This is a genomic window from Streptomyces sp. NPDC031049 (assembly GCF_055571015.1).
Map to the genome: position 1 here is coordinate 1 of NZ_JBVIGC010000015.1, position 54,310 is coordinate 54,310.

The 54,310-nt window shown below is 73.6% G+C and carries 46 protein-coding genes and 1 pseudogene; 25 read left to right on the plus strand and 22 right to left on the minus strand.

Features of this window, described 5'->3' with window-relative positions:
* The 4 genes and pseudogenes from ACZ45Q_RS24065 to ACZ45Q_RS24080 all read left to right on the plus strand — a co-directional run.
* Positions 1-500: pseudogene (locus ACZ45Q_RS24065) on the plus strand (hypothetical protein); the annotation flags it as partial.
* A gap of 206 nt (positions 501-706) precedes the next feature.
* Positions 707-1,159: a phospholipase gene (locus ACZ45Q_RS24070; RefSeq protein ID WP_468264833.1), complete on the plus strand. Its 453-nt coding sequence runs from the start codon at positions 707-709 to the stop codon at positions 1,157-1,159.
* 130 nt (positions 1,160-1,289) lie between these two features.
* Complete coding sequence (locus ACZ45Q_RS24075; RefSeq protein ID WP_468264835.1) at positions 1,290-1,652, plus strand: ArsR/SmtB family transcription factor; 363 nt, start codon at positions 1,290-1,292, stop codon at positions 1,650-1,652.
* Entirely contained in the window at positions 1,649-2,302 is a 654-nt protein-coding gene (locus tag ACZ45Q_RS24080; protein WP_468264837.1) for an SRPBCC family protein, read from the plus strand. The genes ACZ45Q_RS24075 and ACZ45Q_RS24080 overlap by 4 nt, the downstream gene beginning before the upstream one ends.
* On the opposite strand, the gene ACZ45Q_RS24085 is transcribed toward ACZ45Q_RS24080, so the two are convergent.
* Positions 2,263-2,919, minus strand: a complete 657-nt coding sequence (locus tag ACZ45Q_RS24085) for a phosphatase PAP2 family protein (RefSeq protein ID WP_468264839.1) — start codon at positions 2,917-2,919, stop codon at positions 2,263-2,265. The genes ACZ45Q_RS24080 and ACZ45Q_RS24085 overlap by 40 nt on opposite strands.
* 442 nt (positions 2,920-3,361) lie before the next feature.
* Here ACZ45Q_RS24085 and ACZ45Q_RS24090 point away from each other — a divergent pair, with 442 nt between their 5' ends.
* From ACZ45Q_RS24090 to ACZ45Q_RS24100, 3 genes are all read left to right on the plus strand, one after another.
* Positions 3,362-3,538, plus strand: coding sequence for a hypothetical protein (locus tag ACZ45Q_RS24090; RefSeq protein WP_468264841.1), 177 nt, complete (start codon positions 3,362-3,364; stop codon positions 3,536-3,538).
* Positions 3,539-3,598: 60 nt separating this feature from the next.
* Entirely contained in the window at positions 3,599-4,864 is a 1,266-nt protein-coding gene (locus tag ACZ45Q_RS24095; protein ID WP_468264843.1) for a JmjC domain-containing protein, read from the plus strand.
* Positions 4,865-5,212: 348 nt separating this feature from the next.
* Complete coding sequence (locus ACZ45Q_RS24100) at positions 5,213-6,565, plus strand: hypothetical protein (protein WP_468264845.1); 1,353 nt, start codon at positions 5,213-5,215, stop codon at positions 6,563-6,565.
* Positions 6,566-6,630: 65 nt separating this feature from the next.
* Here ACZ45Q_RS24100 and ACZ45Q_RS24105 read toward each other — a convergent pair whose 3' ends face one another.
* Entirely contained in the window at positions 6,631-8,904 is a 2,274-nt protein-coding gene (locus ACZ45Q_RS24105) for a heavy metal translocating P-type ATPase (protein ID WP_468264847.1), read from the minus strand.
* An 88-nt stretch (positions 8,905-8,992) separates the two neighbouring features.
* Positions 8,993-9,310: a heavy-metal-associated domain-containing protein gene (locus ACZ45Q_RS24110; protein ID WP_468264849.1), complete on the minus strand. Its 318-nt coding sequence runs from the start codon at positions 9,308-9,310 to the stop codon at positions 8,993-8,995.
* A 195-nt stretch (positions 9,311-9,505) separates the two neighbouring features.
* Here ACZ45Q_RS24110 and ACZ45Q_RS24115 point away from each other — a divergent pair, with 195 nt between their 5' ends.
* Complete coding sequence (locus ACZ45Q_RS24115) at positions 9,506-10,462, plus strand: hypothetical protein (RefSeq protein ID WP_468264851.1); 957 nt, start codon at positions 9,506-9,508, stop codon at positions 10,460-10,462.
* Between the two features lie 46 nt (positions 10,463-10,508).
* Here the strand turns inward: ACZ45Q_RS24115 and ACZ45Q_RS24120 are convergent, their stop codons facing one another.
* Positions 10,509-11,288 carry a DeoR/GlpR family DNA-binding transcription regulator gene (locus ACZ45Q_RS24120; RefSeq protein ID WP_468264853.1) on the minus strand — a complete coding sequence of 260 codons (780 nt, stop codon included), beginning with the start codon at positions 11,286-11,288 and terminating at the stop codon, positions 10,509-10,511.
* A gap of 126 nt (positions 11,289-11,414) precedes the next feature.
* Here ACZ45Q_RS24120 and ACZ45Q_RS24125 point away from each other — a divergent pair, with 126 nt between their 5' ends.
* Positions 11,415-12,296, plus strand: coding sequence for an SIS domain-containing protein (locus tag ACZ45Q_RS24125; protein WP_468264855.1), 882 nt, complete (start codon positions 11,415-11,417; stop codon positions 12,294-12,296).
* A 17-nt stretch (positions 12,297-12,313) separates the two neighbouring features.
* Positions 12,314-13,177 (plus strand): class II fructose-bisphosphate aldolase, encoded by an 864-nt coding sequence (locus tag ACZ45Q_RS24130; RefSeq protein ID WP_468264857.1) that lies wholly within the window; start codon positions 12,314-12,316, stop codon positions 13,175-13,177.
* Here ACZ45Q_RS24130 and ACZ45Q_RS24135 read toward each other — a convergent pair.
* Complete coding sequence (locus ACZ45Q_RS24135; protein ID WP_468265208.1) at positions 13,143-14,312, minus strand: methyltransferase; 1,170 nt, start codon at positions 14,310-14,312, stop codon at positions 13,143-13,145. The two genes, ACZ45Q_RS24130 and ACZ45Q_RS24135, sit on opposite strands and share 35 nt — an antisense overlap.
* A 356-nt stretch (positions 14,313-14,668) precedes the next feature.
* Between ACZ45Q_RS24135 and ACZ45Q_RS24140 the strand changes: the two genes are divergently transcribed.
* Positions 14,669-15,907, plus strand: a complete 1,239-nt coding sequence (locus tag ACZ45Q_RS24140) for an ROK family protein (protein WP_468264859.1) — start codon at positions 14,669-14,671, stop codon at positions 15,905-15,907.
* 318 nt (positions 15,908-16,225) lie between these two features.
* Here ACZ45Q_RS24140 and ACZ45Q_RS24145 read toward each other — a convergent pair whose 3' ends face one another.
* Positions 16,226-16,408 (minus strand): hypothetical protein, encoded by a 183-nt coding sequence (locus tag ACZ45Q_RS24145; protein ID WP_468264861.1) that lies wholly within the window; start codon positions 16,406-16,408, stop codon positions 16,226-16,228.
* Positions 16,409-16,727: 319 nt separating this feature from the next.
* Between ACZ45Q_RS24145 and ACZ45Q_RS24150 the strand changes: the two genes are divergently transcribed.
* The gene (locus tag ACZ45Q_RS24150; protein ID WP_468264863.1) at positions 16,728-17,027 is read left to right on the plus strand and encodes an SHOCT domain-containing protein; all 300 of its coding nucleotides are present in this window, start codon (positions 16,728-16,730) and stop codon (positions 17,025-17,027) included.
* Between the two features lie 26 nt (positions 17,028-17,053).
* Here the strand turns inward: ACZ45Q_RS24150 and ACZ45Q_RS24155 are convergent, their stop codons facing one another.
* Complete coding sequence (locus ACZ45Q_RS24155) at positions 17,054-17,584, minus strand: ATP-binding protein (RefSeq protein ID WP_468264865.1); 531 nt, start codon at positions 17,582-17,584, stop codon at positions 17,054-17,056.
* A gap of 184 nt (positions 17,585-17,768) precedes the next feature.
* Positions 17,769-18,092 (minus strand): hypothetical protein, encoded by a 324-nt coding sequence (locus ACZ45Q_RS24160; RefSeq protein ID WP_468264867.1) that lies wholly within the window; start codon positions 18,090-18,092, stop codon positions 17,769-17,771.
* A gap of 337 nt (positions 18,093-18,429) precedes the next feature.
* Between ACZ45Q_RS24160 and cds1 the strand changes: the two genes are divergently transcribed.
* Positions 18,430-19,596 (plus strand): L-cysteine desulfhydrase Cds1, encoded by a 1,167-nt coding sequence (gene cds1, locus ACZ45Q_RS24165; protein ID WP_468264869.1) that lies wholly within the window; start codon positions 18,430-18,432, stop codon positions 19,594-19,596.
* On the opposite strand, the gene ACZ45Q_RS24170 is transcribed toward cds1, so the two are convergent.
* Together ACZ45Q_RS24170 and ACZ45Q_RS24175 are read right to left on the minus strand one after the other, a co-directional pair.
* The gene (locus ACZ45Q_RS24170; RefSeq protein ID WP_468265210.1) at positions 19,562-20,026 is read right to left on the minus strand and encodes an SRPBCC family protein; all 465 of its coding nucleotides are present in this window, start codon (positions 20,024-20,026) and stop codon (positions 19,562-19,564) included. The two genes, cds1 and ACZ45Q_RS24170, sit on opposite strands and share 35 nt — an antisense overlap.
* Positions 20,027-20,138: 112 nt before the next feature.
* Entirely contained in the window at positions 20,139-20,960 is an 822-nt protein-coding gene (locus tag ACZ45Q_RS24175; protein ID WP_468264871.1) for a DeoR/GlpR family DNA-binding transcription regulator, read from the minus strand.
* A gap of 362 nt (positions 20,961-21,322) precedes the next feature.
* On the opposite strand from ACZ45Q_RS24175, the gene ACZ45Q_RS24180 reads away from it, so the two are divergent.
* Complete coding sequence (locus ACZ45Q_RS24180) at positions 21,323-23,683, plus strand: hypothetical protein (RefSeq protein WP_468265212.1); 2,361 nt, start codon at positions 21,323-21,325, stop codon at positions 23,681-23,683.
* Here ACZ45Q_RS24180 and ACZ45Q_RS24185 read toward each other — a convergent pair.
* The 5 genes from ACZ45Q_RS24185 to ACZ45Q_RS24205 form a co-directional block, all read right to left on the minus strand.
* Positions 23,653-26,097, minus strand: a complete 2,445-nt coding sequence (locus tag ACZ45Q_RS24185) for a right-handed parallel beta-helix repeat-containing protein (protein ID WP_468264873.1) — start codon at positions 26,095-26,097, stop codon at positions 23,653-23,655. The genes ACZ45Q_RS24180 and ACZ45Q_RS24185 overlap by 31 nt on opposite strands.
* Positions 26,098-26,257: 160 nt before the next feature.
* Positions 26,258-26,863: an Rv1733c family protein gene (locus ACZ45Q_RS24190; protein WP_468264875.1), complete on the minus strand. Its 606-nt coding sequence runs from the start codon at positions 26,861-26,863 to the stop codon at positions 26,258-26,260.
* An 81-nt stretch (positions 26,864-26,944) separates the two neighbouring features.
* Positions 26,945-27,100: a hypothetical protein gene (locus tag ACZ45Q_RS24195; RefSeq protein WP_468264877.1), complete on the minus strand. Its 156-nt coding sequence runs from the start codon at positions 27,098-27,100 to the stop codon at positions 26,945-26,947.
* Positions 27,097-27,924, minus strand: a complete 828-nt coding sequence (locus ACZ45Q_RS24200; protein WP_468264879.1) for an MOSC domain-containing protein — start codon at positions 27,922-27,924, stop codon at positions 27,097-27,099. Before ACZ45Q_RS24200 ends, ACZ45Q_RS24195 begins: the two co-directional genes overlap by 4 nt.
* A gap of 45 nt (positions 27,925-27,969) precedes the next feature.
* The gene (locus ACZ45Q_RS24205) at positions 27,970-28,407 is read right to left on the minus strand and encodes a DUF6643 family protein (RefSeq protein ID WP_468264881.1); all 438 of its coding nucleotides are present in this window, start codon (positions 28,405-28,407) and stop codon (positions 27,970-27,972) included.
* A gap of 299 nt (positions 28,408-28,706) precedes the next feature.
* Here ACZ45Q_RS24205 and ACZ45Q_RS24210 point away from each other — a divergent pair, with 299 nt between their 5' ends.
* Entirely contained in the window at positions 28,707-29,993 is a 1,287-nt protein-coding gene (locus ACZ45Q_RS24210) for a TerD family protein (RefSeq protein ID WP_468265214.1), read from the plus strand.
* Between the two features lie 36 nt (positions 29,994-30,029).
* Here ACZ45Q_RS24210 and ACZ45Q_RS24215 read toward each other — a convergent pair whose 3' ends face one another.
* Positions 30,030-31,232 (minus strand): glycosyltransferase, encoded by a 1,203-nt coding sequence (locus ACZ45Q_RS24215; RefSeq protein ID WP_468265216.1) that lies wholly within the window; start codon positions 31,230-31,232, stop codon positions 30,030-30,032.
* Between the two features lie 39 nt (positions 31,233-31,271).
* On the opposite strand from ACZ45Q_RS24215, the gene ACZ45Q_RS24220 reads away from it, so the two are divergent.
* From ACZ45Q_RS24220 to ACZ45Q_RS24245, 6 genes are all read left to right on the plus strand, one after another.
* Positions 31,272-32,057, plus strand: coding sequence for a glutamate racemase (locus tag ACZ45Q_RS24220; protein ID WP_468264883.1), 786 nt, complete (start codon positions 31,272-31,274; stop codon positions 32,055-32,057).
* A 74-nt stretch (positions 32,058-32,131) separates the two neighbouring features.
* Positions 32,132-32,677: a phage holin family protein gene (locus ACZ45Q_RS24225; RefSeq protein WP_468264885.1), complete on the plus strand. Its 546-nt coding sequence runs from the start codon at positions 32,132-32,134 to the stop codon at positions 32,675-32,677.
* A gap of 337 nt (positions 32,678-33,014) precedes the next feature.
* A complete protein-coding gene (gene lnt, locus ACZ45Q_RS24230) occupies positions 33,015-34,628 on the plus strand; it encodes an apolipoprotein N-acyltransferase (protein ID WP_468264887.1) in 1,614 nt (537 codons plus the stop codon).
* Positions 34,629-34,685: 57 nt separating this feature from the next.
* Positions 34,686-35,165 (plus strand): NUDIX hydrolase, encoded by a 480-nt coding sequence (locus ACZ45Q_RS24235; protein WP_468264889.1) that lies wholly within the window; start codon positions 34,686-34,688, stop codon positions 35,163-35,165.
* A 54-nt stretch (positions 35,166-35,219) separates the two neighbouring features.
* Positions 35,220-36,020, plus strand: a complete 801-nt coding sequence (locus ACZ45Q_RS24240; protein ID WP_468264891.1) for a 3-hydroxybutyrate dehydrogenase — start codon at positions 35,220-35,222, stop codon at positions 36,018-36,020.
* A gap of 76 nt (positions 36,021-36,096) precedes the next feature.
* Positions 36,097-38,076, plus strand: a complete 1,980-nt coding sequence (locus ACZ45Q_RS24245) for a helix-turn-helix domain-containing protein (RefSeq protein ID WP_468264893.1) — start codon at positions 36,097-36,099, stop codon at positions 38,074-38,076.
* A gap of 43 nt (positions 38,077-38,119) precedes the next feature.
* Here ACZ45Q_RS24245 and ACZ45Q_RS24250 read toward each other — a convergent pair whose 3' ends face one another.
* Both ACZ45Q_RS24250 and ACZ45Q_RS24255 read right to left on the minus strand, forming a co-directional pair.
* Complete coding sequence (locus tag ACZ45Q_RS24250) at positions 38,120-39,508, minus strand: MFS transporter (RefSeq protein WP_468264895.1); 1,389 nt, start codon at positions 39,506-39,508, stop codon at positions 38,120-38,122.
* Positions 39,509-39,861: 353 nt separating this feature from the next.
* Entirely contained in the window at positions 39,862-40,398 is a 537-nt protein-coding gene (locus ACZ45Q_RS24255) for a dihydrofolate reductase family protein (RefSeq protein ID WP_468264897.1), read from the minus strand.
* Between the two features lie 86 nt (positions 40,399-40,484).
* On the opposite strand from ACZ45Q_RS24255, the gene ACZ45Q_RS24260 reads away from it, so the two are divergent.
* Positions 40,485-40,988 (plus strand): MarR family winged helix-turn-helix transcriptional regulator, encoded by a 504-nt coding sequence (locus ACZ45Q_RS24260; RefSeq protein WP_468264899.1) that lies wholly within the window; start codon positions 40,485-40,487, stop codon positions 40,986-40,988.
* 368 nt (positions 40,989-41,356) lie between these two features.
* Here ACZ45Q_RS24260 and ACZ45Q_RS24265 read toward each other — a convergent pair whose 3' ends face one another.
* The 3 genes from ACZ45Q_RS24265 to ACZ45Q_RS24275 form a co-directional block, all read right to left on the minus strand.
* Positions 41,357-45,322, minus strand: a complete 3,966-nt coding sequence (locus ACZ45Q_RS24265) for an nSTAND1 domain-containing NTPase (RefSeq protein ID WP_468264901.1) — start codon at positions 45,320-45,322, stop codon at positions 41,357-41,359.
* 186 nt (positions 45,323-45,508) lie between these two features.
* On the minus strand, positions 45,509-45,961 hold the full coding sequence (locus tag ACZ45Q_RS24270) for a peptidase inhibitor family I36 protein (RefSeq protein WP_468264903.1): 453 nt from the start codon (positions 45,959-45,961) through the stop codon (positions 45,509-45,511).
* Positions 45,962-46,054: 93 nt separating this feature from the next.
* A complete protein-coding gene (locus tag ACZ45Q_RS24275) occupies positions 46,055-46,984 on the minus strand; it encodes a hypothetical protein (RefSeq protein WP_468264905.1) in 930 nt (309 codons plus the stop codon).
* Between the two features lie 314 nt (positions 46,985-47,298).
* On the opposite strand from ACZ45Q_RS24275, the gene ACZ45Q_RS24280 reads away from it, so the two are divergent.
* Positions 47,299-48,372, plus strand: a complete 1,074-nt coding sequence (locus ACZ45Q_RS24280; protein WP_468264907.1) for a hypothetical protein — start codon at positions 47,299-47,301, stop codon at positions 48,370-48,372.
* Between the two features lie 453 nt (positions 48,373-48,825).
* On the opposite strand, the gene ACZ45Q_RS24285 is transcribed toward ACZ45Q_RS24280, so the two are convergent.
* Positions 48,826-49,704 (minus strand): SDR family oxidoreductase, encoded by an 879-nt coding sequence (locus tag ACZ45Q_RS24285; RefSeq protein ID WP_468264909.1) that lies wholly within the window; start codon positions 49,702-49,704, stop codon positions 48,826-48,828.
* 63 nt (positions 49,705-49,767) lie between these two features.
* Here ACZ45Q_RS24285 and ACZ45Q_RS24290 point away from each other — a divergent pair, with 63 nt between their 5' ends.
* Complete coding sequence (locus tag ACZ45Q_RS24290) at positions 49,768-50,364, plus strand: TetR/AcrR family transcriptional regulator (RefSeq protein WP_468264911.1); 597 nt, start codon at positions 49,768-49,770, stop codon at positions 50,362-50,364.
* A gap of 378 nt (positions 50,365-50,742) precedes the next feature.
* The gene (locus ACZ45Q_RS24295; RefSeq protein WP_468264913.1) at positions 50,743-54,153 is read left to right on the plus strand and encodes a CARDB domain-containing protein; all 3,411 of its coding nucleotides are present in this window, start codon (positions 50,743-50,745) and stop codon (positions 54,151-54,153) included.
* Positions 54,154-54,310: the final 157 nt, after the last annotated feature.

Sequence of the window (54,310 nt, forward strand, 5' to 3'; positions counted from 1 at the left end):
CCGTCATTTCTCATCGACAGCCGTCAGTCCAGCGATCACCACCTGCCTCCGAAACCGGTCGACAATCGCTGTTCCTAGAGATCAACGAAGCCACCGATCCGGACGCCTACGCGGCGGCGGCCACGCTGCCGCCCGGCACCGGGCCGGAGACGGAGGCCGCCGCCCGCCGCCGCAGGGACCTCGCCGTCGAGGGCTACCTCGTCCTGCGGCAGGCCCTGCGGGCCGGGGACGACGGGCCCTGCCGGGAGTTCCAGCGGGCCGCCGCCCGCCTGGTCCGCGACAGGGTGCCCGCCTGGCGGGAGCTGTGGCGGGCCGGTGCGCTGGCCGCCGCCGAGCGCACCGGCGCCCACCTCGACGCGCTGGCGGCGGGCGACCCGGCCTACCTCGCCGCGGCGACGGCGTACCGGGCCGAGCCGACCCGGCGCGGCGGCTACGGCATGTGCGGCCGACGGGAGGAGTACGCGCTGCCGGGGACGACGCTGCCGTACGGCGGGGAGTGACGCGGGCGCGCCGGGGCGCCCGCCCGGGGCTGAAGCGCCCAAGTCGCCGCCGTTCTCCGGCAGTTCACGGTCCGGCCGTGCGAACCGCCGCGGAGTTCACGGGGTGTTGTGCCGGTACAGGTGTAAGGACCTCGTTGACCCGTGAATCATCTTGTCATGAACCTGCGGCCCGAGGGGCGGGTCGCAGAGCCTCATGGAGGTGTGGGATGCACCGAAGACTCGCCACCGGCCTCGCGGCCTCCGCCCTCTCCGTCGCCACCGTCGTCGCCACCGCCACGGCGGCGCAGGCCGCTCCCGCCGACAAGGCCCAGGTGCTCGCGAGCTGGACGCAGACCAGCGCGTCGAGCTACAGCCTCTGGGCCGCCGCCCGGGCCGATCGGGCCGCCTGGGCCGCGTACGGGTTCGACTGGTCCACCGACTACTGCTCCTCCTCGCCGGACAACCCGTTCGGCTTCCCCTTCAGCAACTCCTGTGCGCGACACGACTTCGGCTACCGCAACTACAAGGCGGCGGGCACCTTCAGTGCCCACAAGGCCCGACTGGACAGCGCCTTCTACGAGGACCTCAAGCGCGTGTGCAACCGCTACGGCGGCGGCACGAAGACCACCTGCAACAGCACCGCGTGGACGTACTACCAGGCGGTGAAGGCCTTCGGCTGACGCCCGAGGCCCGAGGCCCGAGGCCCGACGCGCGGCCTTCCGGCCCGCGTTCCCCGGGTCGCTCCCGAGTCGGACCCCTCGGTTTCTATCAGCTGTCGCTTATATAAGCGCCAGCTGATATTCTCGCCGCATGCACGCCTTCGATGTGCTCGCAGACCCCGTGCGCCGCCGGATCCTGGAACTCCTGGCCGGCGGCGAGATGACGTCGGGGGCTGTCTGCGAGGTCGTCCAGGAGGAGTTCGGAATATCCCAGCCGGCCGTCTCCCAGCACCTGAAAGTGCTGCGCGACAACGGCTTCGCGACGGTGCGCCCGCAGGGGGCGCGGCGGCTGTACGCCGTCGACCCCGCGCCCCTGCGGGACATCGACGCCTGGCTCGACCGGTTCCGCCGGTTCTGGACCCCGCACCTGGACGCCCTCGCCACCGAACTGGCCCGCGGCAAGCGTGAACGGCGCCTGCGCGGCGCCGACGAACCACCGAGGAGTACGTCATGATCGACGTCACACACCAGATCAACTCCGTGCGCCGCACGGTCGGAACGCGCACCTTCAAGGCGGGCGAGGCCCGTGTGGTCACGATCGGCCGCACCTACGACGCCCCGCTCGACGACGTGTGGGACGCGTGCACGAACGCCGAGCGCATCCCGCGCTGGTTCCTGCCGGTCACCGGCGAGCTGAAGCTGGGCGGCCGGTACCAGCTCCAGGGTCACGCCGGCGGCACGATCGAGAGCTGCGACCCGCCGAACAGCTTCTCCGCGACCTGGGAGTACGACGGCGACGTCAGCTGGATCGAACTGAACCTCACCGCCGACGAGGACGGCACCCGCTTCGAGCTCCAGCACATCGCCCACGTCGACGACGAGAAGTGGGCGCAGTACGGGCCCGGCGCGGTCGGCGTCGGCTACGACCTGCTGTTCGTGGGGCTGACGCTGCACCTGGCGAGCGGCGGCGCCGCCGTCGACCCGGAGGAGGCCATGGCCTGGACCATGTCGGACGAGGGCCGGCGGTTCGTCAAGGAGAGCAGCGAGGGCTGGTACGCGGCGAACGTCGAGAGCGGCACCGACCCCCGGGCGGCACGCGAGGCCGCCGACCGGACCACGGCGTTCTACACGGGCGAGACCGGCGACCAGGCCGCGTCCGAGTAGCGGGCGCCGGGTGGCCGGGCGGCCGCTGCCGCCGCCAGCGCGGTGGCCGCGCTGGCGATCCCCAGCACCGCACCGGCCGCCACGTCCCCCGGGTAGTGCACGCCGGTGTGCACCCGTGCGTAGCCGACGGCGCTCGCCAGGGCGCCGAGCGGGACGGCCGCCGCCGGGAGGGTCACGCCGACCGCGGTGGCGAACGCGACCGCCGACGCGGTGTGACCGGAGGGGAACGACGCCGACGCGGGCATCCGGACGTGCCGGTCCACCGTCACCCGGGCCGCCTCCCGGTCCGGCCGGGGCCTGCGGACCAGGCGCTTGCCGAGCAGATTGGCGGCGGCCGAGGCCACGGCGATCGCTCCGACCCCGACCACGGCCGCCCGGCGCGGGCGCGCACCGCCCAGGGCGAGGGCCCCGGCGATGCCGAACGAGATCTTCGAGTGGTCGGCGGCGTGCGAAAGGCGGCGCAGCGCATGGTCGAGGGTGGGCGTCGGGGTGGCGGCCACCGCGGCGTACAGGGCGCCGTCCACGGCGCGCAGGTCGCGCAGGACGGAGGTCAGGCGTGGGGCGCGGGAGCGTACGGGGCGGGCGGTGGGGGCGGTGGTGTCCGTCGGTCCGCTCATGGGCTCCTTCTCCGGCGGGGCGCTCGCGCTGGTGATCGCGGGTGATCGTGTGGTCCTTGCGATCAGTGTGATCCGTTGCCGCCCCAGCCTGCCCGGCGCCCCGCCGCCCGGCGCCCCGACGGGGCCCGACCGGGCGACCCGCCGGCCCCGAGAGGGGGTTTCGCCCCCGCCGCCCCTACCCGTCCCGTCCCCTGGGGGCTGCGCCCCCAGACCCCCGCTTCGGCCTGAACGGCCTCGTCCTCAAACGCCGGACGGGCTGGTATGTCAGCCCCTCCGGCGTTTGAGGAGCGGGGGTCCGGGGGCGGAGCCCCCGGGGACGGGACGGGTAGGGGCGGCGGGGGCGAGACTCCGTCACCCGGGGCACCGGCCGCGCAGGCGTGAAGCGGACACCGCCCGGGCAGTGTTCTCCGGAGGTCTGACGAGCCCGCCCGAGGAGACCGCCATGTCCCAGGACCACGTGTCGCGCAGCCCGCAGGACCGCCAGTGCGCCGGCGAGGACGCCGACGGCGCCGACACCTTGCTGCTCTCCTGCGAGGAGATGCCCGTACTCATGGAGGGCCTCGCCGCGGCCACGGACGGTGGCGGCGGCGGACGGAACACCTGCGTGACGACGGCATGACACCGGCCATGACGACGGCCATGACGACGGCATGACGAGGACCGTGCGCGGAGGCGGCGGATGAAGCTGCGGGACCTCGTGGCCCCCGTGCCGCTCGAGGAGTTCCTCACCGACTGCCTGGGCCGCACCACGGTGCACATCCCCGGCCCGGAGGAACGGTTCCGGGGCCTGTTCGGCTGGGAGCCGCTGGACCGGGCGCTCAACCAGCAGCGGTTGCCCGCACCCCGTCTCCGCCTCGCCAGGGACGGGAACGTCCTGCCCGCCACCGGCTACACCCGCCCCGTCACGGACTCGCTCGGCATGGTCCACCACGTCGTCGACACGGGGCGGTTGTACCGCGAGCTCGGTGCCGGCGCTTCGCTGGTGCTGGACGCCGTGGAGGAGTTCAGCGAGCCGGTGCGCGCCCTCGTCTGGGAGGCGGAGCGCACGTTCCGGGAGCGCGTCTCGGTGAATGCCTACGCCTCCTGGGCGGCGACCCCGGCGTTCGGCACCCACTGGGACAACCACGATGTGATCGTCCTTCAGATCGCCGGGGAGAAGCAGTGGCGGCTCCACGGCCCGGGACGGCGCTGGCCCCTGCGCACCGACCTCGCGGAGAACCCCGCCCCCGCCGGCACGCAGGCCCGGACGGTCACACTCGCCCCCGGCGATCTGCTGCACGTGCCCCGGGGCTGCTGGCACTCCGTGCACACCGGCCGGCCACCGAGCCTGCACCTCGCGCTGGGCGTCACCCGCAGCACCGGTCACGACCTCGTCCGCTGGGTCGCCGACCAGGTGCTGTCCGCGGAGGTCGTCCGGCAGGACCTGCCCCGTTTCGGGCCGGCCGGGGAGCAGTCGGACCATGTGGCGGCGTTGCGTGAGGAGGTGCTCGCCCGCCTCACCCCGGCCGGGATGCGGGAGTTCTTCGCCGCCCGCGACGGCATGGCCCCCGCGCGGCCGGCCGTACAACTGTGCCTGTTCGGCGAGGACTTCGCCGTCGACCGGCGACTGCTCCGGCGGGACGCGCGCATCGAATGGCTCTTTCCGCGCGCCGTGCTGAGCGAACCGGACGACGACGGCGAGCAGCCGGTCGCCCTGACCGCGGGGGGCAGGGTCTGGCGATTTCAGCGGGCGGCCACGGTGATCCTCACCCGCCTGCTGGCCGACAGGGAGACCGGAGTCGGAACCCTTCAGGACGCCGTGGCCCCGTCCGTGGCCGGGGGCACCGTGCGGCGACTGCTCGCAGACCTCCACCGTCATGGGCTGGTACGGATCCTTCCGGCGGCGGCCGGTCCGTCAGGTGAACAGCCATCGGCAGAGCAGGACCACCACGACCACCCAGAATGACGCCTCCAGCCCGAACTGCACGAGAAACCCCGCCAGTACGATCGCGTCACCGAACCCGATGAAGGGCTCCCGTGCGCCGCCGCCCGGACCGCCACCGGAACGCGTCTCCCCGTCGCTCATGTCGCCCTCCCATGTCCACGGGCTCCCCTCGAAGCCGTCCCCAGCGTGGCGAAACACGTGCACCGGCCGCGAGAGCACAGCCGGTTGTCCGGTCCAACGCCGGTTCGCGGCGGCGGACGCCGGTGAACGGTTGAAAGCGGGGTTGAAAACCGCCCTTGCGTGCTGTCGGCCGGAAACAGCGGTGATTAGGATGAAATCCGACTCCCAGGGCACCCGAGGGCGGCCGACGTGCATCAGTCGAGGAACGAGAAGCTGAAAGCCCTGCTGACCGAGGCCGGTTGCTCGTACGAAGGCCTCGCGGTGCGCGTGAACGGACTCGGCGCCCGGCACGGTTTACGGCTCTCCTATGACAAGTCGTCGGTGAGCCACTGGGTGAGCGGCAAAAGACCGCGCTCCCCGGTTCCCGCCCTGATCGCCGAGGTTCTCGGCGCGAAACTGGGACGTACCGTTCCCCTGGACGAGATCGGCCTGGGAGACACCTCGGAAGCCGGGCTGGCGGCGGAGTCCCTGCTGCACCACGGTGACCTGGAGCGGCAACTGGGCGTCATGGACAGGCTGGGGCGAGCGGACATGGAACGGCGTCAATTCCTGTACCTCCTCCCCTTCTCCCTGTCCGCGGTCCCCGGTACGCAACGGGACTGGCTGCTGCACCTTCTGTCCCTCGACGGCGCGCCGCCGCGCACCTGCCGCTCCGCGGACGTGGAGAACATCCGGCGGTCCATGCAGATGTTCACCGCGATCGACGTCCAGTTCGGCGGGAACCAGGCGCGCGAGGCCCTCGCGGCGTACGTCGCCCAGGATGTCGTCCCCCTGCTGCGTTCCTCCTCCCGGACGGAGCGCGTCGAGCAGGAGCTGTTCAGCGCGGCGGCGGAGCTCTATCTGCAACTGGGCTGGATGACCTGCGACGTCGGCGCCGACGGGCTGGCCCAGCGGTATCTGGTCCAGGGTCTGCACCTGGCGCGCCGGTCGAACCGGTCGGGGCTCGTCGTGGCCAGTCACCTGCTCTCCGCGCTGGGGCAGATCTCCATGGCCAACGACCGGCTCACCGAGGGGCTGAACTTCGCCCGCACCGCGCTGCACACGGCGGAGCGCGCCGACAGCCCTCGCGCCACCACCCGGGCGCGCGTGGTGGAGGCACGGGCGCTGTCGGGTCTGAACGACGGCAAGGGCGCCGTCGCGGCGATGTCCGCGGCGGAAGCCGCCGTGGACCGTACGGCTGACGAGCCGGAGTGGACGGCTTTCATCGACACCGGGTACCTGGCGAGCCAGATGGCCGGCTGCTTCCGCCTGCTCGGCGACCCCGCCAGGATGCTCCGCTTCGTGGAGCTGAGCATGGGCACGCAGGTCCGGGCGGGCCGCCAGGCGGCACACAACGCCGTCTACCTGGCCACGGCCCGGCTCCGGCTCGGTGATCTCGACACGGCGTGCGCCCATGCCGAGCAGGCTGCCGACATGACCTCCCGGATGAAGTCGGCCATGACGAGCCGTCTGCTGGGCAAGCTCACCGCCGAGATGCGCGCCCTGCCGCCGCACCCGCGTATCACGGACTTCCTCGAACGCTCCCGTGCGCTGCGGGCCTGACCTCCCGCACGCGCGCGCCGCCCGGCGTCCGCGGGGCGGAACACCGGGCGGCGGGCCGTGGCGGATCAGGACGCGGCGCGGAACGAGCGCAGCCGCAGGGAGTTGCCGACGACGAACACCGAGGAGAAGGCCATCGCCGCCCCGGCGATCATCGGGTTGAGCAGTCCCGCCGCGGCCAGCGGCAACGCGGCGACGTTGTAGGCGAACGCCCAGAACAGGTTGGACCTGATCGTGCCGAGGGTGCGCCGGGCCAGCCGGATCGCGTCGGCCGCGGCGCGCAGGTCGCCCCGGACGAGGGTGAGGTCACCGGCCTCGATCGCGGCGTCCGTGCCGGTGCCCATCGCCAGCCCGAGGTCGGCCTGGGCGAGCGCGGCGGCGTCGTTGACCCCGTCGCCGACCATCGCCACCGAACGGCCCTCGGCCTGCAACCGCCGGACCACCTCGACCTTGTCCTGCGGCAGCACCTCGGCGATCACGTCCTGCTCCGCGATCCCGACCTCGCGGGCGACGGACTCGGCGACGGCCCGGTTGTCGCCGGTGAGCAGCACCGGCCGCAGCCCGAGACCGCGCAGCCGGGCGATGGCCTCGGCGCTGGTCTCCTTCACCGCGTCGGCGACCTCCAGGACCGCTCGGGCCTCGCCGTCCCAGGCGACCGCGACCGCGGTCCGCCCCGCGGCCTGAGCCTCGGCCCTGGCCCGCTCCAGCTCCACCGGCAGCGCCATCGCCCACTCGGCGAGCAGCCGCTCCCGGCCGACCAGCACCGCGTGGCCGTCGACCACGCCCTGCACGCCCAGACCGGGCACGTTCGCGAAGTCCTCCGGCGTCGGGAGCGCGCCCAGTTCGGCCAGGGCCCCGTCCGCCACGGCCCGCGCGATCGGGTGCTCCGAGGCGTGCTCCAGCGCACCGGCCAGCCGCAGCACGTCGGCCTCCGCCACGCCCTCGGCGGTGCGCACGGCCAGCAGGGTCATCCGGCCCGTGGTGACCGTGCCCGTCTTGTCGAGGACGACCGTGTCGACCCGCCGGGTGGACTCCAGGACCTCCGGGCCCTTGATGAGGATGCCGAGCTGCGCCCCGCGCCCCGTGCCGACCATCAGCGCGGTCGGCGTGGCCAGCCCCAGGGCGCACGGGCAGGCGATGATCAGTACGGCGACGGCGGCGGTGAACGCGGCCGTCAGCCCCGCCCCGTTGCCGAGCCAGAACCCCAGGGTGCCGAGGGCGAGCGCGATCACGACGGGCACGAACACCCCCGAGATCCGGTCCGCGAGCCGCTGCGCCGCCGCCTTGCCGTTCTGGGCGTCCTCCACCAGCTTCGCCATCCGCGCCAGCTGGGTGTCCGCGCCGACCCGGGTGGCCCGAACGACCAGCCGCCCGCCGACGTTGACCGTGGCCCCGGTGACCGCGTCGCCCACGGCCACCTCCACCGGCACGGACTCGCCGGTCAGCATCGACGCGTCCACCGCCGAGGAGCCCTCGGTCACCGTCCCGTCGGTGGCGATCTTCTCGCCGGGGCGCACCAGGAAACGGTCGCCGACCCGCAACTCGCCGACCGGGACGGTCTCTTCGCCGCCTCCGCGCAGCACCGTGACGTCCTTCGCGCCGAGCTGGAGCAGGGCCCTGAGCGCCGCGCCGGCCTTCCGCTTGGAGCGGGCCTCGAAGTACCGCCCGGCCAGGATGAAGGCGGTGACTCCGGCGGCGGCCTCCAGGTAGATGTTCCCGGCGCCGTCGGTGCGGGCGATGGTCAGCTCGAAGGGGTGCGTCATGCCCGGGGTGCCCGCCGTGCCGAAGAACAGGGCCCACAGCGACCACAGGAACGCCGCCGAGGTGCCGACCGAGATCAGCGTGTCCATCGTGGCCGCCCCGTGCCGGGCGTTGGTCAGGGCGGCCCGGTGGAAGGGCCAGGCGGCGTACGTCACGACGGGCGCCGCCAGCGTCAGGGACAGCCACTGCCAGTACTCGAACTGAAACGCCGGCACCATCGCCATGGCGATCACCGGTACGGCCAGCGCCACGGCCGTGACCAGCCGCTGCCTGAGCGGGCGCAGCTCGTCGTCCGCCCCGTCGGCCGTGTCGCCGTCGCCGTCGCCGGGCGCGGGCCCGCCGCGCGGGGGCTCGGGTTCGCGCGCGGTGTAACCGGTCGCCTCGACCGTGGCGATCAGGTCCGGGACGGAGACGTCACCGCCGTAGCTGACCTTCGCCTTCTCCGTCGCGTAGTTGACGGTGGCGGTGACCCCGTCCATCCGGTTGAGCTTCTTCTCGATCCGGGCCGCGCACGAGGCGCAGGTCATGCCGCCGATGGCGAGTTCTACCTCGGCCGGCGCTTCGGTCGTACGGGTGGTCATGGCTGCTCCTGATACGGGGTCGTCGGCCGGGACCCGGGGCGCGGGTCCCGGCGCTGCGGGGGAGTGGGGGCCGGTCAGGCCTCGCCGGTCAGACCCGGCCGGTCAGTTCGTAGCCGGCCTCGTCGACCACCTCGGCGATCACGGAGTCGTCCGGGCCGGCGGCCGAGGTGACGGTGACGTGGCCGGTGTCCAGGTCGACGTCCACGCCGGTCACGCCGTCCAGTGCGCCGATCGCCTCGGTGAGGGTGGCCTTGCAGTGGCCGCAGGTCATCCCGGCGACGGCGTAGGTGGTCGTGACGGAGCCGACGGTCGCCTTGGCGGTGGCCGCGCCGGTCGAGCAGCGGCCGTCGGTGGAGCAGCAGGACGACGAGGGAGACGAGGACGGCGAGGAGGTGGACGTGGACATGAGGCTCTCCTGGGTCTGAGATCGCACGGGGCGGATACGGCCTGGGGGTATCCCCCTGCCGGAGACCATGTATACCCCTGGGGGGTACGAGAAGCAAGCGCGCCTCCGGCTTGACTTGGTACCCCCCGGGGGTATGGTGAGCTGCATGGAGGGCCTCCCGGACGAGGGAGGCCGCAGGGACGAGGAGCGACCGTCATGCACACCGGACTGAGGATCACCGCGTTCGCCGCCGCACTCGCCGCGACCTTCGGCACGGCCTACGGGGTCGGTCAGGGCCTCGGCCCGGTCGTCGCCGGCACCGCACCCGCGCCCCACGACGAGCACGGCCGGACCTCCTCGCCGCCCGAGGAGCACGCCGGCCACGACGGCGCCCCGGCCGGCGGACTGCAAGTCTCGGAGGACGGCTACACGCTCGACCTCGCCACCCCGCGCGTCACCGCCGGGCAGCGCACCGAACTGCGGTTCACCGTCCGCGACGACCGCGGCCGTGCCGTGACCGACTACCGGCGCGAGCACGGCAAGGAACTGCATCTGATCCTGGCCTCGCGCGACCTGGTGACCTACCGTCACCTGCACCCCACCCGCGCCGCCGACGGCACCTGGAGCACCTCCGTCGACCTGCCCCGCGCGGGCGGTTACCGGGTCTTCGCCGACTTCACCCCCCGGCGCGAGGGCGCGGAGAACCTCACCCTCGGCGCGGACCTGGCGGCCTCCGGGCGCTATGAACCCGCGGAGCTGCCGCGGCCCGCCGGCACGGCCCGCGTCGGCGACTACCGGGTCGGCCTGTCAGGCACCCTCCGCCCGGGCCGGCCCGCCGAGCTGACCCTGAAGGTCACCCGCGACGGCCGGCCCGTCACCGACCTCCAGCCCTACCTCGGCGCGTACGGCCACCTCGTGGCCCTGCGCTCCGGTGACCTGGCCTACCTGCACGTCCACCCCAACGGCGAACCCGGCGACGGCACGACGAAGCCCGGCCCGGAGATCTCCTTCACGGCGACCGCGCCCACCGGCGGCACCTACCGGCTCTTCCTGGACTTCCAGCACGAGGGCGAGGTCCGCACGGCGGCGTTCACCGTCCGCACCGGTCAGGCGCCCACGCCGGCACAGGAACCGGCACCCGAGCCCCACCCCGCCGACGGCCACGGACACTGACCCGCCTCGCTCGCACCGCGTCGAGCCGGACCCCGGGCGTCCTCGCTCACACCGCGACGACCCGGACCCCGGCGTCCTCGAACCGCCGCACGGTGTCCGGGTCGGCCGCGCTGTCCGTCACCAGCGTGTCCACCGCCCCGACCGCACAGATCCGGGCGAACGCCCGCCGGCCCAGCTTGCTGGAGTCGGCGGCGACCACCACCCGCTCGGCGCGCTCGCACAGCAGCCGGTTGATCGCCGCCTCCGCCTCGTCGTGGGCCGCCGCCCCGTGGGTGACGTCGAGCGAGACCACGCCCAGCACCGCCACGTCCAGGGTGATCTGCCCCAGCACACCGTCCGCGAGCGGGCCGATCAGCTCGTAGGACTGGGCCCGCGCCACCCCGCCGGTCACCACGATCTTGAACTGCGGCCGCACCGCCAGCTCGTTGGCGATGTTGAGCGCGTTCGTCACGACGGTCAGCGCCGGAGCGCCCGAGGCGAGGTCGCCGCGCACCGCCAGGGCGCGCGCCACCTCGGTGGTGGTCGTTCCGCCGGTCAGGCCCACCGCCTCGCCGGGCGCCACCAGGCCGGCGACCGCCTTCGCGATGCGCTGCTTCTCCGAGGCCCGGCGGGCCGTCTTGTACCGCAGCGGAAGCTCGTACGACACCCCGTGCACGACCGCGCCGCCGCGCGTGCGCACCAGCATCTGCTGTTCGGCGAGCTGGTCGAAGTCGCGCCGGATGGTCGCGGCCGACACCTCCAGCCGGCTCGCCGCCTCGTCGACGTCCAGCCGGCCGCGTTCCACGAGCAGTTCCAGCAGCGCCTTCCAGCGGGCGTCGCGCGACATGCGCACCCTCCGTCCCTCGGTCCCCGACCGACCCTAGCGCACGACGATCTCCCGCCGAATGCTTGATTGTGCTCGAAAAGGCGCTATACCTTGCATGAACAATCAGTCCCGAGGGAGGGGTGCGACATGGCGCACGTCGAGGACGAACTCACCAGCCAGCCCGAGTGCTGGACGCGCGCGGCGTCGGAGGCGGGCCGCCACGGCGGAGCGCTGCCGGCGCCGGGGGAGCGGGTCGCCGTGGTCGGCTGCGGCACGTCGTACTTCATGGCCCAGGCCGCGGCGGCGCTGCGCGAGGAGGCGGGCCACGGCGAGACCGACGCCTTCGCCGCCTCGGAGTTCCCCGCGGCCCGCGCGTACGACCGCGTCGTCGCCCTGACCCGGTCCGGGACCACCACCGAGGTACTGGAACTGCTGGGCCGGCTGCGCGGCCGCACCCGCACCGTCGCGATCACCGCCGACCCGGACACGCCCGTCATGGCGGCGGCCGACGACGTGGTCGTCCTGGACTTCGCCGACGAACGGTCCGTGGTGCAGACCCGGTTCGCCACCACCGCCCTCACCCTGCTCCGCGCCCACCTGGGCCGGCACACCGACGCGGCCGTGGCCGACGCCCGCACCGCGCTCACCGCCGAACTGCCCGCCGGCCTCGTCGAGTGCACCCAGTTCACCTTCCTCGGCCGCGGCTGGACGGTCGGGCTGGCCAACGAGGCCGCGCTGAAGATGCGCGAGGCCTCCCTGTCCTGGACGGAGGCCTACCCGGCGATGGAGTACCGACACGGGCCCATCAGCATCACCACCCACGGCACCGCCACCTGGATGCTCGGCCGGGCCCCCGACGGACTCGCCGACCAGGTCCGGGGGACCGGCGGACTGTGGGTGGCGGGCGGACTCGACCCGCTCGCCGAACTGGTCCGCGCCCAGCGGCTCGCCGTCGCCGTCGCCGCCGCCCGCGGCATCGACCCCGACCGGCCCCGCCACCTCACCCGCTCGGTGATCCTCGCCCCCTGACGCCCCAAGGACAGGCCGTGCCCCTCGCCACCACCGGCGACCTCGTCACCCGTGCCGCCGCCGCGCGGTCCGCCGTCGCCGCCTTCAACATCATCACCCTGGAGCACATCGAGGCCGTCGTCGCCGGCGCCGAGTCCGTGGCCGCGCCCGTCGTCCTCCAGGTCAGCGAGAACGCCGTGAAGTTCCGTTACGGCCGGCTGCTGCCGCTGGCCCGCGCCGCCGCAGCAGCCGCCGAACGCGCCGCCGTGCCCGTCGCCCTCCACCTCGACCACGTGCAGAGCGACAGCCTGCTCCGCCAGGCCCCGGACGCCGGATTCAGCTCCGTCATGTACGACGCCTCCCGGCTGCCGTACGCCGAGAACCTGGCCGCGACCCGCGCCGCCGCCGACTGGGCGCACGCCCAGGGACTGTGGATCGAGGCGGAACTGGGCGAGGTCGGCGGCAAACACGGCGAACCACCGCTCGACGCCCACGCCCCCGGCGCCCGCACCGACCCCGCTGAGGCCCGTTCCTTCGTCGCCGACTCCGGCGTGGACGCCCTGGCCGTCGCCGTCGGCAGCAGCCACGCGATGACCACCCGTACCGCCGCCCTCGACCACGACCTGCTCAAGCGCCTGTCGGCCGCGCTCGACGTCCCACTCGTCCTGCACGGCTCCTCCGGCGTTCCCGACGACGAACTCGCCACCGCCGTCGCCGGCGGTATCGCCAAGGTCAACGTCGGCACGGCCCTCAACGCCGCGATGACCGGCGCCATCCGCGAGTACCTGGCGGCACACCCGGAGGCCGTCGACTCCCGGCGCTATCTGACCGTGGGGCGTGAGGCCATGGTGGCAACGGTCGCGGACCTCATCCGCGTCGTCGGCCGCGTGCCTCCCGCTTGACCGCCTTCAGCACCACGAACTTCGGGTCGCTCGCCACCAGCCGGCTGTTGCCGAACACCCGCCGCAGTTTGACGTGGTAGCCCAGGTGGCGGTTGCCCACCACCCACAGCTCGCCGCCGGGGCGCAGCACCCGCCGCGCCCCGGTGAACATCCGCCACGCGGTGGCGTCCGTCGTCGCCTGGTGGGAGTGGAACGGCGGGTTGTTGAGCACCAGGTCGACGCTGGCGTCCGCCACCCCGGCGAGCCCGTCGCCCACCCGGAACTCGGCGTGCCCGGGCACCCCGTTGGCCTTGTACGTCGCCTCCGCCGAGGCGACGGCCTGGAACGACTCGTCCGTGAACAGCACCTCGGCACCGGGATCGGCCAGCGCCACGGCCGTGCCGACGACGCCGTTCCCGCAGCCGAGGTCCACCACGCGCCGGGTGCCGCCGTCCGACGGCGGCCGGCCGGGCAGATGGCGGAGGAAGAACCGGGTGCCGATGTCGAGTCGGTCGGCGCAGAAGACGCCCGCGTGGTTGACGACGGTGCGGCCGGCGACCGGGCCGGCGTCCTCGGGGAGCCGGTAGGTCAGCGGCCAGGGGTTGGCGGGCCGCCGGAGCGCCGGGTCCGGTGCGCACAGGATCAGCCGGGCCTTCTGCTCCGCCAGCGAGGTGCGGGTCGGCCCGAGAATCCGCTCGAACAGCGCGAGCGTCGAGGTGTGGATCTCCTTGACCATGCCGGTGCCCACCACCACCGTGCCCGCGTGCACCGCCGGTGCCAGCCGCAGCAACTGGTCCTCCAGCAGGGCCAGGCTCTTGGGCACCCGCACCAGCAGCACGTCGATCCGGGCGGGCGGCGGGTCCTGCGTGGTCAGCAGCCGCACCGCGCCCGGCGTGACGCCGTTGCGGGCCAGGTTGGCGCGGGTCGCCTCCTGCGCCAGGTGCGAATCGGTGATCTGCACCGGCTCGTGCGCGGCCAGCGCGGTGACCAGCGCCCCCCAGCGGTCGCCGACGACCACCACCGTGCCGGACAGCGGGACCCGCTCCGCGGCGAGGTGCCTGAGCAGATACGCGTCGGACGCGTCCCAGGCGCGCAGCCGCTCGCGCGGAACCTCGGGAAACCGGGCCAGCGTCAGCTCGCCCCACGGCGTCGTCATTCGGTCGGTGCGCTCGTCCATCGTGCGTCCAGGCTAGCCGAGCCGCAGCTCAGGCCGGTCGGCGGCGGGGAGCGGCACGAGGGAGGCGTGGACGCCGAGCCGTTCCCCGTGGCTCGTCGGGAGCGCGAGGAGACCGAGACCGTGCCCGGCGCGGTGCACGTCCCGGACGGGCCGCCCGCCGGGCGGCGGCGCGCGCGGCCCGCGGCCCGCCGATGCGGCCCGGGCGGGTGGACTGCCGGCCGCCGGGTGCCCTCGGCGGAGCGAAGCCCGGAGGGAGCCGGGGCCGGCCGGCAGGCCGGACGTCCCGCCACGGGTCAGCCGCCGGCGGTCGGGCGGATCATGGGAGACTCACCCTCATGAGCGGCAAGGCGGAGCCCCGGCAGGCGGGGGACGGGACCACCTCGAGGACGCGGCTGGACCGGGGGCGCGGCGCCCTCGGGCCCGCGTTGGAGCTGGTGCACACCGGACGCGCCCCCACCCGCGCCGTCCTCACCGCCGAACTCGGCGTCACCCGGGCCACCGCCGGTGCCGTCGCCGCCGAACTGGAGGCGCTCGGGCTGATCCGGGTCGACGCGCGGCCCGGCGCCCCGGCCGGCTCGCAGGGCCGTCCCTCGCACCGGCTCGCGGTCGCCGAGGACGGCCCCGTCGCCCTCGCGGCGCAGATCCACGCCGACGGCTTCCGTGCCGCGCTCGTCGGACTCGGCGGCCGGATCGTCGCCACCGCGCCCGGCTGCGAGGTCGTCGACGCCGATCCGGCCAAGGTGCTCGGCTCCGTCGTCGAGGCCGGCGCGGAACTGCTGCGGGCGACCGGCCGGCGCTGCGTCGGCGCGGGCCTCGCCGTACCGTCCGCGGTGGCCGAACCCGACGGACTGGCCCTCAACCCGCTGCACCTGGCCTGGCCCGCGGGGGCGCCGGTGCGCCGGATCTTCGCCGAGCGGGTGCGCGCGGCGGGCATCGACGGCCCGGCCTTCGCGGCCAACGACGTCAACCTCGCCGCGCTCGCGGAGCACCGGCACGGCGCCGGACGCGGCGCCCGCGACCTGCTCTGCGTCGCCACCGGCCACCGCGGCGTCGGCGGCGCCCTCGTCCTCGACGGCCGTCTGCACACGGGCAGTTCCGGCCTCGCCCTGGAGGTCGGGCACCTCACCGTCAACCCCGAGGGCCGCCCCTGCCACTGCGGCAGCCGCGGCTGCCTTGACGTGGAGGCCGACCCGCTGGCCCTCCTGACCGCCGCCGGCCGCGCACCGGGCCCCGAGGTCTCCCTGCTCCGGCAGGCCGACGACCTGATCCGCGGCCGGTACACCGACCCGGCGGTCCGCACCGCGACCGAGTCCCTCATCGACCGGCTCGGCCTCGGCCTCGCCGGCCTGGTGAACATCCTCAACCCCGACCGCATCATCCTCGGCGGCCTGCACCGCACCCTGCTCGAAGCCGACCCCGAGCGCCTGCGCGCGGTGGTCGCCGACCGCAGCCTGTGGGGCCAGAGCGGCGGCGTCCCCATCCTGCCCTGCACCCTGGACCACAACAGCCTGGTCGGCGCCGCGGAACTGGCATGGCAGCCGGTCCTCGACGACCCGCTGACGGCCCTGGCCTGAACCCGCCACAGGGACGCCGCAGCCGGGCCGTATCGGCCGCGGGAACGCCCCACCGGCCGACCGGTGGCCGGCCGACCGACTCGCACTGACGGTCCGTCACGTCCCGGCGCGCCAGGAGGAAGTGCAGGGGACGGTCACGTCCGGCCGCACCCCTGGGAGCAGGTGAAGGGGCCGGACCCACCGGGTGTCCGGCCCCGAAACCTCCCATGGTCTCCCGCCGGGAACGCCGGGAAAGCCGCCCGCACCGGAGCCACCGCCTCGGGCGGGCGGCACCGCGAACCGGATGCGTCCCGGGCACGGCGGGGGCCGGAAAGGCGGTCAGGTGCCGAGGTTCATCTGGTCGAGCAGGCCCTCGATCGCCTGGGCCTGGTCGACCATCTCCTGGCTGACCTGGCCGCCGACACCGGCGTCCTTGACCCGGAGCACGAGGGGCTCCACCTTCGCCGCGAGCTGCGCGGGATCGACGGTTCCGCCGCCGGCGACGGGAATTCCCTTACCCATGATCATCTCCCTTGATCGGTGCCGCGCCGCCACTCGGCGCGGCCCTCGGTACGCCACTGACCGACTCGGGCACGGACACGCCGACAGTCTTCGCCGCCCACTCGAACGGGTGGTCGTGCGAGGGTCGTCACCCGCACTCCTGTGGAACGGGCGTTCCCTCGTCGCTCGTGTGTACGAGCGCGGTGCGGGTTCCCGGGCAGCGGCGTACTTCCGGTGCGGTACGCGCATCGCCGCCGGCCGTACGACGACGCGGACCCCTCACCGGAGCCAGGTTCGAAGGCACCGCACACACTGTCCGCGAACCAGGAGATGAACCGTCATGCAGACACTCGCGCACTGGGGCGGCGGGCCCGGCCCGTGGTTCCTGTTCCTTCCGTTCCTCTGGGCTGCCGTCGTCATCGGGGCCGTCGCCCTGCTGCGCCGCACGGTGTGGCGTGGCCGGCGCGGCCCGGGCCCGTGGCGCCCGGCGCCGGCGGACGCCCGTCCGGCGGGTGACTCGCCCATCGCCGTGCTCGGCCGGCGCTTCGCCTCCGGCGAGATCGACGAGGACGAGTACTGGCGCCGTCTGTCCGTGCTGGACGAGCAGTTCGGCCGGCCGGGCGGGGACCGCGCACCCTGACCCCGACGGGGAGGGTCACCGCCCGGTCAGCCGGCAACGGCGGACCGGGCGGGAGCGGGTTGCGTCCGGGCCAGGTCGGCGGGCCCCACCTCGGCGAACGCCTCGGCGGTCACCTCCTCGACCAGGTGCCGGGGCGGACGCGCGACCGCGGCCGGGGCGGACGAGGGCCTGGGCAGCGTGAACCAGACGACCTTGCCGGACTCGCCGTCCGGCCGGGCGCCCCAGCTCTCGCTCATCGCGGCCACCATGGCCAGTCCCCGCCCGGTGGTCGCGAGCGGTTCGGCGTCGTCCACCACGGGAAGACGCGGGTCGTGGTCGTGCACCGAGACCGTGACCCGGTCGAGCAGCAGCTCGATCTCCACGGTGCACGTCTTGTCGGGGCGGGCATGGAGGTGGACGTTGGTCAGCAGCTCCGTCACACCGAGCACCGCCCGGTCGATCAGGGAATCCAGATGCCAGTAGCGCAACTGCGCAGATACGATTCTGCGGACCTGGCCGATCCGCGACGGCAGGGCTTGGAGCTCCACCGTGCAGTGCCTGCTTGGGTGAGTGATCACGGCTGCGGCTCCCCGACGTAGAGGTCCGGAAGAACACGACGTACGGATCCAGCAGGCGCGTGCGTCACGCCTCCGCCTGCTGTCGTGGCCGGCGGGCTGGTTCGCAGCGTTATCGCCGGTAAACCCAGAGTGACGTGTGACCAGCGTGACGCAAGGGGTGGGGCGCCGCAACTTACGGCCATCTTCAGCCGCTGCGTCCCGCCGCCCGGCGCACGGCCTCGATGAAGCGGCGTGCCGCGGGCGGTCCCGGCTCGCCGGGCGCGGGGTCGCTCTCCCGGAGCGTCAGCAGATACCGCTTGCCGCCCAGGTCGGCCAGGGCCCGGTCGGCGGCGGCGAACCAGGGCCTGGAGGCACGCACCGACTGCACCGGCGCGCTGTCGATCTCGCTGCCGTAGCTGGTGAGCAACTCCAGCCTGCCGCCGCTGATCCGGACCTGACCGGCCCGGGTGAGCGAGCGCAGCCGCTTGTCGATCCGCACCCCCCTGGCCGAGAACTCCGGCTCCGCCATGCCGTCACCCCCTGCTAGCGCGTCGATGCGCCGGACCGGTCCCGGCGCGAGCAGGCGCGTCTCCTGCTCCAGTGTGCGCCCGTGGCGGGAGTTTGCCCCGCCGGGTGCAGTCTGCCCGCACCCGAGGTGGCGCACCAGTGCCCGCGGTGTGCTTCCGGGGGGCGCACGATGCACGCGGGCCCACGCGCCCCTGCCACCCTTGCGCCCCCCGTCCCCAGGGGTGGCTTGGGGGCGCTCAAAGAAGCGTTTATGCAGGTGAGAAGCGTGCCGAAGGTGCTTATGATCGAGGTGTCGGGCGCGCGACGCGCCGCCGGCGCGCAGCAGAAGGAGCCCCGCCGTGAGCACCTCCCAGCAGATCCCAACCGGCCGCACCCTGGACGTCGACCGCAGCGACGCCGCCTACCGGGCCTGGCTGAAAGAAGCCGTCCGCAAGGTCCAGGCCGACAACAACCGCTCGGCCGACACCCATCTCCTGCTCTTCCCGCTCCCTGAGCACTGGGGTATCGACCTCTACCTCAAGGACGAGTCCACCCACCCGACCGGCAGCCTCAAGCACCGGCTCGCCCGCTCCCTGTTCCTCTACGGCCTGTGCAACGGCTGGATCCGGCCGGACCGCCCGGTGATCGAGGCCTCCAGCGGTTCGACGGCCGTCTCCGAGGCGTACTTCGCGGGGCTGATCGGCGTGCCCTTCATCGCCGTCATGCCGCGCACGACCAGCGCCGAGAAGATCCGCCTCATCGAGTTCCAGGGCGGGCGGTGCCACTTCGTCGACGACTCCCGGCGGATGTACGAGGAGGCGGCCCGCCTCGCGGCCGAGACCGGCGGCCACTACATGGACCAGTTCACCTACGCCGAACGGGCCACCGACTGGCGCGGCAACAACAACATCGCCGAATCCATCTTCCGCCAGCTGCGCCTGGAGCGGTTCCCGGAGCCGGCCTGGATCGTCGCCACGGCCGGCACCGGCGGCACCTCGGCGACCCTGGCCCGCTACGTGCACTACATGCAGTACGACACCCGCGTCTGTGTCGCCGACCCGGACAACTCCTGCTTCTTCGAGGGCTGGACGACCGGCGACCCGGACGTCACCTGCGACTGCGGCTCCCGTATCGAGGGCATCGGCAGGCCGCGCATGGAGCCGAGCTTCGTGCCCGGCGCGATCGACCGCATGATGAAGGTGCCGGACGCGGCCAGCATCGCCGCCGTACGGGCCCTGGAACGGGCCATCGGCCGCAAGGCGGGCGGTTCCACGGGCACCGGGCTGTGGAGCGCACTGAAGATCGTCGCCGAGATGGTGGCCGAGGGGCGCCGGGGCAGCGTGGTGACGCTGCTGTGCGACCCGGGGGACCGCTACCTCGACAAGTACTACTCCGACGCCTGGCTGGCCGAACAGGGGCTGGACATCACGCCGTACGCGGAGGCGATCGAGTCCCTGCTGCGCACCGGGGTGTGGCCGGACGCGGACGGCGCTACGCGGCCGGCAGCCGCCGCTCCAGGGCGGTGACCGACTTCCGGAAGGCCCGCCCCCAGCCCGCCCTGCCCAGGTTCAGCACCGCACGGAACGGCGCCGGGCCGTCGGCGGCGACCGTCCACCGCACCCGCGTGCCGGTGCCGGCCGGCGCCAGCCGCCATTCCTCGACCAGCGCCCGCACCCCCGGCGTGTTGCTGACGTCCACGCGGTAGGCGTACAGCTCCGGCTCCCGCGCCGCCAGGACCGTCTCCAGGGCGCGGGTGCCGCCGCGCAGCCGGACCTCGCGGCGGCCCGTTGCCTCGCCGGCCGGCCGGGCGGACGTCACCGCGGAGAACCACCGGCTCCATCCCGGCGTGTCGAGGAGCGCCCCGAAGACCGCGTCCGGCGCGGCGGAGATCTTCCGGGCGAAGACCAGGCGGACGGGCGCGGTCCCGACGAAGTCGAGCCCTACGGGGCGAAGCAGGCGTGCCGTGGACGTGACCCCCTTCGGAGCTACGGGTCCGGCGCTCTCACGAGCGGCCGGCCGGGCGGCGCCACCCTACTTGCCGGCCCGTCAGCTGTCAGCGGGGCGTCGCTCAGGCCGCCTCGTCCGGCTCGCCGGCCATGACCACCCGCAGGTGCTCCGCGACCTCCGCCCGGGCCTCGTCCGGCAGCCCGGCGTCCGTCACCAGCGTGTCGACCTGGTCCAGCGAAGCGAACGAACTCAGTCCCACCACACCCCACTTGGTGTGGTCGGCGACCACCACGACCCGCCGGGCCGACTGCACCAGCCGCCGGTTGGTCTCGGCCTCCGCGAGGTTCGGCGTCGACAGCCCCGCCTCGACCGATATCCCGTGCACACCGAGGAACAGCACGTCGAAGTGGAGCGCCGCGATCGCCTGGTCGGCGACCGGCCCCACCAGCGAGTCGGACGGCGTGCGCACCCCACCGGTCAGCACCACCGTCGCCGCGCCCGGCCGGGCCCCCGAGCTCCGCTGCGCCGCGTGGAAGACGTCGGCCACCCGCACCGAGTTGGTCACCACCGTCAGGTCCGGCACGTCCAGCAGCCGGTGCGCCAGCGCGAACGTGGTGGTGCCGCCGGACAGGGCGATCGCAGCGCCCGGCGCGACCAGTTCGGCCGCGGCCCGCGCGATGGACTCCTTGGCGCTCTGCTCCAGCCCCGACTTGGCCTCGAACCCCGGCTCGTGGGTGCTCGCCTCGGCCACCGGGACCGCCCCGCCGTGCACCTTCTCCAGCACGCCCTGGCGGGCGAGCGCGTCGAGGTCCCGGCGCACCGTCATGTCCGACACACCGAGCCTGCGGGTCAGCTCGTTGACCCGGACACCGCCCCGGCGGCGGACCTCGTCGAGGATCAGAGCGCGGCGCTGCTCCGCGAGGAGGTTCTGATTCTCGCTCACGTCGCTTCCGGTCCTTTCGCCGCACCTTCGCCAACAGCCGTCCGATCCGCCCGCCGCGCCCGCCCGGTGCCCCGGCCCGCTCGGCCCGGCCGGACCCCGTCGACGAGGACGTTCTCCCGCCGGCGGGCGTACGGACGTCCCATCCTCGCATGCCCCACCCAGGGACGCGCCACCGGCCGAAGCGACGCGCACATGTCACTCCCGTAGGCTCGGAGCACCGCCGTCGCACGATTCGGGGAGATTCCGTGCCGGGGGGTGTGCGCGGCCCGTTGAGCGGAGATCCTGGTGCCCGCACGGACAGAGCCGACGGCGCGTCACGGGGGAAGTGCGGGACAGTGGAACAGGCGCAGCAGGACGTCGCCATGGGCGGAACCGACCGTCCCGGACCGCGGGCCCGGGGCACCGGCACCGCACTGGAACTCCTGGTCCACGGAGTGGGCGGCACGACACCGGAGCGGATGCTCGACGACCCGCGCACGGTACGCGTCACCGGCGACGACGTCGCGGCCGTCTTCCGGCGCACCGAGGACGCCGACGCCGAGTCCCGGCCCGAGGACTACCGGGGCCGCCCGGTCCCCGAGGCGTACGTCTGGTGCAACCTCACCTCCGGCAACGGCACCCGGGCCCTGTGGCTGCTGCTCCTGCCGTTCATGGTGGTCAACCTGGCCCACTGGATGCGGCCGTCCGCCCGCGGCCGCGAGCGGACCGTGCGGCTGTACGGACTGCTGGTGCGGCTCGCCGGACTGAGCCTGACGGTGCTGCTGGTCGCCGCGGCCTGCGAGGTCGCCCTGGACCTCGTCGCCTGGCAGTGCGCGGGCACGCACGCGTGCGCCGACCGGCACTCGTGGCTGGGGTTCTTGTCCCCGACCGGATCGGACGGCGGCTGGTGGAGCCGGCCCGGCCGCAGGCTCGCCCTCGCGGCCGTCGTGCCCGCCGCGCTCACCGGCCTGCTGTGGTACCTGTCCCTGCGCACCTGGCGCGCCTACGAGTCGCAGCCGCCGCTGGACCGCACCCCCGAGGCCGACGAGGTTCCCGGGCCCACCGCACTCGGCCGGCCCGGTTTCTGGTACGGGCGCCGGCTGGTGGCCCGGCTGCGCGCCGCGCACACCGCGGCCGGCCTGCTGACCGTCGCCGCGGCGGTCGGCGCGCCGGCGGCCCGCTTCGACCGGCGGCCCGGCGGCCCGGCCGTCCTCGACACGCTGGGCTGGCTCCTGCCGGCCGCGCTGGTCACCGGCGCGGTGCTCGTGGTGGTCGTCGTCTGCCGCCGGGGCCGCAGCGAGCGGCGCCTCGACCGCACGCTCGACCGGCATCTGGTGCGCCTCCTGCCCTTCGGCGCCCTCGGGGTGCTGGTCCTCGCCGTGCTGTACGCCGGCTGGGAGCGCCCGGGCTGGGCCTCGGCCGGCCGGCTGCCGGGGGACGCGACCTTCGGCGGCATCGCCCTGGTGCAGGGCCTGCTGGTGATCGCCCTGGGCGTCGTCGCCCACCTGCTGCACCGCACCGGCCCCGATCCGCGCGCCGCGATGCGCGGCCTGGGCGGACCCGCGGTCGCCATGCTGGCCTGCGCCCTGGGCGGGGTGATGTCCGGCGGGGTCGCCCAGCGGGTGTCGGACTGGCTGGACGGCACCGGCGCCTCCCTGCCCGGCCCCCCGGTCCTGCTCACCTGGCAGGCGTCCGTCATCCCGCCGCTGCTCGTCCTGGTACTGCTGCTGTGCGCCGCCCTGGCCGCGCGCACCTGGCGGACGGCCCGCGCCGAGCGCGCCGCCGTGGCCGGCGACCACCCCGGAGAGCCGGCCGACACCCCCCGCACCCGCCGGATCGCGACGGTCCGCGCGGTGGCCGGTCTCACCGACCGCGCACCCCTGCTCGTCGCCGTCATCGCCGCCGCGACCCTGCTGGCGGGTGCCGGCGCCCTCGCCGGCGCCCTGGCCACCGACCGCGTCCCCGCGCACGCCGCCCGCGACACGCCCGCCTTCGTGCACGGTGCCGCGCAGACCGCGCAGGCCCTGGGCTCCTGGCTGATCGGCCTCGGCTTCATACTGTTCGTCACCTGGGGCCGCCGCGCCTACAAGGACGCCTCCGCCCGGCGCACCATCGGCATCCTGTGGGACGTCGGCACCTTCTGGCCGCGCGCCGCGCACCCCTTCGCCCCGCCCTGCTACGCCGAGCGCGCGGTGCCCGACCTGACCTGGCGCATGGCCACCTGGACCCGCGCCACGGGCGGGCGGCTGGTCATCTCCGGCCACTCCCAGGGCAGCGTGCTCGCCGCCGCCGCGGCCTGGCAACTGGCGCCCTCCGCCCGCAGACGCGTCGCCCTGCTCACCTACGGCTCCCCGCTGGAGCGCCTCTACGGCCGCTGGTTCCCGGCCCACTTCGGGCCCGCCGCGCTGGACTCCCTGCACCGGGAGGTGGACTGCTGGCGCAACCTGTACCGGCTCACCGACCCGATCGGGGGCCCGATGCGGCTGTCCGGCGACCGCGGTCCCGCCGTGGACCGCGCGCCCCTCAAGGACCCGCTCGCCCACGGCCGCACCGACGCCCATCCGCTGCCCGCGCCGATCCTCGGCCACTCCGACTACCAGGCCGACCCGGTGTTCGCACAGGAACGGCAGCGGCTGCTGGCCCGGCTGCGCCCGGAGGTGCCGGCGCCGCGCGACACCGGCGGGACGGCCGTGCCGGGCGCCGACGGCGGGACTCAGGACTGCTCGGGCAGGTCCTCGGCGTAGAGCAGCGTGAGGTCGTCCGTGCTGGGGTCGGCCAGCTGGGCGACCCGGCTCGCGTGCCGCTCCACCATCGCCTCGAACGTCTGGCGCGCCGTACGGCCGTTGCCGAACGCCGGGCCCTTCGGGAGCGCGGTGAAGTACGCCAGCAGCGCCTCGGCCGCGCCCGGCGCCAGCCGGTACTCGTGCTCCTCGGCCTGCTGCTCCACGATCCTCAGCAGCTCCTCGGGGCCGTAGTCGCCGAAGGTGATGGTCCGTGAGAATCGGGAGGCCACGCCCGGGTTGACCGACAGGAACCGCTCCATCTCGGCCGTGTAGCCGGCGACGATCACCACGACCGCGTCCCGGTGGTCCTCCATCAGCTTCACCAGCGTGTCGATGGCCTCCTTGCCGAAGTCGCGGCCCGCGTCCTCGGGGGACAGCGCGTACGCCTCGTCGATGAACAGCACCCCGCCGCGCGCCCGTTCGAACGCCTCCTGGGTGCGGATCGCCGTGGAGCCGATGTGCTCGCCGACCAGGTCGACCCGGGAGACCTCGACGAGGTGGCCCTGGTCCAGGACGCCGAGGGAGGCGAGGATCTCGCCGTACAGCCGGGCGACGGTCGTCTTGCCGGTGCCGGGGGAGCCGGTGAAGACCAGGTGGCGCTTGACGGAGGCCGCCTTGAGCCCCGCCCGCTGCCGGCGCCGGCCCACCTCGATCATGTCGGTGAGGGCCCGCACCTCCCGCTTGACGCTCTCCAGCCCGACCAGCGCGTCCAGTTCGCCCAGCACGGCCCGGGAGCTCCGCGTCTGCGGCTCCGGCCCGGCGGCGGAGACCAGGGGCTCCTGCTCGGTGCTGCGCTGGCCGGGGATCGAGCCCAGCAGCCCGGGCGCCCGGTCCGCCGTCTGCACCACGGTCTCCCGGACCGGTGACGGGCGCGGGCGCAGGCCCGCGCTCTCGTCGCTGGTGCAGTCCTCCACCAGCGGCCCGGCGTCGAGGGAGCCGTCGGCACCGCCGTCGGCGAACTCGTACCCGCCGCGCGCGCAGCGCTCCGTGCGGCACTTCCGCAGGGTCGTGCGGCAGCCGTCGATCACATGGAAGCCGTAGCCTCCGCTGCCCGTCACCCGGCAGTCGAGGAAGCTGCCGCGCCCGCCCGCCGACACGTAGACACCGGCTTCGGCGGGGGAGTCGACGGAGCAGCGCTCGATGGTGGGGTCGGCGCCCTTGGTGACGATCACACCGGTCCGGGTGCCGTCGAGGGTGCAGTGGTTCAGGGTGCCGCCGCTGCCGTGGTCGCGGAACCAGGCGCCCGTCGCGGCGTCGCGGATGCGGCAGTCGTCGAGCTGGGCGGTGGCGCCGTCGCTCACCGACACCGCCGTGTTGCGCACCTGCGACAGGTCGCTGTCGACCACGTCCGCGCGAGAGCCCCGGTCCAGCACGAACAGGGCGTCCGGCACGTCGTGGACCCGGCAGGAGTCCAGCACGGCCGTGGCGCCGTCGCTGACCCACACGGCCGGGTAGTCGCCGGTGCTGTCGAAGATCTCGCACTGGTTGGCGTCCACGCGCGTGCCCGGGTCCCACACCGACAGCCCGTTGCGGCCGAACTGCCGCACGCTGGTGCGGGTCAGGGTGAGCACCGAGCGGGAACGCAGGTCGACCGCGTTCTCCGGGATGTCGTGGATGCGGCAGTCGGCGAGCGTCAGCACCGCGTCGGTGTCGAGCGTGACGCCGTCGGCGGTGGTGCGGTGAACGTCGCAGTCGGTGAGGTGCCCGGTGGCCCGGGCGGTGATCTGCACGCCGCTGCCCCGCACCTCGTAGACCTCGCAGCCGACGGCCTCCAGGGCGGAGTGCTCGCCGGTCGCCGTCAGCCCCGAACCGGCGGCGTGGTGGACCCGGCAGCGCTCCAGGCGCGGGTGGGCGCCGGTGCGCACCGCCACGCCCGCCTGCCCGGCCGCGACGACCTCGCACTCCTCGAAGACCCCGCCGCCGCCGTCCACCACGGCGATGCCGACGCCCGCCGGATTGTCGACCGTGCACCGCCGCACCGTCGGCCGGGCGCCGCCCCGCACCTCGATGCCGGCGGCGGAGCGGGTGACCACCCGTATGCCGAGCAGCTCCGGCGTCCCCTCCTCGACGAGCACCGCGGGCGAGGTCGGGTCCTGGCCCTCGACGTGCAGGTCCTGCACCACCGCCGAGGCGCGCACGACCAGCGGCACCCCGTCCACGGGCGCGATGCGCACCGAGCCGTGCGCCCCTTCGGGGCCGCGCAGGGTCACCGCCCGCCGGACGACGAGGTTCTCCCGGTAGGTGCCCGGGGCGACGGTGAGGACGTCACCGTCGGCCGCGGCCTCCAGGGCGGCGGCGAGCGATGCGTACTCACCCGTGCGGCGCCGCCACCGCGATGTGCCGGTGTGCGTCACCTGGACCGTGCCCTGTGCCATGGCGTTGCTGTGCCCCCACCTCGTCGTCACTGATGGCTCGTTCGCCCGCGGGGCGTCACGGCCCCTACGGCTCTCTCCCGCGCGGGTCGATGCCGAACGGGTCCGGCCGGTCCACCGTAGCGTGCGCGCAGGCGGTGGGTTGACCAGAGGCGCAAGCCCGTCAACTGCCCGTACCCGCGCGGCCCCAGTCCCCACCGGCCCGCTCCCAGGCCTCGTCCAGGCGGGCGTAGCGGCGGCGGACCAGGCGCCGGACGACGATCCACCGGGCGCCCCCGACGAGGCACGCGGTCACCAGCGCGGCGCCGAACCCGGCGAGCACCGCGTGGGTCGTGGCCGTGGCGGAGTCCAGCGGGCGGGCCGTCGTCCGGCCCTGCGCGTCGGTCCATATCGCGAAGCGGTCGCCCGGGCGCGGGTCCTCGAGGCCTGTCAGGACCGGCCCCCGGTGCTCGGAGCCGTCCGGCGCCGTCCAGTGGGCGAGGACCCGGCTGCGCAGGTCGCCCCCGGCGGTCGCCTCCGGGTCGAGACGCACGGCGGGACCGTCCAGCTCTCTCACCACGGTGGCCGTCACCGGGTGGCGGGAGGCGAGCTGCTCCCGCGCGGATTCCTGCAAGGAGTCCTGGGCCAGACCGCCGGCGACGAGGCCGGCCACGGGCGCCGCGCACAGCAGGAGCAGCAGGGACGCCAGAGCCACCCACGCCTCGGCCAGGTCGGTGGCGCGGCACAGCGGATTGTGCCGCCAGCGCCAGAGCCCGCTGATCGCCCGCATCGCCCGCAACCCCCTGCCCGCACCGCACCGGCCCCCTGGAGCAGCTCATGCGCGGTCCGCTGCGGTCCGCCCATGAACGGCTCACACGAGGCGAACGCGCGGAGCGCGCACCGGGTTCCCGGCGGTGCCGGTGCCGGTGCCGGTGCCGTTGTCGGTGCGGGTGCGGGTGCGGGTGCGGGTGCGGGTGCGGGTGCGGGTGCGGGTGCCCCTTTCGGCCGACGGCCGTGGGCGTCTCACTCCAGGACCGTGACCGGGTCGCCGACCCGGACCGTTCCGGGGCCGAGGGGCACCAGGTTCTGCCCGAAGACCAGCATGCCGCCGCGGCGGCGGTGCCGCCCCAGCGTGTGCAGCGGCTCCCGGCCGCGCACCGTCGTGGTCTGGTCGGTGGTGGTCACCACGCAGCGCCCGCAGGGCTTGGCGATCCGGAAGCGGACCTCCCCGATCGCGATGCGCGACCAGCCGTCCTCCGCCCAGGCGTCGGTGCCGGACACCACCACGTTGGGCCGGAATCGGTTCATCGGCAGCGGGCCCTCGTCGGCGTGGTCCCCCTGCGCGATCAGGGCGTTGAGGGCGTCCAGCGAGGCCGTCGTCGTGACCAGCAGGGGGTAGCCGTCGGCGAAGGAGACGGTCTCGCCCGGCAGCGCGTACCGCGGGTCGACGGGCCGCCGGGTGGCGGGGTCGTCCATGTGCACCAGGCGCACGCTCGTCCCGAGGAAGCCGCTGCACCACGCGTGCGCCGCCCCGCCCTCGGCCGGCACGGCCTCCACCTTGTCCCGGAAGATCTCCACCGGCAGCGTGTCGGCCGGGCGCGGCACCGGCACCGTCAGCGGCTCGGCACCGGGCGCGGACAGCCGCAGGCCGCCGCCGGGCAACAGCTCGGCGGCGGCCTGCGCGAGGCGCGGCTGCTGGCGTTGCGTGACGACCTTTCCCCCGTCGTCGATCAGCATCCAGCGGCGGTCACCGGTCAGCCCCCAGGGCTCCACGACGGCCTCCCGGAGCGGCTGGCCCCGGAACGCCTTGACCGGATGGACGTGAATGGACTGCAGTCGCGCGTTCCCCATGGGGCCATCGTGCCAGGCGGCGGCGACGGCCCCGGGGGAGACGGCTCAGTAGCCGCGGTACTGCTGGTTGTTGTGCGGGTCCTGATAGGGCGCGGGGGCCGGCCGGGGCGCGGCGGGCCGCATCGCCTCGTACCCCGCGGGGCCGGGCGCGGCCGGACGCGGAGGCTGGGGATGCTGCGGGCCGGGGTAGCCGCGGGGCGCCGTCGCCTGCTGCGGGATGTAGGCGGTGGGCGCCTGTTGCAGCGGTGCGGGCTGGGGCGCCTGCGGATAACCGTAGGAGGGCTGGGACGGGGCTGCCGGCAGGGCGGGCAGCGCCGAGGGGAGCGCGGGCATGTGGCTGCCCGGCGCGTCGTACGCGGCGGGGACCCGGATCGGGGCGATCTGCGGGGTGCCCCGCTCGGCAACGAGCGAGTCGTAGATCGGGGTGTCCGGGAAGGAGGCGGAGTAGTAGCCGCCGCCATAAGTGGAGCGGGGGGAGGTCATGGCACATAAGTTAAGCCCACGATGTGCTGGTTGGGGAGACCGATAAGAGGGTTGTTTTCCGTGTCCGCCGTGACCTGGGATCCCCAATGCGAGCGAACTTGCCGAAAAAGGACGTACGCGAGACGCGGTTTTCTGGTAAAGGCCAAGTTCCGGGCGGGTTACCGGCGGTCGGCGACCGGGCGTGGACCTGCGCGTCGCGGACGTTCCCCGTACGGGGCATAGGTTGGGCCCGTCAGAATTGACGCGACGGCCGGGGCACGGCCCGGCGCGGCGACAAGCGAGGGGGCACGTGCATGTCCATGTCGAAGGGGTCCAACACTCCCGTACCGACGACGGCACTGCGGGTCGAACTGGGCTGGCGCTCCGCGCCCGGCGTGCCCGACGCCGACGCCTCGGCGCTGCTGCTGGCCGGCGGGAAGGTCCGCTCCGACGCGGACTTCGTCTTCTACAACCAGCCGGTCCACTCCTCCGGCGCGGTGCGGCACGAGGGCAAGCACGACCGGGGCGGCCGGGTGACCGACGCCCTGCTCGTCGACCTCGCGCGCGTGGAGCCCTCGATCGAGACCGTGATCGTGGCCGCCTCCGCCGACGGCGGCTCGTTCGGTCAGGTCCCCGGCCTCTGCATCGAGGTCCGCGACCCCGACCGGGACACGGTCGTGGCCCGCTTCGACAACCCGGGCGCGACGGTGGAAACGGCGTTCGTGCTCGGCGAGTTCTACCGCCGGCAGGGCGCCTGGAAGTTCCGCGCCGTCGGCCAGGGCTACGACACCGGCCTCGAGGGCCTGGCCACCGACTACGGCATCACGGTGGACGAGCCGCAGCAGGCGCCCCCGGCCACCGCGCCGGCCCCGCCGCCCGCACCCCCGGCCGCGTCCCCGGCGCCGACAGCCGCGGCGCGGCCCGCCGCCACCGCCGTGCCGCCGCCCGCCGCACCCCCGGCGGAACCGGTCCGCCTCACCAAGGTGACGCTCACCAAGGCCGCCCCGTCGGTCTCCCTGACCAAGCAGGGCGGCACGTCCGGCTCCCTGCGCGTGAACCTCAACTGGGAGGTGCGCAAGCAGTTCTCCGGCTGGGCCCGCAAACTCGGCCGCCCCGTCGCCCTGCACAACGACCTCGACCTCGACCTGTGCGCCCTGTACGAACTCACCGACGGCAGCAAGGGAGTCGTCCAGGCGCTCGGCAACGCCTTCGGAGCCCTGGACCGGCCCCCCTACATCCACCTCGACGGCGACGACCGCACCGGCGCGGTGTCGACCGGCGAGAACCTCACCGTCAACCTCGACCACCGGCAGGCCTTCCGGCGCATCCTCGTCTTCGTCACCATCTACGAGGGCGCGCGCTCCTTCGCCGACCTGCACGCCACGGTCACCCTCCAGCCCCAGCACGGCGCACCGGTCGACTTCTCCCTCGACGAGTGCACGGTCCCCTCCACCGTGTGCGCGCTCGCCCTGATCACCAGCACCGGCGGCGACCTGGTCGTCCGGCGCGAGGCCCGCTACCTCGTCCCGGAGCGCGGCGTCAGCCCGCAGCGCACCGTCGACCACGCCTACGGCTGGGGCATGAACTGGACCCCGGGCAGGAAGTAGCGACCGGCTCCCGGCAGGGGCCCCGGCGGCGCCGGCTCAGCCCTCCTCGGGCACGGCGCCCGGACGGGCGTAGGTGCGGCCCTTCCACGCCGCGCCGCGCCCGCGGTAGTGCTGCACCGCGGAGTCGACGGTCATCAGCAGGTACAGCAGCGCGGTGAACGGCAGCGTCAGGGCGAGCCACGGCGGCTGCCGGTAGTAGCGCAGCATCGGCAGGAACGTCCCCGCCATCACCAGCCACGCCAGGGCGCCGAGCACCCCGGCGGCCGCGTTCCCGGTGACCGCGCCCACGACGACGGCCGACGGCGGCACCAGATACACCAGCGCCAGCCCCAGCACCGTTCCCGCCAGCACCGCCGGCCGGTGCCGCAGCTGGGCGTAGGCGCTGCGCGAGACCATCCGCCACAGGTCGCGCAGCCGCGGATAGGGGCGCACGCTCTCCACCCCGTCGGCCAGCCCCAGCCACACCCGGCCGCCGCTGCGCTTGACGGCCCGGGCGAGCGCCACGTCGTCGATCACGGCCTGCCGGATGGCGTCCGGGATCCGCGCCCGCTCGGCGGCCCCGGCCGACAGCAGCACGCACCCGCCCGCCGCTGCCGCCGTCCGCGTCCCCTCCTTCGCGATCCGGCGGAAGGGATAGAGCTGGGAGAAGAAGTAGACGAAGGCGGGGACCACCAGCCGCTCCCAGCCGCTCGCCACCCGCAGCCGGGCCATCTGGGAGACGACGTCGAACCCGCCGGCGCGGGCCGCCGACACCAGCCGGCGCAGACTGTCCGGCGCGTGCGCGATGTCGGCGTCCGTCAGCAGCAGGTACTCCGGGTCACGCGCGCGTGCCAGCACGATGCCGTGCCGCACCGCCCACAGCTTGCCCGTCCAGCCCGGCGGCGGCTCACCGGGCGAGGCGACCGTGAGGCGCAGCCCGTCCTGGTGCCGGGCCAGCTCGCGGGCCAGCCGGCCGGTCCCGTCCGAGCTGCCGTCGTCGATCAGGAAGATCTCCGCGCGCCCCGGGTAGTCCTGGCCCAGCAGCGAGGGCAGGCTGGCCGGCAGCACGGCCGCCTCGTCCCGGGCGGGCACCACCACGCACACCGAGGGCCAGGCGTCGGGCCGCCTCGGCGGCGGCAGCCGGACGTCCGTGCGCCAGAACATGCCCTGGCCGAGCAGCAGCCACAGCCAGGCGGCGAGGGACACGGCGGAAACGGCGGAAGTCCACAGGGCGGCGCTCACGTGCGCAGTCTGCCCCACCGGACCGGGCCGACGGCGCACATCGTCTATCGTGGGCGGGTGAAGATCGCGCTCATGGACTCCGGGATCGGTCTGCTGGCGGCCACCGCCGCGGTTCGGCGCCTCAGGCCGGACGCCGATCTCATCCTCTCCCTGGACCCCGACGGCATGCCCTGGGGACCGCGCACGCCCGAGGACCTGACCGGGCGTGCCCTCGCCGTCGCCGAGGCCGCCGCCGCGCACCGCCCGGACGCCCTGATCGTCGGCTGCAACACCGCCACCGTGCACGCGCTGCCCGCGCTGCGCGCCCGCCTGGAACCGGAGCTGCCGGTCGTCGGCACCGTCCCGGCGATCAAGCCCGCCGCGGCCGGTGGCGGACCCCTCGCCATCTGGGCGACGCCCGCCACCACCGGCAGCCCCTATCAGCGCAACCTGATCGAGGAGTTCGCCGCCGGGGTCACCGTCACCGAGGTGCCGTGCCCGGGGCTCGCCGAGGCGGTGGAGCGCGCCGACGAGGCCGCGATCGACGCCGCCGTGGCCGCCGCGGCCGCCCTCACGCCGGCCGACGTCACCACCGTCGTCCTCGGCTGCACCCACTACGAACTGGTCGCCGAACGCATCCGGGCCGCGGTCCAGCGCCCCAGCCGCCCGCCGCTCGCCCTGCACGGCTCGGCCGGCGCGGTCGCCGCCCAGGCGCTGCGGCGCATCGACGCCCGGCCCGCCCCCTCCGCCTCCGCGCGGGGCTCGCTCACGGTGCTGCTCAGCGGACGTGAGGGCGCGCTGCCCGGGCCGGCACTGGCCTACGAGGAGGGCAGGCTGCTGCGGGCGGTCACGCCGGCACGCTGACCGCCGCCCGGTCGGCGCAGTCACGCTCCGCGGTGAGCCGTCGGCGGAAACGAAAGCTGAGTAACCTCATAGCCATGAGGGACCACCGCCACGGCGAGCACGCTCCCCACCCCGACGTCTGGACCGGACGCGCCACCAACCGGATGCAGTGGGTGCTGGCGCTGGTCGGCGCGGCCTGCCTGGCCCTCGGTATCGCGCTGGCCGTCGACTCGGCGTGGGAGTCCGGCATCGCCCCGCTGGTCATGGCGGTCGTCGGCTGCATCGCCGCCGGCCTGCTGGTCCTCTTCGGCACGCTGGCGTTCGTGCACGTGGCGCTGAGGGTCGACGAGGACTGCCTCGAGGTGCGCTGCGGCCACATCGGCGTGCCCCGCCGCCGCATCCCGCTCTCGCACGTCGCCGGCGCCGAGTTCGCGCCGCACGTCACCCCCCGCCACTGGGGTGGCTGGGGCTACCGCTGGCGCCCCGAGAAGGGCACCGCCGTGGTGGTCCGACGCGGTGAGGGCGTGATCCTGCGGCTGTGGGACGGCCACACCTTCACGGTCACCGTGGACGACGCGGAAGCGGCCGTCCAGGTCATCAAGGACCGCCTGCGCCCCAAGAAGCCCGGTCCGGCGGCCTGATCTCTTCCCGCTTGCCCGCCGCGCCGGCCCGCCTGCCGGCCCGGCCTCCTGTGACGGGCGTACGGTCCCAGCCCTCCCGGTGCCGCCTGTGCGTCCGGTGCACGCCACGGCGGCGCCCACCGGTCGGGCACCGGTGGGGCGGCGGCCTTCGGATGACACGGGACCGGGTGGGCGTGGCGGCCCGGCGACCGTGGGCCGGCCGTTCGGGAGTGGTCGGGCGGACCGAAAGCGGGGGGCCTCCGCGGGTCCGTCCTGGCACGGGCCGGGGCCGGGGTCCCGTCCGGGCCCCGGTGACCGTGCTGCCCGGCGGGAAGCCGCCCGCCGTACACTCCGGAGGGTGACCGTCACCGCAACATCCGTCGGCGACTCGGACCGGGCGGAGCCCCCGCCCGCGCCCGCGCCGCGCGCCGCACGGCTCGTCCGCCGGCTCGCCCCGGCAGCCGCCTCCGCCCTCGCCGGCGTGCTGCTCTACGTCAGCTTCCCGCCGCGCACCCTGTGGTGGCTGGCCGTGCCGGCCTTCGCCGTCCTCGGCGCGGTGCTGCGCGGGCGCGGCTGGAAGGCGGGCCTCGGCCTCGGCTACCTCTTCGGCCTCGGCTTCCTGCTGCCGCTGCTGGTGTGGACGGGCGTGGAGGTCGGCCCCGGCCCCTGGCTGGCGCTGGTCGCCATCGAGGCGGTGTTCGTCGCCCTCGTCGGCGCCGGCGTCGCGGCGGTCTCCCGGCTGCCCGCCTGGCCGGTGTGGGCGGCAGGCCTCTGGACCGCCGGCGAGGCCGCACGCGCGCGCGTGCCCTTCGAGGGCTTCCCCTGGGGCAAGATCGCCTTCGGGCAGGCGGACGGCCTGTTCCTGCCGCTCGCCGCCCTGGGCGGCACACCGGTGCTCGGCTTCGCCGTGGTCCTGTGCGGCTTCGGCCTGTACGAGGCGGTACGCGTGGCCGTGCGCGTGCGCCGCACCGGTGCCGTACCGCGCGGCGCGGCGGTCCTGGCCCTGATGAGCCTGGCCGCCCCGGTGCTGGCGGCCTTCGCCGCCCGCCCGCTGGTGTCCGACGCCGCGCAGAGCGGCACGGCGACCATCGCCGTGATCCAGGGGAACGTCCCCCGGGCCGGCCTCGACTTCAACGCCCAGCGCCGCGCGGTGCTCGATCACCACGCGCGGGAGACCGAACGCCTGGCCGCCGAGATCCGGGCGGGCAGGGTCGCCCAGCCCGACTTCGTGCTGTGGCCGGAGAACTCGTCCGACATCGACCCCTTCGCCAACGCCGACGCGCGCGCCGTGATCGACCGCGCGGCCAAGGCCGTCGGGGCGCCGATCTCCGTCGGCGGTGTCGTGCAGCGCGACGGCAGGCTGTACAACGAGCAGATCCTGTGGGACCCGGTCGACGGCCCCGTCGACACCTACGACAAGCGGCAGATCCAGCCGTTCGGCGAGTACCTGCCGCTGCGCTCGCTCATCGGCGCGATCAACGGCGAGTGGACGGCCATGGTCCGCCAGGACTTCAGCCGCGGCACCGAGCCCGGCGTGTTCACCATGGCCGGCACCGAGGTGGGCCTGGTCACCTGCTACGAGGCCGCGTTCGACTGGGCCGTGCGCTCCGAGGTCGCCGACGGCGCCCGAATGATCTCCGTGCCCAGCAACAACGCGACCTTCGGCCGCAGCGAGATGACCTACCAGCAGCTCGCCATGTCCCGCATCCGCGCCGTCGAGCACAGCAGGACCGTCGCCGTGCCCGTGACCAGCGGCGTCAGCGCGATCATCATGCCGGACGGCACCATCACCCGACGGACCGGGATGTTCGTCGCCGACTCGCTGGTGCAGGAGGTGCCCCTGCGCTCCTCCCAGACCCCCGCCACGCGGCTCGGCGTGCTCCCCGAGGCCGCCCTCGTCCTCGTCGCCGCCGCGGGGCTCGGCTGGGCCGTCACCGCGGGCGTGCGCGGTCGACGCGCCGGTGACGTGTAGCCGTACGCCCCGCGAACGTGCCCGGTGAACGCCGGGCGGCCGGTTAGGGTCGGGCGCATGGCTACTCCCGACTTCATCACCGCCCTGCGCGCCTCGGCCGGGCACCAGCTGCTGTGGCTGCCCGGCGTCACCGCCGTCGTCTTCGACGACGAGGGCAGAGTGCTGCTGAACCGTCGGTCCGACAACCTCCGCTGGTCGCTGATCGGGGGCATCGCGGAGCCGGGGGAGCAGCCCGCCCTCTGCGCCGTGCGGGAGGTGGAGGAGGAGACCGCCGTACGGTGCGTCGCCGAGCGCGTGGTGCTGGTCCAGGCGCTGGAACCGGTGACGTACGACAACGGCGACGTGTGCCAGTTCATGGACATCACCTTCCGCTGCCGGGCCGTCGGCGGCGAGGCCCGGGTCAACGACGACGAGTCGCTGGAGGTGGGCTGGTTCGCGGTGGACGCGCTGCCCGACGTGGGCGAGTTCGGGTGGTTCCGGATCAAGCAGGCCCTGTCCGATGCACCCACGTGGTTCGAACCCACTGGTTCGGTCTGAACTGTAGGGCCTGGGCACATGGGGCGGGGGTCGGGCGCTGCCTAGGGTCGGCACATGACCTCGCCCAGCGTCCTCCCGGCCCCCCACGCCTCCTCGCCCGACCTCGGCGGCCGCACCGCTCTCGTCACCGGCGCCGCCGGCGGCATCGGCCGCGCCTGTGCGCTGCGGCTGGCCGCCGCCGGAGCCAAGGTCAGAGCGGTCGACCGGGACGCCGCGGGCCTGGAGGCGCTCGCCGAGCGCGCCGGTGACCTCACGGGCACCGTCGAGCCCCACGTCCTGGACCTGACCGACCTGGACGCCGCCGAACTCGCCGCCACCGGCACCGACGTGCTGGTCAACAACGCCGGGCTCCAGCTGGTGCGGCCCATCGAGGAGTTCCCGCCGGACGTCTTCCACACCGTGCTCACCGTCATGCTGGAGGCGCCCTTCCGCCTCATCCGCGGCGCCCTGCCCCACATGTACGGGCAGGGCTGGGGCCGCATCGTGAACATCTCCTCCGTGCACGGCCTGCGCGCCTCCGCCTACAAGTCGGCGTACGTCGCCGCCAAGCACGGACTGGAGGGACTGTCCAAGACCGCGGCCCTGGAGGGCGCCGCGCACGGGGTCACCTCCAACTGCGTCAACCCCGGCTACGTGCGCACCCCGCTCGTCGAGAAACAGCTCGCCGACCAGTCCAGGGCGCACGGCATCCCGGAGGACCGCGTGCTGTCCGAGGTGCTGCTGAAGGACAGCGCCCTCAAACGGCTCATCGAACCCGAGGAGGTCGCCGAGGCCGTGGCCTACCTGTGCGGCCCGCAGGCGTCCTTCGTCACGGGCACCTCGCTCGTCCTGGACGGCGGCTGGACCGCGCACTGAGCGGGCGGGCGTCCCCGGCGGGCCGGGTTGTCCACAGGGCTGCCGGGGCGGCCCCGCGATGGGGAATCCTGTGAGCATGTCCCGCGATCACGTGCAGTCAGCCGAGCGCTCCGCTCACGGTGCCGGAGCCCGGGCCTGGGCCCCGGACCCCGGGGACCGGCCGGCGCCCCACAGCACCGAGACGCCGTTTTTGGAGCTGCTCGCCCGCGGCGCCTCCGCCGACGCCTACGAACAGCCGGTGCTGCGCGCCCGCGCCGAGGGCCGCCCGGCCGGCCACGTCGCCGCGCTCGAGGAGGCCAAGCGGCTCGCGCTGCGGGTCCGCTCCGAGCTGGAGGGACGGCGGCGCCGCGAGGCCGAGCTGTCCGCGCTGTTCGAGACCGCCCACGACCTGGCGGGGCTGCGGGACCTGGACGCCGTCCTGCGCGCGATCGTGCAGCGCGCGCGCTCGCTGCTCGGCACGGACGTCGCCTACCTCAGCCTGAACGACCCGGAGCGCGGCGACACCTACATGCGGGTCACGGAAGGCTCCGTCGCCGCCCGCTTCCAGCAGCTGCGGCTCGGCATGGGCGAGGGACTCGGCGGCCTCGTCGCCCAGACCGCCCGGCCCTACGTCACCGACGACTACTTCAAGGACGACCGCTTCCAGCACACCCGCACCATCGACGCCGGCGTGCGGGACGAGGGCCTGGTGGCGATCCTCGGCGTCCCCCTCACCCTCGGGGACCACGTCATCGGCGTGCTGTTCGCCGCCGACCGCCGGGCCCGGGTCTTCGAGCGGGAGCAGATCGCCCTTCTCGGCTCCTTCGCCGCCCTGGCCGCGGCGGCCATCGACACCGCCAACCTCCTGGCCGAGACCCGCTCCGCCCTGGCCGGCCTGGAGCGGGCCAACGAGATCGTCCGCGACCGCAGCGGGGTCATCGAGCGCGCCTCCGACGTCCACGACCGGCTCGCCGAGCTCGTCCTGCGCGGCGGCGGGGTCCACGACGTCGCCGCCGCCGTCTCCGAAGTCCTGGACGGCACCGTCGAGTTCACCGAGGCCACCGCCGCCCCGGCCGCGGCACTGGAGGCGTCCCGCGCCGAAGGACACGCGGTGCGGCACGAGGACGACTGGATCGCCGCCGTCGCCGCCGGCGGCGAACAGCTCGGCGCGCTCGTGCTGCGCGGCCACCCCGGACTCGACCCCGTCGACCAGCGCACCCTGGAGCGCGCGGCCATGGTCACCTCCCTGCTGCTGCTCGCCCGCCGGTCCGCCGCCGAGGCCGAACAGCGCGTCCGCGGCGAGTTGCTGGACGACCTGCTCGACGCCCGCGACCGCGACCCGCGCCTGCTGCGCGAACGCGCCTTGCGGCTGCGTGCCGACCTCGACACCACCCACGCCGTGCTGGCCGCCCGCCTCGACGGCCCGGCGGCCGGCGCCGAGCAGGAGGCGGACGCCCGCAGACGGCTGTGGGCCGCCGCCTCCCACCTCGCCGCGACCCGGCACGGCCTCGCCGCGGCCCGCGACGGAGGTACCGTCCTGCTGCTGCCCCTCGGCGCCCGCGACACCGCCGGCGACCTGGCCCGGCGCACCGCACGGCAGCTCGGCCGGGCCGTGCACGAGGCCGTCACGGTCGGCGCCTCGGCACCCGTGGAGGACCTCGCCGCCCACCCGGACGCCGTGTCCGCCGCCTACACCGAGGCCCGGCGCTGCCTGGACGCCCTGCGCCTGCTGGGCCGCTCCGGCGACGGCGCCGCGGCCGAGGACTTCGGCTTCCTCGGCCTGCTGCTGGCCGGGGACCGGGACATCGCCGGCTTCGTCGACCGCACCATCGGCCAGGTCGTCGCCTACGACGAGCGGCGCGGCACCGAACTGCTGCGCACCCTCGACGCCTACTTCGCCTGCGGCATGAGCCCGGCCCGCACCAAGGACGCCCTGCACGTGCACGTGAACACGGTCGCCCAGCGCCTGGAGCGCGTCGGTCGGCTCCTCGGCGACGACTGGCAGAGCCCGGCCCGCGCCCTGGAGATACAACTCGCCCTGCGCCTGCACCGGTTGTCGGCCCCGGCACAGCACTGACCCCCGCACGCGCCGGGCGTGCGGGGGCCGGAGCCGGCAGCGGTCAGACCTTGTGCGGATCGGCGGCCCGGGCGGCCGGCACCGCCGGGGCGTCACCGGAGCCGGACACGTCGGCCAGGTCCCGGTTGCGGGTCTCCTTCGCCGCGGCCACGGCGACCACGGTGAGCAGCGCCGCGGCGATGACGTACAGGGAGATCGGGGTGGAGCTGCCGAAGTCCGACAGCAGCGCGGTGGCGATGAGCGGCGCGGGGGCACCCGCCGCGACCGAGGAGAACTGCGCGCCGATGGAGGCACCGGAGTAGCGCATCCGGGTCGCGAACATCTCGGAGAAGAAGGCCGCCTGGGGCGCGTACATCGCGCCGTGCAGCACCAGGCCGACGGTCACCGCGAGCAGCAGGCTGCCGAAGCCGCCGCTGTCGATCAGCCAGAAGAACGGGAACATCCACAGGCCGACCCCGGCCGCGCCGGCCATGTACACCGGACGGCGGCCGACCCGGTCCGACAGGGCGCCCCAGACGGGGATGACCGCGAAGTGCACGGCCGAGGCGATCAGCACGGCGTTGAGCGCGGTCTGCTTGGAGATGTCGGCCTCGGTGGTGGCGTAGACGAGGATGAAGGCGGTGATCACGTAGTAGCTGATGTTCTCCGCCATGCGGCAGCCCATCGCGATGAGCACGTCCCGCCAGTGGTGGCGCACCACGGAGACCAGCGGCGCCTTCTCGGCGTCCTGGCTCTGGGCGGCCTTGCGGGCCTCCGCCTGCGCGAGCGCCTGCTTGAAGACCGGCGACTCGTCCACGGACAGCCGGATCCACAGACCGACGATCACCAGGACCCCGGAGAGCAGGAACGGGATCCGCCAGCCCCAGCTGGTGAAGGCGGCGTCCGAGAGCAGTGCCGTCAGCAGGGCCAGCACACCGGTCGCCAGCAACTGCCCCGCCGGCGCGCCGGTCTGCGGCCACGAGGCCCAGAAGCCGCGCCGCCGGGCGGTGCCGTGCTCCGACACCAGCAGCACGGCACCGCCCCACTCGCCACCGAGTGCGAAGCCCTGCACCAGGCGCAGCACGGTCAGCAGCACGGGAGCGGCCGAGCCGATCGTCGCGTGCGTCGGCAGCAGGCCGATCGCGAAGGTCGCCCCGCCCATCAGCAGCAGACTCAGCACCAGCAGCTTCTTGCGCCCGAGCCGGTCGCCGTAGTGCCCGAACACCAGCGCACCCAGCGGCCGCGCGGCGAAGCCGACGGCGTAGGTCAGGAACGACAGCAGCGTGCCGACGAGCGGGTCGGAATCCGGGAAGAACAGCTTGTTGAACACCAGCGCGGCGGCGGAGCCGTAGAGGAAGAAGTCGTACCACTCGATGGTGGTGCCGATGAGGCTGGCGGCGACGATGCGCTTGAGGTTGCTCGGCGTCGGGGGAGCGGATGCTGCGGAGGCCATGTGCGCCACTTCCTCGTGTGCGGTGGGGACGGGTACGTGTCGGGACACGGTAGGAAGGCGCAGGTCAGGGGCACATGTGGTGGGGCACCATAGTTCGGTGGCTGGGTATGCGCGCGGCCACCATGCTGGCTTACGGGGGGCTGGTTCAGCGGCCCGGAGGTGCCGGCGGCGCCCGAGCCAGCCACCTACGGGCGTCACGACTGCTTGCCGGAGTCAAGAGCCGCAGAACGCGCCCTCCAGCTTTCCCACCGCCGCGCACCTGGCCTCCTACGCCGGCCTCGCCCCGAACGGGCGATGAGGCACCCCCGTTGGGACACGACGGCCCCTCACCGCGCACGGTGAGGGGCCGTTGCTCAGGAGGCGGGGGTGTAGATCTGGTTGATCACACCGGTGGAGAAGGTCTCGGCCGAGGCCAGGTGCAGCTTCACGGTGCCGAGGCCGTCGTACCACCGCGAGCCCTCGCCGAGGACGACGGGGTGCACGAACAGCTGCAGCCGGTCGAGGAGCCCGGCGCCGAGCAGTGTCCGCACGAGGGTCAGACTGCCGGTCACGGCGATGTCCTTGCCCTCCGAGGACTTGAGCGCCTTGAGCCCGCCCAGGACGTCTCCGCCGATGATCTCGGTGTTGTTCCAGGTGGCACGGGTCAGGGTGTTGGTGACCACGTATTTCTTCTGGTTGTTCATGAACTCGGCGAACTCGTCCTCGCTGGACGGCCAGTACGCCGCGAACTGTTCGTACTGGACCCGGCCGAGCAGCATCGCGTCCGAGTCGGCCATGGCCGCCCCGACGGCGTTGCCCATCTCGTCGTCGAAGTAGGGGAAGTGCCAGGTGTCGGGCGCCTCGGCGACGCCGTCCAGGGAAACGAACAGACTCGAAACGATCTTGCGCATCAGATCCTCCTGCGGCCCGGTTTCACACTACTTCGATGGGTTGATAGTAAGGCGTCTAACTATCTGTGGTCAAATAGTATGGTGCCATGCGCGACAGCGACGAAGTTGACGAAGTGATCGCACAGTGGAGGCGTGAGCGGCCCGACCTCGATCTGTGGCCGGTCGAGGTGCTCGGACGCGTGATGCGGTTCGCCGCGGTCATGCTGCGTTCGTTCGACGAGGTGTTCGCCCGCCACGGACTGCGCAACGGGGAGTTCGACGTGCTCGCGGCGATCCGCAGATCCGGTCCGCCCTACACGGTGACGCCGTCGGCGCTGTCGGAGCAGCTGATGCTGTCCCGGGCGGGGATGACCAACCGGCTCGACCGCCTCGAAGGGGCCGGCCTGATCCAGCGCAGGCTGGACCCCGAAGACCGCCGGAGCTTCCTGGCCACGCTCACCGAGGAGGGTATGGCCACCATCGACGCGGCCATGACCGACCACGCCGCGAACGAGGCGGAGCTGCTGTCCGGGCTCTCCGGACAGCAGCAACGACAACTCGACGACGCCATGTACACCCTGCTGCGGTCACTGCGCGGCAAGGACGTCTGATCCGAGGGTCCCGCACTCGGGCACGCCTTCCAGCCACGCCGGTCCCTTGATGTAGATGTTGGTCACCCATGCCTCGTAGTCCGGCAGGTAGGACCAACACGTCGTTGGTGTAGCCGTCGGACGTGACCGATTCGGCGTGTTGCCGGCACTGGACGCGGATGGCGGTGGACTGGGGGAACCCGTTTCCTGTCGGTGTCGACGTGGTGTGGACGGCGCCGCCGCGGCGCCTGGACGGCGCCCTGGAGGGAGTGGCCGTACGGCGGCAGCCTGTCGGCCGTGCCGCCCCCGCGTCGAGGTTCCCGGGCCGCCCTGCCGGGACGGGCAACGGGAAACAGCCGGAAACCCCCTGCGAGCAGGACGGTCGGGCGTCATCCTCGGCGGCGGCCGGCACAGGTGCCGCCGCGTGCGAGGGGAACGCCGGGCAGGAGATGTTCGCGTTCGTCGGGGTCGAGGCCCGCCCGCAGGCGGCAGATCTCCGCCAGCCGGGCCCCCGGGTCCAGGTCCCACAGCCGTACCGTGCCGTCGGTGCTGCTGCTGGCGACCGTGCGCCCGTCGGGGGCGAAGGCCACGCTCCACACCGAGTTGGTATGGCCGGTCAGCGTCGCCCACGGCCGCCTTACGGCGACGTCCCACAGGCGCACCGTGCGGTCGTTGCCGCTGCTGGCGAGCGTGCGGCCGTCGGGAGCGAAGGCGATGCCGCGGGCGGATCCGGTGTGGCCGGTCAGGGTGGCCTGGGCACGGCGTTCACGGACGTTCCACAGCCGTATGGTCCCGTCGTTGCTGCTGCTGGCCAGCGTCCGGCCGTCGGGGGCGAACGCCACGCCCCGTACGGCGCCCGTGTGGCCGCCGAGGGTGCCGAGCGGGCGGCGCGAGGAGACGTCCCAGAGCCGTACGGAGAGGTCGTCGCCGGCGCTCGCCAGCATCCGGCCGTCGGGGCTGAAGGTGACGTCGTTGGCGTAGTCGCGGTGGCCGGTCAGCGTCGCCAGGGGCTTGCGTCCGGCCACGTCCCACAGGCGCACCGTGCGGTCGGCGCCGGCGGAGGCCAGGGCCCGGCCGTCGGGGGCGAAGGCCACCGAGAAGACCTGTCCGGTGTGGCCGGTCAGCGTCGCCAGCGGCGTGCGGTCGGCGAGGTCCCACAGGCGCACCGTGCCCTCGGAGCCGGCCGAGGCCAGGGTCCGGCCGTCGGACGAGAAGGCCACGGAGAAGACGGTCTCGGTGTGGCCCCGGAACGTCGCCAGGAGCCGGCGGCTGCCCACGTCCCACAGCCGTACCGTGTGGTCGGTGTCGGCGGTGGCCAGGCGTTTCCCGTCCGGGCTGTACCGGGCCTGCCAGACCTCCGTGAACGGACGTGGCCTCAGCACCGGCCCGTCGAGGTCCCACAGGACGACGGACCGGTCGAAACCGGCCGTGGCGAGCAGGGCGCCGTCGGAGGTCACGGCCACCCCCATGACGTAGTCGGTGTGGCCGGCGAGCACGGCGGTCTGCCGTCCGCTGCGTACGTCCCACAGCCTGGTGGCCCCGTCGCCGACCGCGCCGACGACCGTCGCGCCGTCGGGTGTGTGGGCGACGGCGTTGATGTCGTCGCTGCTCCCGGACAACGTCGCACTCAGCCGGCGCTCGCGCACGTCCCACAGCCGTACGGTCCGGTCGACGCCTCCGGAGGCCACCTTCCGGCCGTCCGGGGAGAACGCCACGCCCAGCACCTCGTCGGTGTGCCCCTTGAGCACGCCGAGGGGGCGGGCCCGGCCGGTGTCCCACAGCCGGACGACCCGGTCGGCGCCTGCGGAGGCCAGGGTGCGTCCGTCGCGGGCGTAGCTCAGCGTGTTGACGGGTCCTCGGTGTCCGGTGAGGGTGGCGGTGATCCGGTGGGTGCCCGCGGTGGCCCACAGCTCGACCGCTCCGTCCGCCGTCGCGACGGCGAGCCCGCGTCCGCGGGGGTCGAAGGCCACGGCACGGGCCTTGACCGTACTGTCGGCGAGCACCGCGGTCCTGCGGCGGCCGGCGAGGTCCCACAGGCTCACCGGTCCCTGCGTCGATGTCGCCGCGAGGGTACGGCCGTCGGGGCTGAGAGCGACCGACCGGACGGGGCCGGCGACGGTGAACGTGGCGATCGTGCGATGGCCGGGAATCCGCCGCAGGGTCACCGTTCCGTCCGAACTGGCCGTCGCCAGCAGCCGGTCGTCCGGCGCGAAGGCCACAGCGTTGACCGGTCCCCGGTGGCCGCCGAGCCGGGCGGAGAAGGGCTGGGACTGGGTGCTCAGCAGGGCGCCGCGCGCCTCGGCGGTGGCATGGGCCCGGTAGGCTTCCTCCGCCAGCAGCATCGACGCCTCCGGCTGGCCGCCGGCCAGAGACGCGGACCGGACGGCGAGCGCCTGGGAGCGGGAGACGCGCTCCTGGTCGAGGGCGCTCTCCCGCTGCTGATAGGCGATGCCTCCGGCGGTCACGGCGAGCCCCAGCAGGACGGCGAGTGTGGCGAGCATCGACTGCCGCAGCCGCACCTGGCGCCTGGCCTGTTTCCGGCGGCCGTCCCGCTCGGCCTGGCTCGCCTTCAGGAACGCCTCCTCCGCGGGGCTGAGCCGGGTCCAGCCGCCCAGCTCGTCGGCCCAGGCGCGCACGGTGTCCAGCCGGGTGCCGCGGTACAGGGCGGACGGATCGCGGGCCTCGCGTTTCCATTCCGCTGCGGCGTGGGCCAGGTGCTGATGGAGCAGCAGTCCGGCACGGTCGGCGTGGATCCAGTCGCGCAGCCGTGGCCAGGCGTGCAGCAGGGCCTCGTGGGTGATCTCTACGGTGTCGCTGTCCATCGTGATCAGCCGGGCTTGGACGAAGGCGTCGAGCGCGGCGGCGACGCCGTCCGCGTTGGCGAGTTGCTCCATCAGGGCGGTCCTGCTCATCCGGCGGCGGCTCGCCCCGGCTCCCTCCGCGACGGACACCAGACGGGACAGGATGCGGCGGATCGTCTTCTGCTCCGCCGGATACAGCCGGGCGAACGCGGTCTCGGCCGTACGCGCGATCGCTCCCTGGAAACCGCCGGCCCGCTCGTACCCGGCGACGGTCAGCGCGGAGCCCTCGCGCCGCTGCCAGGTGGCCAGCAGGGCGTGGGAAAGGAGGGGTAACGCGCCGGAGGGTGTCTCGTCGGCTCCGGTACCGGGGGCGTTCGCGGTCTCTCCCGAGGTCGTGCCCGGCGCGTCGCGCAGACCCGCGTCGCGCAGGAGCAGGGAGACGAGGCCGGGTTGGAGGGTCAGTCCGGCCAGTCGTGCCGGCCGCGTGATGGACTCCCGCAGCTCCGCGACGGACATCGGGGGCAGGACGAACAGCCCGTCGGCGAAGACGGAGGCCAGTTGCGGGAGCTCCAGGCAGTCGCCGGTGAAGTCGGCGCGTACGCCGAGCACCACGACGGCGCAGCCGTCCGCGTCCTGCGCCGGGTCCTCCACCAGGTTCTTCACCGGGCTTCTCACCGGGTTCTTCACCGGACGGGAGGTCGCCAGGGCACAGAGCACCCGGACGAAGGCGCGTCGCTCCTCCTCGTCGGGGCAGAGGGTGAAGAGTTCCTCGAACTGGTCGACGATCAGTACCGGCCGGCAGGGCGGGGGCCGCCGGTCCCCGGGAGCCGCCGGTGGTCCGTCCAGCATCGCGCGTACGGCGGCCAGGACCGCGCCGGGGCTTTCCCGCGCCTCCTCGACGGTGACGCCGAGGTCGCCGCCCACTGCTTTCGCGGTGCGTTCCAGCAGTTCGTCCAGCGGCCGTGAGGTGGGGGTGAGCATCACCAACGGCCATCGGTCGACGCCCGGCATGGGAAAGTCCCCGCGCCGCAGCGCCGGTACCAGGCCGGCGTTGAGCAGGGACGACTTGCCCGCGCCCGACGGGGCGACCAGCATCAGCGGACCGCTTCCGACCCGTTGGTAGATCCGTTCCACCAGCGCGGCCGTCGCGCGCTCCCGGCCGAAGAACCAGTCCGCGTCCTGCGGAGTGAACGCCGACAGGCCGCGGTAGGGGCAGGCCGCCCTGTCGGAGCGGCGGTCGGAGGCGGTGCCATCGTCCCCGGCCGAGCCGTCCGCGGACGGCTCTCTCCGCAGAAGTCCGATCAACTCCCCTTCGGCGCCCAGCACTTGGTCGCAGAGGCGGGCGACGTCGGCGGTCGCGCGCTTCCTTCCGGTCTCTACCTTGCTGAGGTAGCCCTTGCTGTAGTGGGTCAGTCGTGCGAGGTCGGTGAGCGACAGACCGCGTTCCTGTCTGAGTCGTCTCAGTCGTGCGGGAAAGGAGTGCGTGGTCGGCGCATCCCCGTCCCGTCCGTTCCGGTGGTCTGCTTCCTGTCCGTGCTGCTGCGGGTCTCCCACGGTGTCCCCCATGGCAGTGCGGCCGTGAGACGGCGGATGCCCAGGTTACGTCCGGGGTGGTCAGGCCAGCCAAACCTTTCCCACGGTGTGGCGGAAACACCGCCGTCCGGAACCGCGGGTCGGCGATTCCGGACGACGGTTCTCCGTTGCTCAGTTGTGCGGTCGCTCCGGGCGGGAGGTGGCGGGTCAGGTCAGGAAGGACCCGCATGCGCCCCCGGTCACCCACCGGTGCGAGCTGATGTTGTCGTTCACCCCGACGCCGTTGGTGAACCGGTTGTCGGTCAGGTTGTCGGCGTACAGCTCGCCCGGGGCCAGGCAGGCGTGGCCGCCGCCGTAGTTGGCGTGCTGGTAGAACGCGACGTGGTCGAGGCCGCCGGTGTACCCGCGGTTCATCACGGACGTGGCCTCGTCGTTGTCCGCACTGCCCCAGTAGCTGCTGTTGCCCGGCGTGCTGATCAGCAGGGTGCCCGAGCAGTCCAGGTCCTGCCAGGCGTACATGTTGCCGTTGCGCGGACCCCACTTGCTGTCGCAGACGGGGCCGGCGACGGTGCTCTCGGCCGCCTGCGAGGCCGTGGCGGGGACGACGACGCCCAGGGCGGTGAGCCCGAGGACCGCCGCCGTGACGGTGAACTTGCGCATGGTGTTGTTCCCTCGTTTCGTTGGTGGTGCGCTGGTGGTTGCCTGGGTCGTGCGCTGGTGGCGGTGCGTCGTCCGTCCGGGAGCGAGAAGTGCTCAGTCGCGCTCCGCGACGATGCGCACCGCCCGGTCGTAGGCCCGCTGACCGAGGTGTCGGTGGGTGTCGATGTCCTTGCCGAACCGGTCGCGCAGGCGGTCCAGGTAGTACGTCTCCCGGGCCGTGGCCACGGCCCGCAGGGAGGTCTCGCGGGCGCAGGTCGCGTCCGCGACGGCGGTCGCGCGCTCGGCGGCGAACGCCTCGTCGGCGCGGGGGGCTCCCAGCCGGCTCGTGTTGACCCGGACGGCATCGCGGGCCGCCGGCGGGTCCTTGTAGGGCCGGCCCGCCTCCTTCATGCACTGGGACCATGCCCGCACGGCCGCGGTGAGCCGGCGGTCCTTCATGAGCTGTTCGCCGTACAGGGCGCTGAGTCCTGTGACGACTTTGCTCGTGCGGAACCACTCGGCCGGGTCGCCGTAGAGCGTGCGCTCGGCCTCCTCCATGCAGCCGCCGCTGCGTTTGCGGATCTCCCCGCCGCCGGGCAGCGGTGCCGTGAGCGTCCGGGCGCTGTCGCCGCCGTCGAGCGCGGTGTCGAAGGCGGTGCGCCGGGACGCGGGAAGGCTCTGTCGGTAGACGCCGTTGGGGTTGCGTTCGCGGACGCGCTCGTTCTTCGCGTAGATCCGGCCGCCGTACCCGTACGTACGCGCCCATTCCACGTCGTCCTGGACGTAGCGCACGGGACGGCTCTCGCGGAGCGTCAGCCGGCGGTCCTCCCAGTAGTCGAAGCCTTGGCGGTTCAGGCACTGCTTGGTCAGACGTTGCTGGGCGTCGGCGACGCGCAGTTCCTGCTGCCAGGTCAGCGGCTGGGGCCGCGACTGCTGTGTCTGCTGTGTCTGGCCGCCGGTGCCGCCGGTGCCGCCGGCGCATCCGGTCGCGGCGACCGCGGTGGTCGCCACCGCCGCGCAGAGAGACATGAGCGCACGTCTCACGGACCCGAACCCCCTTAGCCTTCGTCAGCCCTCGACCACCGGATCTCGCTGCCGTGCTGACGGATCCAGAGTTGCCTCGCTGTGTCGCAGGGGTCGACGGGTTTCCCGTTGCCCGCGCGGCGGCCTGTCCGGGAAACCTGGGGTGACCAGGGGTGACACGGGCCGGAGGCAACGCTGTGAGGGCGGGCGGACACCGGGGCCTTCGGCGCGCACGGTTACGGATGCGCGCACCACCGGGCCTTTGTCGTTCCCGGCATCAGTGCACCGGTCGGCGCCCTGGAACCAAGATCGGGGCCGTACATAAGATCGCCGGCGTGGCAGGCAAAGTGATCGGCAAAGGACCCTTGCGCGGCTACCTCCTGGAGGAGGTGCTGGCCTGGCTGCTGCTCTCCAGCGGCTTCGAGGTCCTCACAGCAGACGATGACAAGGACAAGGAGCCGTGGAAGGTCCTGAAGGAGGACAAGAACGGTCTGCTGGTCCGCGGACGCGGTGCCTGGCACCAGGTCGACGCGCTCGGGCAGTTCCGGTACGTCCCGCCGTTCTCCTTGCCCGTCCGCCTCTTCGTCGAGGCGAAGTACCTGACCACAACTCCAGTTGGCCTGCCCACCGTACGCAACGGGCACGGTGTGATCCATGATGTGAACGAGGGCGAGACGACCACGCTCACCGCCCCGGGGACCGGCCGACCGCGGACGCGATACCGCTACAGCTACGCGATCTTCTCCACGTCCGGGTTCAGCCCAGAAGCACAGGACTACGCCCTGGCCCACCAGATATCCCTCATCGACCTCTCCGCTCCGGACTTCGCCGTCCTGCGGAATCTCGTCAAGAACACAGCCGACACGATTCACGCAGCCCTCGAGGCCGCCCCTGCGACCGAGCGGCCGAAGGTGCGCGAGATGCGGGCATGTCTCCGTGGCCCGCTGCTGGACATGGACCCCGGCGACGTGAACCTGCCCGATCCGATTCGCGGCCCCCTCGACCACCTGGCGCAGGCGCTGTACAGCCGGTCGCAGCTCGGTCTTGTTCTGGCCTTTCCCGCAGCGCCGTTCGTACTGGGCCTGGCCTCGGATGACCTGTATGGCTTCGTGGACTACGCGAGAGAGCACCCCACGCACGCGGTGCGCCTGCGCCGCCTCAATCAGCCCGCGTCACATCCTGTTTGGGAACTGCGTTCCGCGGTGCACCCCGAGGCGTACGCGTTGCGGTTCGGGCTGCCGGAGCGCGTGGAAGCTTGGATCGTCGCGCAGGACGAAGGGATGCCCTCGCGAACCCGGTACATCAAGCGGAGCATGTTGTCGACCATGACCTTGTACTGGATGGACGGAGAGCACGCGCAGACCTTCCAACTCCGGTACGAGCCAGGTGAACTCCGCCTCGACGGCTGATCGCCCGATAGGACGAAACCCCGGTGTCCCGCCCGTCGGGTCGGCAGATCCGGGACACCGGGGTGGGCGGCGGAGCGGTTGAGGGTGCGGTGCGCGCCTTGGTGAGCGCCTGGTCCACGTGGGTGTCCACGAGGCCCGGCGAGCGGTGCCGATGTCGACGACGGTGCTGCCCGACGCCACCTGGTAGCGATGACAGTCTCGGCCATGACCTGACGCAGCCGGACGGCTTCGGCCGGCTCACCCGGCACGGGCGGCTGCTCGACGGCGACGGGATAGGAGACCACGGGCGGCAGGTGCGGGGTGACGCCGGGCCACACGGCATCCAGCGCGTGAACGGCCGGGACGAACACGGCGCCGACTGGTGAAGAGGCGGTGTTCTCGCCTTGCACGGTTCAGTCGGGGCGACGGCGGACTGAGGGCTGCGGCCTGGGGCGCAGGTCGTGATCGACGAGGTTACGAACCCTCCGTGAAAGCGATGGCGTGGTCAACGGCCCACTGGCGAAACGTTCGCGGCGCCGTCCCGAGGATGTCGGCCACCGCAGTGGTGATGTACGCGGGCTGTCCGACCGCCGCACTCCACGCGGCGAGCAGCATGTCGACGGCCGAGCTGGGCGCCGTACCCGCCCACAGACTTCGGAACTCGTCCGGCGTTGTCTCCTGGAATGCGATCCGGCGCCCCAGGACGTCACCGATGACGTCCACCTGCGCGGCTTGGGTCAGCGATTCGGGGCCGGTGAGGACATAGTCGCCTCCGACGTATCCGCCCTGATAGAGCGTCCGCGCCGCGACGGCTGCGATGTCGCGGTCGTCGACCGGTGCGGACTCGGCAGCGCTGTAAGGCCACCGGACGACGTCGCCGGCCCGGATCGCGGGCGCCCACCAGGCCAGCGAGTTCGACGCGAACATCCCCGGCCGGATGATCGTCGACTCGAGTCCGGTGGCCGCGATGAGCCGCTCGATGTCGGCGTGCAGCACCGCCATGGGATTGGGCTGCTGGAAGAGGGGGTGCGGCGTCTGATGCGGGGAGGAAAGGAAGACGACCCGCCGCACGTGGGCTGCCAGCCGCTCGACGACTGCCGCGGCGGTCTGAGGCGGGGCGGTCCAGACGAGAAAGACCGCACCGGCGCCACTCAACGCCGGGTCGAGCGACTCGGGCACGGTGAGGTCACCGGCGAAGACCTCGGCCTTCGCCGGCAGCGTCGCCGCCGCCTCAGGGCGACGGGTGAGGGCACGCACCGGCACGCCCGCGTCGAGGAGTCGGTCGATGACGAGGCGGCCGACCCGGCCCGTCGCCCCGGTGACGAGCACGGGAGAAATGTCCATCTGATTCATGCCGCCCATGAAAACGTTACTCGGTTAAAAAAGCAATCCGGGCAAAAATGTTACGGTGGTCAAATGAGCGAGTTGACGGGACTGCGTGCCCGCAAGAAGGAGCGGACGCGCGACGCCATCGGAGACGCGGCCGTCTCGCTGTTCCTGGAGCGCGGCTTCGACCGCGTCTCGGTCAACGACATCGCCGCGGCGGCCGAGGTCTCCAAGCCGACTCTCTTCCGGTACTTCCCCACCAAGGAAGACCTGGTGCTGTACCGGTTTGCGGATCACCAGGGCGAGGCTGCACGCGTCGTACGTGACCGTAAGTCCGGCATCGAGCCGGTGACGGCGCTGCACCAGCACTTCCGGGCCGGCCTCGATCAGAACGACCCCGTCACCGGCCTCAACGACCATCCCGAGGTGGTGGCATTCCATCGGCTGGTGTTCACCACGCCGAGCCTGGCGGCACGGCTCACGCGGTACCAGCTCGAGGACGAGGAGGCACTGGCGGACGCCCTCGGCGACGACATCCAGGCACGCCTGCTGGCCGCCCAGGTACTCGCGGTGCAACGGGTGCTCGCCCGCACCAACTGGCAGAAGATCGCCGACGGTCGCACCGCCCACGACGTCCACCCCGAAGCCGTAGCCGATGCCGAACAGGCATTCGACCAACTGCCGTGACAAGCGACGCTCCCGGTCGAACCCGGAATCAAAGCAGGTAGGGCGACCGTCCTCACGAGCAGGTCAGCGGCGTATGTGGTGGGACACCACAGTTTGAGCACGGCAGTGGAGCGAGCCCACCACGAAACGCCCCCGCGGACCTCCTGCACGCCCACGCGAGCGCTGGGGGCGCGAGCGGCGCGGTCGACGGCCGTTGCCCCCCTCCAGCGGCCGGCAACGGATGTCGCGTACCGGACCGTTGACAAAGTCGAAACCCGGTAGAAACCTGTGCCCTCAGTCATTGCAAGAAATCGACAACCCAACTCAACTTCTCAAGGGTGCTCGGGAAAACAGGCGACGAGACCGTCGCCCGGCGCCCAGGAAGGGATGCGAGGGCACATGAGACGAAGGCATCGCGGCCGGCGCTGGTGCGCCGGCCTGGTGACGGCGGGGCTCCTGGCCGCGGGGCCGCTCCCCGCGGCGGCCCACGCCGCGGCGGACGGCCCCGAGGCCCCCCACGCCGCGGCGGAGGCGGCCAACCTGGCACTCGGCAGACCCGTGACGGCCGGCGGAGCGCACGGCGGCTACCCGGCGCGCAACGTCACCGACGGCAGCCAGGCCTCCTACTGGGAAGGCCCCGCGGGCTCGTTCCCGCAGTGGGTGCAGATCGACCTCGGACGGAAGACCGACGTCGACGAGGTGGTGCTCAAGCTCCCCGCGCAGTGGGAGGCGCGCACCGAGACCCTCGGCGTCCAGGGCAGCACCGACGGCAGCGACTTCACCGCACTGGCCACCGCCGCCCCGCGCACGTTCTCGCCCTCCTCCGGCAACACCGTCGTGCTCGACGTGGCCGGCGAGGCGCGGTACCTACGCGTCCGGATCACCGCCAACACCGGCTGGAACGCCGCCCAGCTGTCCGAGGTCGAGGTCCGCGGCGACGCCGGTGACCCGGGGCCCGGCGAGCCGCCGCCCACGGGCACCAACCTGGCGCTGCGCAAGCCGATCGAGGCGTCGTCGCACACCCAGAACTACATCGCGCCCCACGCCAACGACGGAAGCACCACCACCTACTGGGAGGCGAGCGGCCAGTCCTCCACGCTGACCGCGAAGCTCGGTGCCGACGCCGACCTGAGCGGCGTCGTCCTCAAGCTCAACCCCGATCCCGTCTGGAGCGAGCGCACGCAGAGCATCCAGGTCCTGGGCCGCAAGGCCGGGCAGCCAAACTTCACCTCGCTGAAGGACCGGGCCGACTACGTCTTCAGCCCCTCGCAGAACAAGAACACGGTGACCATCGGTGTCTCCGGCCGGTACGCGGACGTGCGCCTGGCCTTCTCCGGCAACACCGGCGCCCCCGGCGGACAGGTCGCCGAGTTCGAGGTGGTCGGCACGGCCGCCCCGGCCCCCGACCTGATCGTCACCGACCTGACCTGGTCACCCGCCTCCCCCTCCGAGGCGGACCCGGTCACCGTCGAGGCGACCGTCCGCAACGCCGGAACCGCCGCCGCGCCCGCGACCACCGTGGACGTGAGCCTCGAAGGCACCGTCGCCGGCAGCGCCGAGGTCGGCGAGCTGGCCCCCGGAGCGACGGCGAAGGCCTCGGTGAACGTCGGCAAGCGCCCCGCGGGCAGCTACACCGTCTCCGCCGCCGTCGACCCCGAGGGCACCGTCACCGAGCTGGACGACACCAACAACAGCCGCAACGCCGCCTCCCCGCTGGACGTCGGCCGCGCCCCCGGACCCGACCTCGAAGTCACCGGCATCACCACCGACCCGGCCGCTCCGGCCGTCGGCGCCGAGGTCGGCTTCTCCGTCAAGGTGCGCAACCGCGGCACCAGCCCGGCGCCCGCCGGGTCCGTCACCCGCCTCACCGTCGACGGCACGACCCTGGACGGCACCGCCGACGGCATCCCCGCCGGCGGCACGACCACCGTCGCCGTCACCGGCAGCTGGACCGCCACCAGCGGCGGGGCCACGCTGACCGCCACGGCGGACGCCACCGACGTGGTCGAGGAGACCGACGAGGACAACAACACCTTCGCCCGCTCCCTCGTCGTCGGCCGCGGCGCGGCCGTGCCCTACGTCGAGTACGAGGCGGAGGACGGCCGGTACGACGGCACCCTGCTGAAGGCCGACCCGAAGCGGACCTTCGGACACACCAACTTCGCCACCGAGTCCTCCGGCCGCGAGTCGGTGCGCCTGGACTCCACCGGCGAGTACGTCGAGTTCACCTCCACCACGCCCACCAACTCGATCGTCGTCCGCAACTCCATCGCGGACGCCCCGGGCGGCGGCGGCCAGGAGAAGACCATCAGCCTGTACGCCGACGGCGAGTTCGTGCGCAAGCTGACGCTGTCGTCCAAGCACAGCTGGCTCTACGGCACCACCGACGACCCCGAGGGCCTGACCAACCGGCCCGGCGGTGACGCCCGGCGGCTGTTCGACGAGTCCCACGCGCTGCTCACCGAGACCTACCCGGCCGGCACCGACTTCCGCCTCCAGCGCGACGCGGGGGACGACGCCGCCTTCTACATCATCGACCTGATCGACTTGGAGCAGGTCGCACCGCCGGCCGCCAAGCCGGCCGAGTGCGAGTCCATCACCGCCTACGGTGCCGTCCCCAACGACGGGATCGACGACGCGGACGCCATCCAGCGCGCCGTCACCGCGGACCAGAAGGGCGAGATCCCCTGCGTCTGGATCCCGGCGGGCCAGTGGCGCCAGGAGAAGAAGATCCTCACCGACGACCCGCAGAACCGGGGCCAGTACAACCAGGTCGGCATCCGCGACGTCACCGTCCGCGGCGCCGGCATGTGGCACTCCCAGCTGTACTCGCTGACCCCGCCGCACGAGGCCGGCGGCATCAACCACCCCCACGAGGGCAACTTCGGCTTCGACATCGACCACAACACCAAGATCTCCGACATCGCCGTCTTCGGGTCCGGCACCATCCGCGGCGGCGACGGCGGCCACGAGGGCGGCGTCGCGCTCAACGGCCGCTTCGGCAAGGACACCAAGATCAGCAATGTGTGGATCGAGCACGCCAACGTCGGTGCCTGGGTCGGCCGCGACTACTCCAACATCCCCGAGCTGTGGGGACCCGGCGACGGCGTCGAGTTCACCGGCGTACGCATCCGCAACACCTACGCCGACGGCGTCAACTTCGCCAACGGCACCCGGAACTCGACCGTCTACAACTCGTCCTTCCGCAACACCGGCGACGACTCGCTCGCGGTGTGGGCCAGCAAGTACGTGAAGGACACCTCGGTCGACATCGGCCACGACAACCACTTCCGCAACAACACCATCCAGCTGCCCTGGCGGGCCAACGGCGTGGCCGTCTACGGCGGATACGGCAACACGATCGAGAACAACCTGATCTCCGACACGATGAACTACCCGGGGATCATGCTCGCCACCGACCACGACCCGCTGCCCTTCTCCGGAAGGACACTGATCGCCAACAACGGGCTGTACCGCACGGGCGGAGCGTTCTGGGGCGAGGCACAGGAGTTCGGCGCCATCACCCTGTTCGCCCAGGGCCCCGACATCCCCGGCGTCACCATCCGCGACACGGACATCCACGACTCGACCTACGACGGCATCCAGTTCAAGACGGGCGGCGGGGCCACGCCCGGTGTGCAGATCCAGAACGTGACCATCGACAAGTCCAACAACGGCTCCGGGATCCTCGCGATGGGCGGGGCCCGCGGCAGCGCGACCCTCACGGACGTCACCATCACCGGCTCGGCCGAGGGCGACGTCGTGAAGGAACCCGGCTCCCAGTTCGTCTTCAACGGTTCCGCGAACTGAGCACCACCGCGGCAGGGTGCGCCGGCGCTCCGGACACCCCCACCGGTGGGGCGGGGTCGGGCGGGGGGGCAAGGCCACCCCCCCCCCCCACGGGAGACCCCCATTCCTGGTGTCCCCCCCCCCGGGTGGGGGAAAAAACCCCCCCCCCCACCTCGGG

What these genes read in the sequence shown, in the direction of transcription:
- ACZ45Q_RS24070 (WP_468264833.1), top strand. Translation starts at nt 707, where the DNA reads ATGCACCGAAGACTCGCCACCGGCCTCGCGGCCTCCGCCCTCTCCGTC.
- ACZ45Q_RS24075 (WP_468264835.1), top strand. Translation starts at nt 1,290, where the DNA reads ATGCACGCCTTCGATGTGCTCGCAGACCCCGTGCGCCGCCGGATCCTG.
- ACZ45Q_RS24080 (WP_468264837.1), top strand. Translation starts at nt 1,649, where the DNA reads ATGATCGACGTCACACACCAGATCAACTCCGTGCGCCGCACGGTCGGA.
- ACZ45Q_RS24085 (WP_468264839.1), bottom strand. Translation starts at nt 2,919, where the DNA reads ATGAGCGGACCGACGGACACCACCGCCCCCACCGCCCGCCCCGTACGC.
- ACZ45Q_RS24090 (WP_468264841.1), top strand. Translation starts at nt 3,362, where the DNA reads ATGTCCCAGGACCACGTGTCGCGCAGCCCGCAGGACCGCCAGTGCGCC.
- ACZ45Q_RS24095 (WP_468264843.1), top strand. Translation starts at nt 3,599, where the DNA reads ATGAAGCTGCGGGACCTCGTGGCCCCCGTGCCGCTCGAGGAGTTCCTC.
- ACZ45Q_RS24105 (WP_468264847.1), bottom strand. Translation starts at nt 8,904, where the DNA reads ATGACCACCCGTACGACCGAAGCGCCGGCCGAGGTAGAACTCGCCATC.
- ACZ45Q_RS24110 (WP_468264849.1), bottom strand. Translation starts at nt 9,310, where the DNA reads ATGTCCACGTCCACCTCCTCGCCGTCCTCGTCTCCCTCGTCGTCCTGC.
- ACZ45Q_RS24115 (WP_468264851.1), top strand. Translation starts at nt 9,506, where the DNA reads ATGCACACCGGACTGAGGATCACCGCGTTCGCCGCCGCACTCGCCGCG.
- ACZ45Q_RS24120 (WP_468264853.1), bottom strand. Translation starts at nt 11,288, where the DNA reads ATGTCGCGCGACGCCCGCTGGAAGGCGCTGCTGGAACTGCTCGTGGAA.
- ACZ45Q_RS24125 (WP_468264855.1), top strand. Translation starts at nt 11,415, where the DNA reads ATGGCGCACGTCGAGGACGAACTCACCAGCCAGCCCGAGTGCTGGACG.
- ACZ45Q_RS24135 (WP_468265208.1), bottom strand. Translation starts at nt 14,312, where the DNA reads ATGACGACGCCGTGGGGCGAGCTGACGCTGGCCCGGTTTCCCGAGGTT.
- ACZ45Q_RS24140 (WP_468264859.1), top strand. Translation starts at nt 14,669, where the DNA reads ATGAGCGGCAAGGCGGAGCCCCGGCAGGCGGGGGACGGGACCACCTCG.
- ACZ45Q_RS24145 (WP_468264861.1), bottom strand. Translation starts at nt 16,408, where the DNA reads ATGGGTAAGGGAATTCCCGTCGCCGGCGGCGGAACCGTCGATCCCGCG.
- ACZ45Q_RS24150 (WP_468264863.1), top strand. Translation starts at nt 16,728, where the DNA reads ATGCAGACACTCGCGCACTGGGGCGGCGGGCCCGGCCCGTGGTTCCTG.
- ACZ45Q_RS24160 (WP_468264867.1), bottom strand. Translation starts at nt 18,092, where the DNA reads ATGGCGGAGCCGGAGTTCTCGGCCAGGGGGGTGCGGATCGACAAGCGG.
- ACZ45Q_RS24180 (WP_468265212.1), top strand. Translation starts at nt 21,323, where the DNA reads ATGGGCGGAACCGACCGTCCCGGACCGCGGGCCCGGGGCACCGGCACC.
- ACZ45Q_RS24185 (WP_468264873.1), bottom strand. Translation starts at nt 26,097, where the DNA reads ATGGCACAGGGCACGGTCCAGGTGACGCACACCGGCACATCGCGGTGG.
- ACZ45Q_RS24190 (WP_468264875.1), bottom strand. Translation starts at nt 26,863, where the DNA reads ATGCGGGCGATCAGCGGGCTCTGGCGCTGGCGGCACAATCCGCTGTGC.
- ACZ45Q_RS24200 (WP_468264879.1), bottom strand. Translation starts at nt 27,924, where the DNA reads ATGGGGAACGCGCGACTGCAGTCCATTCACGTCCATCCGGTCAAGGCG.
- ACZ45Q_RS24205 (WP_468264881.1), bottom strand. Translation starts at nt 28,407, where the DNA reads ATGACCTCCCCCCGCTCCACTTATGGCGGCGGCTACTACTCCGCCTCC.
- ACZ45Q_RS24210 (WP_468265214.1), top strand. Translation starts at nt 28,707, where the DNA reads ATGTCGAAGGGGTCCAACACTCCCGTACCGACGACGGCACTGCGGGTC.
- ACZ45Q_RS24225 (WP_468264885.1), top strand. Translation starts at nt 32,132, where the DNA reads ATGAGGGACCACCGCCACGGCGAGCACGCTCCCCACCCCGACGTCTGG.
- ACZ45Q_RS24235 (WP_468264889.1), top strand. Translation starts at nt 34,686, where the DNA reads ATGGCTACTCCCGACTTCATCACCGCCCTGCGCGCCTCGGCCGGGCAC.
- ACZ45Q_RS24240 (WP_468264891.1), top strand. Translation starts at nt 35,220, where the DNA reads ATGACCTCGCCCAGCGTCCTCCCGGCCCCCCACGCCTCCTCGCCCGAC.
- ACZ45Q_RS24245 (WP_468264893.1), top strand. Translation starts at nt 36,097, where the DNA reads ATGTCCCGCGATCACGTGCAGTCAGCCGAGCGCTCCGCTCACGGTGCC.
- ACZ45Q_RS24250 (WP_468264895.1), bottom strand. Translation starts at nt 39,508, where the DNA reads ATGGCCTCCGCAGCATCCGCTCCCCCGACGCCGAGCAACCTCAAGCGC.
- ACZ45Q_RS24255 (WP_468264897.1), bottom strand. Translation starts at nt 40,398, where the DNA reads ATGCGCAAGATCGTTTCGAGTCTGTTCGTTTCCCTGGACGGCGTCGCC.
- ACZ45Q_RS24260 (WP_468264899.1), top strand. Translation starts at nt 40,485, where the DNA reads ATGCGCGACAGCGACGAAGTTGACGAAGTGATCGCACAGTGGAGGCGT.
- ACZ45Q_RS24270 (WP_468264903.1), bottom strand. Translation starts at nt 45,961, where the DNA reads ATGCGCAAGTTCACCGTCACGGCGGCGGTCCTCGGGCTCACCGCCCTG.
- ACZ45Q_RS24285 (WP_468264909.1), bottom strand. Translation starts at nt 49,704, where the DNA reads ATGAATCAGATGGACATTTCTCCCGTGCTCGTCACCGGGGCGACGGGC.
- ACZ45Q_RS24290 (WP_468264911.1), top strand. Translation starts at nt 49,768, where the DNA reads ATGAGCGAGTTGACGGGACTGCGTGCCCGCAAGAAGGAGCGGACGCGC.
- ACZ45Q_RS24295 (WP_468264913.1), top strand. Translation starts at nt 50,743, where the DNA reads ATGAGACGAAGGCATCGCGGCCGGCGCTGGTGCGCCGGCCTGGTGACG.